This is a genomic window from Brevibacillus thermoruber 423, from assembly GCF_000454065.1.
GTDB lineage: Bacteria > Bacillota > Bacilli > Brevibacillales > Brevibacillaceae > Brevibacillus > Brevibacillus thermoruber.
Genome location: NZ_KE695650.1, coordinates 57,672 through 115,342, shown reverse-complemented (window position 1 = coordinate 115,342; position 57,671 = coordinate 57,672). Strand labels below are relative to the sequence as shown.

The following is a 57,671-nucleotide window of genomic DNA, read 5'->3' as shown; positions in this document are numbered from 1 at the left end:
CCAAGACCGTGAATGACAGGATTGCGCCTTTTGCCCGTGGCCGCTTCCATGGCGTGCACGAGGGCATCCAAACCGGTGGCTGCGGTCAAGTGGGGCGGGAGCTTCACGGTCAATGCCGGATCCAATATGGCCAGATCAGGTGCCAAATCCCGGTCCCATCCCCATACCTTCCGTTTTTCGGCCGTCGAGAACACCACGGTACTCGTCACCTCTGCTCCCGTACCGGAGGTGGTCGGAATCATGATGGTGGCCACACGCTTGGGTGCGAACGGATGGGCCATGAGCGCATAATGTTCCGCAGGATGACGGTCGCCGGCGACCATCGCCGCCATCTTGGCCACATCCATGGCCGATCCTCCGCCAAGCCCGATGACGCAGGCTGCTCCCGACTGGCGAATGATGTCAGCCGCACGATCGATCGAATCGGACGTCGGATCGCTTTGCACCTCGGCAAACAACTCGGCCTCGACACCGGACTCACGCAGAGCGTCCGCCACTTCCCCGGCCACGCCCGCCTGCACAAGTCCGGGATCGGTGACGAGAACCGCCTTGCCCTGGCCGCTCAGCCGTCTGACGTCTTCGCCCACTTGCCGGGACCTGCCAATGCCAAAGGAAACCTGGGTGCGAATGGCAACATCAAATGCCGTCATGCGCCATCTCCTCCCAACACGACCACCGTCCTGCCGACATTGACGGCATCCCGGTCTTCGAACGAAGCAAACGCCTTATTGATGTCTTCTAACGGAATCCGATCCAGCACCAGTTCATCCAACTGGAATTTTCCTTCCAGATACAGGCGGGCAATGATCGGAAACTCGCGAAACGGGTTGACATCTCCGTAAAAGCTTCCTTTCAGCGTTTTGCCCATCCGGTGGAAACCGCCTGCAGGAAGCGTCAGTTCCTTGTGGGAAGGAAACGCCCCGACCACCACCGTCGTACCTCCCTTACGCGTCGCTTTCCAGGCCGATTGGGCTGCCGCCGTGCTGCCTGAACAATCAATCGCGGCATGCACGCCGTGCCCGTCCGTCAGTTCCCGGATGGCTTCCGCTGCGTCTACCGTCGACACGTTGACGGTATGGGTGGCTCCGAATCGCTTGGCAATCTCCAGATTCTTCTCCTTGACATCGCAGGCGATGATCCGCGACGCTCCGCAAATCCGTGCGCCCTGAATGGCGTTGACGCCAACCCCGCCGATGCCAAACACCGCGACATACGAGCCCGGCTCCACGCGGGCGGCGCGAACGGCCGCGCCATACCCGGTCGCTACGCCGCACCCGATCAGGGAGGCCTGAATCAAGGGCATCCCTTCAGGCAGCTTGACGCAGCTCATCTCGGGCACGACGGCATATTCGGCAAAGGTGGACAGCAGGGAATTGTGGTAGACGGTCTGCCCGCCCCGGCTCAACCGGCTGGTGCCGTCCAGCAGCGTTCCGGCGAACATCGGTCCGAAAGCGGATTCGCACAGATTGACCTTCCCCGTCTGGCAGCACTCGCACGTCCCGCAATACGGCACCCAGCTCAAGGCCACCCGGTCCCCGACTTTCACCGTTTTGACTTGGGACCCTACCTCCACAACAATGCCGGCCCCTTCGTGCCCCAGAATCGTGGGCACAGGGGTAGTCTCGTCGTGCAGCGCGTTGTAATCGCTGTGGCAAACGCCGGTTGCCACGATTTTTACCAACACTTCGTTCGCCTTGGGCGAGGCCAGCTCAACCGCTTCGACAACCAGGGGCTGCCCTGCCGCCAACATGACGGCTGCCTTCATGTTCATCCCGACATGCTCCTTTCCTAATGGGCGATCCAGATTGCTTTTGCCTTGGTGTACGACTGCAGGGAATGAATGGCGTATTCCTTGCCCCAGCCGCTCTGCTTCCAGCCGCCGAACGGGCTTGCGAAGTCGTAGCAGCCGTATCGGTTGACAAACACCATACCCGCCTGGAGCCGTTTGGCCACGCGGTGGGCACGGGCGACATCGTTGGTCCACAGGCCCGCGGCCAATCCGTACATGGTGTCGTTTGCCATACGAACCACTTCGTCTTCATCCGCAAACGGAATCACCACAAGCACCGGTCCGAAAATTTCTTCCTGGGCGATCCGCATGCCGTTTCGGACGTCGGCAAACACCGTCGGCCGCACAAAGTAGCCGTCCGCGTTGGAGCCGGCGGTATCGCGATATCCTCCCGCAGCGACGGCCGCTCCTTCCTGCTTGCCGATCTCGATGTAGCGCAAAATGCTTTCCATGTGAGCTTTCGACACTTGCGGCCCCTGATCGCTCTGTGGATCGAACGGATCGCCCAGGCGGTAGGAGTCAGCCATCTGCGCCAGTCGAGCGACCACGTGATCGTAAATGCGCCGCTGCACGAACAAGCGGGTCGGCGCCGAACACTTTTCCCCTTTGTGGGTAAACAGGCCGTAGAACGACCGTTGGATCGCGCCTTCGAGGTCCGGGGCATCTTCAAAGATGATATTGGGCGACTTGCCGCCAAGCTCCAGCGTCACCGGCTTCAGATTGGAGTCGGCGGAATCGTGCACCAGTTGTTTGCCGACCGCCGTGCTGCCCGTAAACGACACCTTGTCCACGTCCATGTGCCGGGCAATGTAAGAGCCGACCTTCCCTCCCCCCAGGATCAGGTTGATCACGCCGGGCGGAAGCACGCCCGCTTCGTGGATGATCTCAAACAGGCGGATCGCCGAAAAGCTGGTTACGCTCGACGGCTTGAACACAACGGTATTGCCCATTGCCAGGGCCGGCGCGATTTTCCACACCCCCATCACGATCGGAAAATTCCACGGCACGATCTGTCCGCAGACACCGATGGGATCCCGCGTCGTAAAACTGACAAAATCACCTTCCACCGGGTTGACTTCGCCGTAGTACTTGTCCACCCAACCGGCGTAGTAGTCAAACAGGTCGGCCGCTTCCGTCACATCGTCGACGTACGACTCCTTGTACAGCTTGCCGTTGTCGAGCGATTCGATGGTGGCCAGTTCGGCATGGTGTTCGCGGATGAGTTCCGCGATTGCGCGCAAGGCCTTTCCCCGGTCCTTTCGGCTCATCCGCGCCCAAGGCCCCTGTTCGAAAGCGGCCCGTGCGGCCGCCACCGCCTTGTCGACATCACGGGCATCGGCCCCCTGGAAGCGGCCGAGCACCTGGCCGTTCGCCGGATTGACCGATTCGATCAGCGATCCGCTGCCGTTCACCCACTCGCCGTTGATGTAAAGCGACTTGACCGGTTTGAGCCACTCTTTTGCCCATTCCAGCTTGGGGGGCTGCATGTTCGTCATGGTTTTTCTCTCCTTCCGTACGTTTCTTTGATTTCCTCCGGAGTCAGGTTTTTTACCAATTCGGAAAGTTCCCGGTACCCGTACGTTTCTTTCAACGCGACGACCAGAGGCACAAAACTGTTGGCGTACGCTTCACAACGCGAGAGGTTGGCGCGAATGCCGCGAACGCAATAACGCTCAAACTTCGCTACAGCGCTGGCCAGCATCTGCATGGCCTCCATCGCCAGGATGCCGGCCAGGCCCTCCCAGACGTTCAAGTGCAGCTCGCCATGTTCGATCGCCATCTGGACAGCATGATCGTAGGCGGTCACCAAAAACCCGCACTGGATCAGCGTTTCCGGAACGACAGGATTCACTTTGCCGGGAAAGAATGAGGAGCCTGCCTGCACCGCCGGCAGCCGAATCTCGGCCAGGCCCGCTTCCGGACCGGACGACAGCAGTCGAAGATCCTTGGCACATTTGACGAGCAGGCCGGCAAGAAGGCGAAGTTCGCTGGATACCCGAGCCAGATCGTCCGGATGCTGCGCCGCATCGTACAGGTTTTTCCGATGGCGAAGCGGCAGTCCGGTCACCTCCCGCAGCGCTTCGAGGATGTGGGCGCGGTACGCATCCGACGCGCCGGTTCCGCATCCGATCACGGTCCCGCCCAAGTTGACGGCGTGCAGTTCATCAAGGGCGGCACGCAGTGATTCAAGCCGGCGCCGCAGCGCAGCGGAAATACCGCTGAATATGACGCCGAGCGATACTTTCATCCCGTCCTGCAAGCACGTCCGGGCAATCGTCTCGACGCCTCCCAGTTCCCCGGCCTTCTCCTCCAGAGCGTCCGCCAGGGACGAAAGTGCGCGGCAAAGCGGTTCGGCCAGTTTGAGCAGGGCCACCCGGATGGCGGTATGGCACACGTCCGAGGTAGACTGGCTGGCATTCACATGGTCGACAGGATCCACCCCGGGACCGGCCAGGCGGGCAATGACCTCGTTGATGTTCATGTTGATCCCGATGCTTCCGCCGCCGTGAAAGACGTCGACCGGAAACTGGTCATGATGCCGCCCGGCGATCAACAGATCGCACGCAGCGACAATCGCGTCGCGAATCGCCTCGTCGTACTGTCCGGCTCTGCCGTTCGCCAGCGCGGCTGCTTTCTTCACTTCCGCCAGCGAAGAAATGTACACGGGAAAATGGGACAGCATCCGGCCGGAAAACGACAAATTGTCCACCGTTCTCAGGGTGTGGATGCCGTACAAGGTTCCTTCGGGAAGCGCCGCCGTTCCAAAGTTGTCCGCTTCGATCCTCACGTTCGTTCACTTCCCGTACGAGACAGACTGTCGAGAATGTGGGACAACCCGATCATCCCGGCGAAGTGTCCCCGTTCGTCAACGACCGGGATCGATTCCTTCCCGGTTTCCACCAGGCGGGCAAAGGTATCAGACACACTGTCGTCCAAACCGACCGGGTCGGAAGCATCAGCGGCTGCTGCCGCTTCGGCTGCGCCCGACAGGCGAAGAACATCCCGGTTTTTCAACAGGCTCATCCGGCGGAAGAGGCTGCGTTCACCGACCAACTGCCTTACAAAATCGTTGGCCGGATTCGCCAAAATCTCGTACGGTGTACCTACCTGGACAACCCGTCCGCTCTGCATCACCACAATCCGGTCAGCCAGGCGCAGGGCTTCGTCCACGTCGTGGGTGACGAACAAAATCGTCTTTTTCAACTGCTTTTGAATCCGCAGCAGTTCATCCTGCAGGCTGGTGCGGGTGATCGGATCGATCGCGCCGAACGGTTCGTCCATCAGCAAAATGGACGGATCAGCCGCCATTGCCCGGGCAATCCCGACGCGCTGCTGCTGCCCTCCCGACAGTTGGCGCGGGTAGCGCTTGCGGTAGATGGCAGGGTCCAGATGCACCATTTCCAACAGTTCGTCTACCCGCTTGTCGATCCGATCCCGGTCCCATCCCAACAGCCGGGGAACCACCACAATGTTGTCCTCGATCCGCATGTGCGGAAACAGCCCGTTCTGCTGGATCACATAGCCGATTCGGCGGCGAAGCTCTTCCCCTTTGATGGTCGATATGTCGACACCGTCAATCTCGATGACGCCCTCCGTCGGTTCGTACAGACGATTCACCATTTTCAGCAGCGTCGTCTTGCCGCATCCGGAGGGACCGAGAAACACGATGAACTCGCCCTCGCCAAACACCAGGTCGACACCGTCGACGGCTGGTGTCTTGGCGCCGGGATACATCTTGCTCACCCGTTTAAAGACGATTCCCACTCATTTCCCTCCCTTCAGAAGTTTACGTTGAGGTATTTGATCTCCAAGAAATCGTCAATGCCCTGTCTGCCTCCTTCCCGCCCGATCCCGCTTTGTTTCATGCCGCCGAACGGCGCCTGCACGTACCCCAGGACCGACTCGTTGATCCCGATCATGCCGTATTCCAGGCGGTCGGCCACACGCATGGTGCGGGCCAAATCCCGCGTGTAGAAGTAGGCGGCCAGTCCGTACGGCGTGTCGTTGGCCAGACGGATCGCTTCCTCCTCCGTCGAAAAGGGAATCAGCGGCGCGACCGGTCCGAACGTTTCTTCGTGGAAAATCTGCATCTCGCTGGTTACGCCGGACAATACGGTCGGCGCATAGAAGCAGCCGCTTTGATAAGAATCTCCTTTCAGCCGATCGCCTCCGCACCACAGTCGGGCGCCTTTGGACACCGCGTCGACCACGTGACGATGGACCTTGTCCAACGCTTGCTCGTGGATCAGCGGCCCCATCTGAACGCCCGGCTCCAGGCCGCTGCCCACTTTGAGCGTCTGCACACGGGAGACAAGCGCTCGGGCAAAATCGTCGGCGATCGATTCGTGCACGAAGATGCGGTTTGCGCAAATGCACGTCTGCCCGCCGTTTTGAAACTTGTTGATCATCAGCCCTTCGATGGCACGGTCCACATCCGCGTCTTCAAACACGATAAACGGCGCGTGCCCGCCCAGCTCCAGCGACACTTTTTTCACCTGTTTCGCCGATTGTTCCAGCAGGTACTTCCCGACGGCGGTGGAACCGGTAAAGCTGATTTTTTGCACCAACGGGTTCTCAAGAAATTCCCGGCCGATTGCTTCCGCTTCCCCCAGCACCAGGTTGGCCACGCCTTTCGGCAAACCCGCCTGCTCGAATACCTCGAACAGGGCAATTGCCGAAAGCGGCGTTTCCGGCGCCGGCTTTACCACCACCGTACAACCCGCGGCCAGGGCCGGAGCCAGTTTGCGCGTAATCATCGAGGAGGGGAAATTCCAGGGAGTGATGGCCGCGACCACCCCCACCGGCACCCGGTGAACCAGGATGAGCTGCGTCTCCTTGCTGGGCGGAACGATCTCGCCGTACACCCGCCGGCTTTCCTCGGCGTACCACTGCAAGAAGTCCGCCCCCCAGACGACTTCCCCTTTGGCTTCCTCAAACGGTTTCCCCTGTTCCAGCGTCATGATGCGAGCCAGACGATCGGCGTTCTCCACGACCAGCCGGTGCATGGTGCGCAGGAGCTCGGCCCGTTCATCAGCGCTTGTCCGCGACCACGAGCCAAACGCGCGGTGAGCCGCTGCAATCGCTTCTCTCGCTTCCTCCCTTCCGCCGTACGCGACCTCGGCGACGGTTTCGCCGTTCGCCGGATTGGTGACGGCACAGCGAAGGCCCGATTTGGCCTCTGTCCACGCTCCGTCGATATACATCCGCGTTTCCATCGGTGATCCCCCTTACTTGACCAGTTCGTGCTGTTTCAAAAATTCCCGCGCCACTTCTTCCGGTTCTTTTTTCTCCGGACCGTCCACTTCCCAGTTCAGCTTCTGCATCACTTCGTCGGTCAACAGCGAGCTGAGCTTGTTCAGCGGCTCCTTGATCTCCGGGTACATGTCCAGCTTTTCTTTGCGGATGATCGGAGCCACGTTGTACACCGGGAAAAAGCCGATGTCATCCTTGATCAGTTTCAGGTTGTGGCCGGCGATGTCGCCGTCGGTACCGACCGACACGGTGACGTCCGACTCTCCCTGCAGAAGCGGTTTGTAGCGGATGCTGTAATCGATCTGGAACTGTTTTTTGAATGTGAATCCGCCTTTGTCGGCAAACGCTTTTTGCAGACCGGGCAGTCCGTCTTCGCGGACATCAAACTCCTGCGGGTAGGACAGCACCAGATCTTTTGCATGCCGGGCGAGGTCGGTCAGCGTTTCAATGCCCAGCTTGTCGGCCAGATCCCGTTTCATCGCAAACCCGTACGTGCTGTTCAGCGGCGCCGGATCCAGCCACTCGATGTTCCACTGCTTGAACCCTTCCTTGTTGATCTCCAGCACTTTCTGCTGGTCTTTCTCCACAGGACGCTTCAGGATGGCGAGGATCCCGGTTCCCGTGTACTCGGGGTACATGTCCACCTGACCGCTTTTGATCGCTTCGAACGTGACCATCGTTCCGCCGAGATTCAGCTTGCGCTCGACCGGAACGCCGTTCGCCTCCAGCACCTGTGCGTACATTTCTCCCTGCAGCACGTTCTCCGTGTTGTTTTTCGAACCAACGACAACCGGCTCTTTCTTGCCGCCGCCACCGTTCGCCGAATCGGACGAACCGCAGGCGGACAAGGCAAACGCCGTTGCTGCCACGAGCATCATCGAGAGCAATGTCCGTTTTTTCATGAAAATCCCCCTCTTTCCTCGTCAAGATGTGTACATGGTCACTCGCTTCAGCAGGAGCGAAAAACCGACTTCGCTCACGATCGCCAGAAGCGCGATCGGCACCGCGCCCAGCATCAAAAACGTAACATTGAACATGGCGATGCCGTTCATGATGTAGTTGCCCAGGCCTCCTCCCCCGATCAGCACCGCCAGGGAAGCGCTTGCAATGATTTCCACCGAAGCCGTTCGCACACCGGCTACAATTACCGGCAGGGCCAGCGGAAACTCCACCTGCACAATCGTCTGCATCGGACTCATTCCCATCCCCTTTGCGGCCTCACGGATGAGCGGGTCCATTTCCTTAAACGCCGTGTACGTGTTGATCAGGATGGGCGGACAAGCAAGCACCGTCAAGGCAAGCAGCGCCGGCAGGAATCCCACCCCCAACAGCGGCATGGCCAGGGCCAGGACGGCCAGGCTGGGGACGACCCGGCAGACGTTGACCGCGTTGATGACCGCATCCGCGATCCTTGCTTTCCTGGAGATGAACACGCCCAGCGGCACGCATATCAGCATGGCCAGGACAATCGAAGTCAGACTCAACACCACGTGCTGGACGGCGTTGGTAAAAAAGACGGACGCGTTGGTCGCAAAGTACGCCTGGAGATCCTGCAGCACGATGGTTCACCTCCTTTCACGACATGTTCGGACTGAGGAGCCGCTCGATCGCCCGGAACAACAGATCGGTGCCGATGGCCAGGACGGCAATGGCAATCGTTCCGGCGACGATCTTGTCCGTATGCGTACGGTACAACCCTTCGAAGATGAGCGTGCCCAGCCCACCCGCATTGATCCAAGCAGCCACGGTGGCGATGCTGATGATCGACACGGCGGCCACCCGGATCCCCGCCACGACCACAGGGACGGCAAGCGGGATTTCGATCCGAAAGACGATCTGCGCCTTGCTCATGCCCATCCCCTTGGCCGCCTCGATAATCAGCGGGTCAATGCCCCGGATGGCAGCCGCCACATTTCGGACGAGAATCATCTGGGAATAGGCGATCAATCCGATGATGGCCGTTTCCGGCCCCAGCCCGGTGACGGGAATCAATAACGCAAACAGGGCCAAACTTGGAATGGTGTAAAGAATGCCGAACAAGCCGGTCACCGGGACGTACAGCCGCTTGTACTTGGTGATGGCGATTCCGATGGGGATGGCCAGCAGCAGGGAGATGCAGAGCGACAGGGCGGTCATGGACAAATGTTCCAGAAACAGGTCCAGGACCCGATCCGTGTGGGTGAGCAGGTACTTCATGAGGACTCACCCACGTACACCCTGTCGTATTTGAACCGCTCCAATGCCGCAAGATCCAGTTCGATCCCCAGTCCGGGCTTGTCCGGGATCACAAGATAGCCGTCCTTGTCCACCTCCACCTTCACAGCCTGCACAAAATCCCGCCGCTCCGGCGTCCAGGCCGGCGGATCATACGGGTATTCCAAATAGGGGCAGTGGCTGACCGCCGCAGCCAAGTGGAGATTGGCCAATAAACCGATCCCGTTCGACCAGGTGTGCGGACTGAACCAGGCGCCGTTCGCCTGAACCATGTCGGCCACCTTTTTAACCTGGGTAATGCCGCCGGCCAGGGCGACGTCGGGCTGGTACACATCAAGTGCTCCCAATACGCTCATCTCCCGGAAGTCGTGCCATTTGCGATTCATTTCCCCACCGGCGATGCGGATTTCCACCAGTTCCCGCAGCTTCGCCAAGCCGCGAAAATCGTGATGCGGCAGAGGCTCCTCCAACCAGAACACGTTTAGCTGCTCCAGTTCTTTGGCCACCTGCAAGGCCAGCTTCAGATCCCAGCATGGCTGCACGTCCCACGGCATCTTCCATCCCTGGTTGGCATCCACCATGATGTGCAGTTTGTCTCCTACCGCCTTGCGCACGGCTTCGACCACTTTGATGTCTTTTCTCGGGTCGTCATGATGAAAACGGATTTTCATCGCCTTGAATCCCTGCTCGACCAGCATCTGCGCCCGTTCAGCCCGCACCTCTGGTTCGACAATCTCTCCCGTGGAAGCGTATGCAAGAATTTTGCTGTTTCTTGCCCCCAGCAGCTTGTATACAGGTTGACCGGTTGCTTTTCCGATCAGATCCCACAGCGCCAGGTCCAGCGGCCAGCATCTTCCGTAGTGGAAATCAATGTTGTCGATCACCTGCCAATGCCGCTCGATCGCAAATGGATCCTGGCCGATAAACAAGTGTTCGTGTCCGGCAAAACCCGTCATCAAATCTCCCGAACCGATTCCGGTCAATCCTTCGTCCGTGTGCACGGCGACGATCGTGGTCGCAAACTTTTTTCGCGGTTGGGGATCCCACGCCGCCTTGAACGGAGGATCCAGCGGAAGCAGATAATGTGAAATTTCAATGCCCGTAATTTTCATGCCCTCACCTCTTTTCATTCAGTCATCGGAAGACTTGAGCAAATCCCGTGCCAACTTCTCGGGCCGCGCCATTCTTGCTCGCCTGCTGCCGCACAGTACGGAAAAACAAAAAAATTGCACAAAAATTTTACGCCAGAGACGTAAAATTTTTGTGCAATCAACGACGTCCTTCCCACTCCGACAGATCAGTTCAGCGGTTGAATAATCCGCTGCCCAACCAGGAATTCATAAGCGGTTTTGGTCACGTCCTTGTGAAGAATGTCCACCTGGTACATCAGATCGAGCATGTTCTCCTGAGTGATCCGGATGCGGATAGGCTCGATGAGCGTTTGCAGTTCCGGATATTTTTTCAATGTCTCGCCCAGTACCACCGGGCTGGCATGATAGGGCGGGAACGCATGTTTGTCGTCCTCCAGCACAATGAGATGGGCTTCCTTGATGCGAGGATCGCTGGCCATCCCTACAGCCGCATCCACCCTCGACTCCTTGACAGCTTGCGGAAGCAGCCCGGAATCGACGGCCATTACCTGTCCGTCCGGCAGCGACAAGTCGTACAGATCCCGAAGACGCTGCATCCCGTCTTCACGATGAAGGAATTCTTCGTTGGTGGCCAGTTTCAGCCGCGGATTCCGCGTACGGACGTATTCGACCAGGTCGCTGATGGAGGAGATCCCCCACTTCTTGGCTACGTCCTCCCGCACCATCACGGCCCAACTGCTGTTGAACTCACTCCGGGGAAACCAGCCGATTCCTTTCCGTTTGTCTTCTTCCGCCACTGCTTTCCAAGCCGTGTCGGGATCGTAGATCGGCTTTTGCTTGTGGTAGTACAAGCGAGCGGTGGACGTGTACTCCCAGTACAGGTCGACGACGCCCGCCTCCATCGCGGATCGGACGGCGGGGCTGTCCAGAAACACCATCTCGTTGACATCGTAACCGTGCCAGCGGAGGACGATGGATGTCATCTTCATCAACAGGTACTGCTCCGTCAGCGATTTCGCCCCGACGGTGATGGTTGGAGCGGGCCATGAAGGCTTTTCCGGGGACACAGGGGCCGCGGCCTCACGAGGCAGACTCACTGCGAGAAGTGCGCCGAACAAAGCCGTTCCCACTGCGATGATTGCCAACCGTCTCATGGGCGCCTCATCTTCTTTAGCTTGTATATCAGCGTGTTGCGGGAAATGCCCAACAGGTGCGCAGCCTTCGTATGGTTTCCACCCGCCCGCCGGATGGCTTCCCGGATGAGGTGCTCCTCCACTTCGTCCAGTACATCCTGCAGTCGGTCGTTCAGCGGGATCTCCTCCCACACCGGCCGACGGTACGCGACCGGCTGCCGAACGGCAAAGTCCTGAACGTCCAGGGTTCCGCTTTCCTTCAAGATGTGCATGCGTTCCAGCGTGTTGATCAGTTCGCGAATATTGCCCGGCCATGGTTCGTTCAGCAGCATCTTCATGAGTTCTGATGAGATGCTGATGGTCTTGCCGTACTTTTCATTCAGCTCGCGCAACGTTTGCTCCACAAGAAGCGGAATGTCTTCCCTGCGTTCGCGCAGCGGCGGAATCTCGATTTCCACCACGTTCAAGCGATAGTACAAATCTTCGCGAAAGCGTCCTTGCTGCACCAACTGTTTCAACGGCTTGTTTGTCGCCGCCAGGATGCGCACATCCACCTTGAGCGAAGCGTGACTGCCAAGCCGCGTAACCGTCTTTTCCTCAATGACATGGAGGAGTTTGGCCTGCATGGCCGGCGAGATTTCGCCGATTTCGTCCAAAAAGATCGTCCCGCCATTCGCCGCCTCGAACTTGCCCGGGCGGGACTCCGCCGCTCCGGTGAACGCCCCTTTGGCATAGCCGAACAGCTCGCTTTCCAACAGCGTCTCCGGGATGGAGGCGCAATTGATGCACACAAACGGCTTGTCCTTGCGATGACTGTACTGATGGATCCATTTCGCCAACGCCGTCTTTCCCACACCGCTTTCTCCCAGGAGCAGCATGATCGCATCCGTAGGTGTCACCTGTTCCAGCACGCGCCGGATTTGTTTCATTTTTTCGTTGGCAAAAATGATGGTGTCTTCGGACGATTCTCCCGTCGGCAGCGTCCTGCACACGCTGTCGACCACTTCCTTGATCTTGCGCAATTCGACCGGCTTGTTGAAGTAATCGGCGGCCCCCCCTTTCATCGCCATGACGGCGCTCTCGATGTTGCCGTAGGCGGTCAGCATGAATACGATCGTGTTCGGTTTCTCCCGTTTGATGACGGAAAGGACATCGAGTCCGGTCATGTCGTTCAACATGTAGTCCAAGAGCACGACGCTTATCGGATGTTTTCGGACCAGATCGATGGCCGATTTCCCGTCGTACGCTTGGTAGGTGGTGTAGCCTTCTTTCTCCAGTTTGATCGCAATGTTCCGGCACAATTTCACTTCGTCATCGACGATCAGTACGCCGTGCGCACTCATGTGGCAGCCCCCTCCTTGATGGCAATTGGAAATCGACAGCGGACCGTCGTCCCTTGGTTGACAACGCTTTCAATTTGAATGTCGCCACCATGCTCGACCACGATGTCCCGAGCGATGGTCAGTCCGAGCCCATTTCCCCGTTCCTTGGTGGAGAAAAAGGGATTGAACAGCCATTGCAAGTCTTGTTCCGAAATGCCTATGCCGCTGTCCGCGATCGTGACGGTCAGCCAGGGACCATCCCTTTTCATTTGAATCGTGATGGTTCCGCCGTTCGGCATCGCTTCCACACTGTTCAAAAGGAGATTGAGAAAGACCTGGAGCAATTTGTTTTGACGGCCTTTGGCCGGTGGCAGAAACGGCTCGTACGAGCGAATCACCCGGACGTTGGCTTCATTCAGCTTTATGCGAAGCAGGTGAAGAACGCGGTCCATCAATCGGTCCATCTCCACTTCTCCTACCTCCTCATGTCTCATCCGGACAAACGCCAGAAACTCGGACACGATCTCGCTCATGCGTTTGATTTCTTCCTCGATGTCAGTCACCAGCGTCTGGATCATTTGCGCAGGCGCCAGGTCTGCCATCTCCTCTTTCAACAACTCGCTGGTGCTTGCCAAGACGGCCAGCGGATTTTTCAGTTCGTGGGCAATTCCCGACGTAATCTGCCCCATCAGAGCCAGCCGTTCGCTTTGCCGCACATGGGCCTCCAACAGCTTTACCTGGGAAACGTCCTCCAGCACGGCCAGCACGCCGCCATTGAACGGAGACGCGACCGCCCGGATGATTCGTGTCTGCTTGTTCTCGTCCTCCAGCGACACTTCGGTTTCCCCCACGAGGGACTGCAAAAACGAAAACGGGGGCAGCACGGAAATGGGTTGTCCCTTCCACGTATCGGCCGGTGCCCCGATCAGCGCCGCCATGTTGCGGTTTACGTGGGTGATTCTGCCCTGTTGATCCAAGGTGATCAGCGCATACGGAATGCCTTCGATCACATCCCTCAGGAACTGCTCTTTTTCGTGAATCTTCACGGCCATTGAGGTGATGGTCCGCATCAACACCCCCAATTCGTCCTGACTTTCCACCAACATTTCGGGAAATGGGGCACGCGACGGCGATTGATGAAAGTGTCGGGCAAAACGGGTGAGTCTCACAATCGGATTCAAGATGTGCCTCATTCCCAACACGACAAGACAGAGCATCAGTGCGAAGATTACGGCAAATCCGCCCGTTAGCGTCGCAGACAATTTCGACACGGGGACGAACGCAAGTGATTCAGGCACGCCTACGACCAGTCCCCAGTTGTGGCTCATCATATAGTAGGTCATGACGCTGACCTGCCCCACATGCGGCATTACTCCCGTTCCGATCTCTCCTTTCACCACCCGTTCCACGACGGGTTCTTCCGCGTAGTTCTTGTTCCACTCTGCTTCGTCCGTAGAAGCGATCACCATCCCGTTGCGGTCTACGATATAGCCAAATCCGCCGCGTGTGACACTGATACTTTTTAACATTTCCGATAAATATTCGCGGCTCAGCTCCGCAACAAGCGCGCCGCGAAACCGGCGATCCTCGAAAAAGACGGGTATCAGGACGGCAACCGCCTGCTCTCCGCGATGGTTTCGGATCAGTTCCGTCACAACGTAATTGTAGCTCCACCGGACGTGTTCCATTTTTGGGTATTCGTAGACGATCTCTCTCCCTTCCGTCTGAAAAGGAGCCTCAAAGCGCAGCCGTTTGGAGGCGTCAAAGTAGTAGATGGATTGGATAAACACGCTTTTGGACACAGTCTGTTTGGCCCGTTGATACATCGCTTGTTCATCGACGCGCTGATTGCCGGTTTGTCCCGCAATCAACTGCAGCTGCAGCACGACGTCGTTCAGTTCCGAATTCAGCCGCTTCGCGATCGATTCCGCGTAGATTTCATTGCTTTGTTCGATATTGATTCGCATGAGATCCTTTGCATAATTCACCACCAATTGATAGATGACCAGTGTCGGAATAATCAGAACCAATGAGAAAATCACCAGGTATTTTCGCGTGATACGGGTTGAGATCGACCGGAATAACCGTTTCATGTTTCCTCTCTATGTTGTTCGTTCATTTTGTTATTTTCAATCTTACCCGTCTGTTCTGATTTGTCAAACAACGAGAAGGGGTTCCCGCTGGCTCGCTGAGAGTGGTCACGTCACCAATAAACCAAAAACGGCATAGGCTACAAGGTACATGATGAAATCATGAGAGGAGAATATCCATGTACCGCAAAGCGTGGGGTCACCCTCAATGGCATAATCCCGTGTACGACTGGAATCCCAACCATTGGAGCTACCAGTGGAATCCTTATTATGTCTATTGGAATCCCAACCGGTTTCCTTATGGCAGAAGGATCAAACTGACCGATTATGGATCAAGACCGTTTGTCGTGAATATTGACCAAGCAGCCAAACAAAACCAGACGTACCGGACGGCTTTATGGACAGGGAAGTACTTTCAAGTGACGCTGATGAGCATCGATGTCGGCGATGACATCGGTTTGGAAGTCCATCCGACCACGGATCAATTCATTCGGATTGAAGAAGGACAGGGACTTGTTCAAATGGGTGACAGCAAAGACCACCTGGATTTTCAAGAAATGGCCTATGAGGACTATGCCATCATGATTCCTGCCGGAAAATGGCACAACGTAATCAATACGGGTCATACGCCACTGAAAGTGTACGTGATCTATGCGCCGCCTGAGCATCCGTTTGGTACCGTTCATGAAACAAAAGAAATCGCCATGGCTGCCGAAGAAAACCGGCATGAGAGATGAATCGGTGGAAACGCATGGATTCCATCGGCGATCCCGATGACAAAGCCAATCACAGGGGCAGCGGCATCCACAGACGTCCGCCGGCCGTGCGAAAAGCTGAGAACGCCGGAACCGCGACAAATGAAAAAGCAGATCGCATCGCGCTGCTTCAAAATCGCGATGCGATCTGTTCGTTCATGTGAATGGCTTTGTACGGCAGTTTTCCCTACTCCAGATTGGCATGTCTGCCGAACATCGCCTGGGAGTCCCATCCCAGTTTCTCCATCAACCGCAGGATGACAGCGTCGTAGAACAGCAGCAGGGTTTGCTCAAACAATGAACCCATGGGCTGGATGGTTTTGGTTCCGCTGTCCGCCTGGTCTTTCGGAGAACCCGGCAGGGTAATGACGAGATCAGCTAGCTGTCCGATGGTCGATTCCGGGAAAATCGTGACCGCCGCGACGGCACCCCCGATGCTTTTCGCTTTCGTTGCCATGGACACCAAACTTTTCGTCTCCCCCGAACCGGACCCGATGATTAACAGGTCGTCTTTTTCGAAGTTGGGGGTTACGGTTTCGCCTACGACATAAGCGCGCAGCCCCATGTGCATCAGCCGCATGGCAAAGGCGCGAACCATCAGGCCCGATCTGCCTGCACCGGCTACAAAGACCTTCTTTGATTCAAGGATGCGAGCTACAAGCTGTTCCGCTTCTGCTTCGGCGATTTGGTCAACCGTCCGCGTCAGTTCATTGACGATTTCACTGGCGTATTGACGTGTGTGCATCCTGATCACGATCCTTGTGTGATCAATTTTTTCATTTCGGCAGCGACTGCTTTTTTATCTGCTTGTCCCGTAATGCCGCCGCCGACAATGACCAGATCCGGTTGGGCCTTCACGACTTCCGGCAGCGTCTCCAGCTTGATGCCGCCCGCGATCGCCGTTTTCGCATGTTTGACCACACGTTTGATGGTCAGCAGGTCTTCCAGCGAATTTTTCCCCACGGCCTGCAGATCGTAACCGGTATGGACGCAGATGTAGTCTACGCCAAACGCATCGACTTCCTTTGCCCGCTCTTCCAGGTTTTTCACACCGATCATGTCCACCAGGATTTTTTTTCCTCGTTTCTTCGCCTCTTCGACCGCACCCTTGATGGTGATGTCTTCCGCGGCGCCCAGAACTGTGATGATGTCAGCGCCGGCCTCGGAGGCCTTCATGACTTCATAGCCGGCCGCATCCATGATCTTCAGGTCTGCCAGCACGGTCATCGAAGGGAAGGCCTCCTTGATTTCCTTGACGGCGCGAAGCCCTTCATTGATCACAACCGGCGTGCCGATCTCAACGATATCCACATACTCCGCAACTTCCTTGACCAGGTCCTTGGCTTCCGGAATCGTGACAAGATCCAGCGCGAGCTGCAGCTGCATGATTGCTTCACTCCTACCTGTTTCTGTTTTTTTCGGTACCCATCCCCGTTTCGTATGCGCTGCAAACCGCCACCCATGACGGGAGTCACGAGAAAGCGAGTTCGGCCGTCACTCCTTTCTCTGTGTGCTGCGCGTGATGTTTGGCGGCGCATGCTTTATTCTAGACCTTTACCTCCAAAACAGAAAGTACTTACTTCAAAGTGATGTAGTCACCAAAAGGATACCATTGTGCCCGTGTTACTCTTTGCCTTCCATCCAGTCGGTATGAAAGACGCCGTCCTTATCCACTCGTTGGTAGGTGTGGGCGCCGAAGTAATCGCGTTGTGCCTGCAGCAGGTTGGCCGGAAGCCTTTCCGTGCGGTAGCTGTCAAAGTAAGCGAGAGCGCTGGAGAACGCCGGTACGGGTATACCATGCTGGATCGCTGTCGTCACTACTTTTCTCCAGGCTTCCTGGTAGTTTTCCACGACGTCGCGGAAGTAGGGATCGAGCAGCAGGTTTTTCAACTCCGGATTGCGATCGTAGGCGTCCTTGATGTTTTGCAAAAATCTCGCACGAATAATGCAGCCGCCCCGGAAGATCATGGCAATATCCCCGTACTTCAGGTTCCAGCCGTACGCCTCGGATGCCGCTCTCATCTGCGCGAAGCCTTGGGCATACGAGCAGATTTTGCTGGCGTACAGCGCCTTTCGCACCGCTTCGATGAACGCCTTCCGATCCTCCGTGAACGCGGGAGCTTGCGGCCCTTTCAGCGTTTTGCTGGCGATCACCCGCTCTTCCTTCATCGCGGAGAGGAAACGGGAAAATACGGCCTCCGTAATCATGGACAAGGGAACGCCCAAGTCCAGCGCACTTTGGCTTGTCCATTTGCCGGTGCCTTTTTGTCCGGCCGAATCCAGAATCACATCCACCAGGGGCTTGCCTGTTTCGGGGTCCATTTTCGTGAATATATCGGCTGTGATTTCAATCAAATAGCTGTCCAATTCTCCCTTGTTCCACTCGGCAAACACCTCGTGGAGCTCACGGGCGCTGAGCCCCAAAACCTGCTGCAGGACATGATAGGCTTCGGCGATCAACTGCATGTCCCCGTATTCAATCCCGTTGTGTACCATTTTGACATAGTGGCCCGCCCCATCCGGACCAATGTACGTGCAGCAGGGCTCACCGTTCACGTTTGCGGCAATGGCGGTCAGGATCGGCGCAACCAGCTCATAGGCATCCTGTTGTCCTCCCGGCATGATCGCGGGTCCTTTCAATGCCCCTTCTTCCCCGCCGGAAATGCCCGCTCCGATAAACCGGATTCCTTCTTCTTCCAGCTCCTTGCTTCTGCGCAGGGTATCCTGGAAAAATGCGTTTCCGCCGTCAATGATGATGTCTCCTCGGGAGAGATAGGGTTTCAACTGCTGGATGGTATCATCCGTTGGCTGGCCTGCCTTGACCATGATCAAGATTTTTCGCGGCGTCTCCAGGGATTGGACGAATTCCTGAATGGAGTACGTGCCGATCAGGTTGCGGCCGCCCGCCGCCTGCACCAGTTCCTCCGTTTTATCCGCCGTTCTGTTGTACACGGAGACGGAAAACCCTTTGCTCAGCAGATTCAACGCCAGATTTCTGCCCATGACCGCCAATCCGATTACACCGATTTGTTGCTTTCTCATACGCTCATCCCTTCTTTTGTCCGGTAGTCAGAATCACACACGCGATTATTCCGTGGGGGACAGCCCCGTAAACAGCAGCACCCGGGCAGGCGCAGCGTCTGTTCCCACGATTTTCAGAGGGGCCGCCACCATGAAATACGCTCCTGCTTCCACTTCTTTCAATCGAAGGCCTTCCATGACGATGACGCCGTTTTGAAACAGGATGTGATGCGTCGGATGGCCCGGTTGATCTCTCTCGATGCCCAGCGCATCAATGCCTACTCCCCGTACTCCCAGCCGGGCCAGATATTCTGCTCCATCCTGCGCCAGGAAGACAAAATCAAAACGGAACGCATCGTCATCGGAATTCCTGGTTTTCAAGAGAACAAAATCGCCCTCACGAATCGCAAAACGCTCCAAGTCCGCCTTTGTGATCCGATCGTGGACCGCTGTCAGATCCAGCACGGTACACATGCCGACCAGATTGTCCAACGGTATGCTTTCAAACGTCTCCCCGTCTGTCATCATGTGAAGCGGCGCGTCAATATGCGTTCCCGTGTGCACATCCATGTCAATGCGAGATTCCGTTACATACCCTTTCGTTACTGTTTTCAGCTTTGGCTGCTTTTCCGGTTTGTTTTTGTACACAGCCATGCCTTCAAAGATCGATCCGGTTACATCATAGATTTTCATGTTGAGTCACCTGCCTGGACAATCGTTTCTCAAGATGGTTCTTTTCTGCTTCAAACCCCGGTTTGCCCAGAAGAGCAAACATGTTCTTCTTGTAAGCCTCCACCCCCGGCTGATCAAACGGGTTCACGCCGAGCAGATGTCCGCTGATGCCGCAAGCCTTTTCAAAGAAATACACCAGTTCGCCAAACGTGAATGCATTGAGTTCGTCCAGCTCCACAAGCAAGTTGGGCACTCCTCCGTCCACATGAGCCAACAACGTGCCTTGAAATGCTTTGCGGTTCACCTCATCCATGGTTTTGCCGGCCAGGAAGTTCAATCCGTCGATGTTGGCGGGATCGTCCGGGATCGTGACGTCAATCCGCGGCTTTCGGACATGCAGGACGGTTTCGAACAGATCCCGACGCCCTTCCTGCACATACTGCCCCATCGAATGCAAATCGGTCGTATAATCTACGGATGCAGGAAAAAGCCCTTTTTGATCCTTTCCTTCACTTTCTCCAAAGAGCTGCTTCCACCATTCCGCGACGTAATGCAGAGCTGGTTCATAGTTGACCAGCAGCTCGACCGTTTTCCCCTTGCGATAGAGCGCATTTCTCACCGCGGCATACTGGTAGCACTCATTGGACAGCAGGTCCGGATTGCTGTACCTGCGCCAGGCCTCTGCGGCTCCCTGCATCATTCGATCAATATGGATGCCGGCGACGGCCATGGGCAGGAGACCGACAGCCGTTAATACGGAGTATCTCCCTCCGACGTCATCCGGAATGACAAAGGTTTCATACCCTTCTTCATCGGCAAGTTTTTTCAGCGCGCCCTTTGTCTGGTCCGTGGTGACAACGATCCGCTGTCTGGCTCCCGCTTTTCCGTACTTTCTCTCCAGGAAGCGGCGGAACACGCGGAACGCAATGGCTGGCTCCGTGGTTGTGCCCGATTTCGAAATCACGTTGACGGAGACATCCTTGTCCTCCAGGACTTCGAGGAGACGGGCGAGATAGGTGGAACTGATGTTGTGCCCCGCATAATAAATCTGTGTCGCGTGGGGCAGTTGATTGTGAAAGGGATGGGACAAGGCTTCAATCGCCGCCCTTGCCCCAAGGTACGACCCGCCGATGCCAATCACAACAAGCGCATGGGAATGGCTTCTGATTCTCTCGGCTGCCTGCGTAATCCGGGCCAATTCTTCCGCATCAACGTCCACCGGCAGATCCACCCATCCGAGAAAATCAGATCCGGGGCCCTTCTTTTCATGGAGAAATCCATGGGCTGTCTTTACAAATTCGCGCAGAACCTCTACTTCATGGCTGCCCATGAACGGGAACGCATTGGAGAAATCAAACGAAATGGCCATCTGGACACCCTCCTGTCAAAAAAGTATGATGGCGGACAAACGTGCAGCTTCCCTGTCCTATATACCCGATACGGACAGCGCTTCCCTGCGAACCCCCAGCGTTCCTTCTTCGGCATGGCGGTTGAGTTCCCACCATGAAAAACCGTCTTCCTCCAGCAGTCGGAAAGCGGTCTCGGGGCCCTGCGTGCCGGCTTCATACATATGAAGCGGAACGCGCTGATCGGAAAAGGCGTCCAAAATGGGCTGCACCCACTTCCAGCACAATTCAACCTCTTCCCAATGGGCAAAGAAAGTGGAGTCGCCTCGCAGCGCATCATAGAGCAGGAGCTCATAGGCTTCGGGCACATCGTTGGCATTTGCCGCAAACTCCATGGTGATCGGCTCGATCCTGCTGTGTTTCCCCGGATGTTTGCTGTTCAATTGAAACGAAACACCCTCGTACGGATTTACATGGATCACCAACAGGTTGGGAGCCGGTTTCTCATGACGGACGGGGTACGCATCCCTCAGCGGATTTTTGAATTCGATCACGATTCGGGTCGACTTTTCCCGCATGCGCTTCCCGGTCCGGATATAAAAGGGAACCCCGCTCCAAAACGCGTTGTCAATCCACAGGCGAGCCGCGACGAACGTATCGGTGTTCGAAGCCCTGTCCACCCCCGGTTCGTCCCGGTACGCCGCTGCCGGCTTCCCGTTGATCCATCCTTTTCCGTACTGACCGCGAACCACATGCGCGGCGACGTCTTCCTGACGCAGCGGCCGCAGCGCTTTCAACACCTTGATCTTTTCGTTGCGGATCTCCCGGGCCGAAAACTGCCGGGGCATCTGCATCGCCGTCATCATGAGGAGCTGGAGCAGGTGGTTTTGAAACATGTCCCGAATCGCTCCCGCCTTGTCGTAGTACCCTGCCCGTTCTTCCACCCCGACCGTTTCGCTGGCGGTAATCTGGACATTGGCGATGTGCTGATTGTTCCACAACGTCCGCAGAATGGGGTTGGCAAATTCCAATACCTCAAGGTTTTGCACCATGGGCTTGCCAAGGTAATGGTCAATGCGGAAAATCTCCTCTTCGTCGAAGAACTGCCGCAAGGAACGGTTGAGATCCCGGGCTGACTGGAGATCGTGCCCAAACGGCTTCTCGATGATCAGGCGTTTCCAGCCTGTTGCCGATCCCAACTCACTGGCTGAAATGTTGGAGGCAATCACGCCAAACAGTTCCGGTGCCACCGACAAGGAATAGATCCGGTTTTCCGGAATCTTCCCTTCCTGCTCATGCTGCCGGATGCGCTGCGCCAGCTTCCCGTAATCCTGCGGTTGGGTCACATCCATGGCACAGTAGTGAAACATGCTCAGAAACTGCCCCGCACGGTCACGATCGTCTTCCCATCGACGGGAGAAGGTTTTCACCGACTGTTCCACATGGGCACGAAAGTCCTCGTCGGACATGTCCCGTCTTCCGGTGCCAAAGACAGCGAACGCGCGAGGCAGCTTCTCATCAAGAAACAGATTGTATATGGCAGGAAAAATTTTCCGTTTCGCCAAATCCCCTGTTGCTCCAAACAGGATAAATGTCATCCCATCCATCCTAACACCCTCCGTTACTGCAAATGACTGTCCCTCTGTTGGCGGACAGCCGCGACGAAACCGATGTTTCGAACACGGATTCATTATGATTCTTTCCTTCCAAATAAACAAGTACATACTTGCATGTGACATAGTATGTTTTTGGAAACGAAACAAACCATCGGGGATGCCCTGCCCGACTCCGGCAAATCAAAATGGCGTGTTCACCCGTTGTCGGGGATCACGCCATTTCGTACCTGCTCGAATGACAAACGTTACAATGGCAGCAAGCGTACCGTCTCCTGCGCCTCCAGCCGTTCGATCATTGCATGCCAGGACTCCGGCTTGTTCGAAAGCACGGAGTAGTACCGTTTGAGGAACGTGACGATCAATTCCGCAGGCAGCTCATGGACATTGTCATCCGTCGGAAGAAAACAGAGGTCAAGACCGGTCACCGCCTCGCCGTCATTGTTCCAGGAAGGGTGAACGTACGGGAAGTCAAGACGCTTGTACCCAAGATGCGACAGAACCTCTCGGCGCACAAACGGATCCATCGGCTTGATGCCGCCGAATTCGTGGTGTTCGGCTCGATACGGATCATAGATCTCGGCAAACATGCCAACGAGCTTTTTCCCGCTCTCCGCCGCCAAGGACATCAGGTCTTCCTGTCTCTTCTGATAGAGGAAGCGGCCGATTCCCAACCCCGGCTTTCCAATGATCGTAAAATCGGTCATGGCCACCTGCAGGTCATCATAGTACCGGTATTCCGTGCCCCCGACAACTTCTCCTTCGTGAATCGCGACAAACACGCGAATACCCGGGTCTTCCAGCGGCTCTTTCCACAGCTCGAATTCCAGCACCTCCTCAGGCGGGAACACCTCCTGCATCAACCGGTGCATGCTTGCAAACCACTTGTCTTCGATATGGGTAATTCTGCGATAGTCCATCTCACATCTCTCCTTGCAGCGGTGTGGGCTTATTGGGTCAGTTGTTTTTTCTTCGTTTCTTGTTACAATAAACAGTACAAGAGAACGATACCGTTATTATTGTATGTAGCAACCCTCCCCAACAAGTACCCACTTTCAAGTAACGTAGTATCGAAAAGGATACCAAGGAGGCAGCCCGCATGGGAGACCAACGATTTAAAGACTCGGTAGAGAGTACGTTGAAAGTGATCGGCGGCAAGTGGAAACCGCTGATTCTCTGTCATCTGTCCGACGGGGCCAAACGGTTTGGCGAGTTGAAAAGGGACATGCCCGACATCACGCAAAAAATGTTGACCCAGCAACTGCGGGAATTGGAGCAGGACGGGATTATTCACCGCGAAGTGTACACCCAGGTTCCGCCGAAAGTGGAGTATTCCCTGACCGAATACGGACAATCCACACGCGAACTGCTGGATGTGATGGCGAAATGGGGAAGTCGGCACATGGAGCGGATCAGCCAAAAACCATTGGACGCGGAAGAAGAAACACCAACCGAACCCAGCAGGTAGACTCGGGGGGCATTTCTCCTTCCACGTCCGGTATCGGATGGCCCCTGCCACACGAACGGCTTCGATCCGATACCGTCCGGCCGGCAAAGGGGGCGGGCAAGTCCTACCCGTTGCTCCGCATGTCTTCTTCCACCCATTCCAGATAGGCATCGGGTGGGCACCACGATGTAATCGAAGGCCGTCAAGTCCTTGTCACGCAGTTCAGGCAGATACAGGACATCTTGAAACGAAAAACAGCACCTTTTTGCAGGTGCTGCCTTGCTTTCCCCTTCATCGGACGAGCTCATCGGGTTGCGTGACCAGCCGCACCTTCGTGACGGCGCTCGTCCATCTGTCAAGCGCTACCAGATCGTCCGCATTCACGTCCCTCAAGGAAGTTTTCCCCAACGCGCGAATGGCGATTTTCATCTCTTCTGCAAAGGATCGAAAAAAGTTCTCCAAAGACTGCGCGGCCTTTTCCACTTCAAACTCGTCTTTCAGGCTCCCCGAGTAAAAGGCGAGCTGAGTGGGCGGTTCCCACGGAATGGCTTTTGTCACCTGATCATGGGCCATGCCCCACAGCAGGGCCGTTCCCATATAAACGCCGTCCGCTCCAAGGGCGAGCGCTTTCAAACATTGGCCGGGTGCAGCATATCCTCCGCCGCTTAGGAGGGTGATCCGGTCTTTTACGCCCCGCTTTTTGAGATAATCCACCGCACGCGACAAGGCGAAAATCGTCGGCAGGCCAAAATCGTCTTCCAGAATGGGCGCTCCCCCTTTTGCGCCGGCCTGCCCACCGTCCAGGCTGATAAAATCCACCCCGGCCTGAACAGCGGCTTCCAGGTCCGCTTCCAGCTTTCCGGTGGCACACATCTTCACGCCAATGGGGATGCCTTGGGTGATGGTGCGCAGTTTCTCGACCAGGGGCTTCAAGTCCTTCGGTTCGACCAATTCCGGATGGCGGGAAGGGACGACGAGGACCTCACCGTCCGGAACCTGCAGAAGTTCACGGGCCCTCCCCTTCAAATACGCGGGTGGAACCACGGTCGCAGCCCCTCCAATCGCTCCTTGGCCGAGACGAATCTCGATCGCGTCCGCCTGCCGGAGAATCTCCGGCTCTTTGGCCCAATACCCGGAATGGTACTGCAGGATGTAATGGGCGGCGCAGGCCCTCTCTTCGGGCAGCAAAGGGCCTTCGCCCGAGTTCGTCGCGGTTCCGACCGCAGCCGTTCCTTTGGCGATGGCGATTTTCACCTTCTCGGACACCCCGATCCCGTAGCCCATCGCACCGGCCAGCAGGGGGATGTTCAGGATGAGCGGCCGTTTGGCTTGCGGGCCGATCGTGATCATCATGTCGACGGGAGCGTTTTCCGATGCGGGAAGCGTGGCAAGCTGAGCGGGAGAAAAAACCAGGCCGTCAAAGTCCAGATACGTGCGCGGGCTGCCAAACGGTCGTTCGATGACTTCTCCGCTGGCTGCCCGCAGACTGTTTTCCACGACGATCCGGGGGCTTGTCCTGGTGAGAGCCGAGACCATCTCCCAGATGTTTTCCGGGTAACGGTCAGCCATCAGCCGTTTCGTAAAGCGCCCGATCCCCCATTTGATCAATGGCCGGGCAAATACGATGGCGATCAGACCCGCACAGAGAATGGCCAGGAATGCACCGGCAAACGACCCGACGAGAAAGGCCCCCCACTTGATGGTCATGACAACCTCCTTGCACCCGTTTCTTCCATCATTATCCCGATCTTGCGCGCTGCCTATGCGCCGGTCGTCGAGGAAGAAACGTGAGTCGCGTCCCGGCTGCGTGTTCAACCATCAGCATCGCCGGTTTACCTCAACCACGGCGTAACGGCCTTGCCCGTTGCTGACGCACAGCCCCCCTTTCGGTGTGCGACGACGCCCAATGGGGAACAGCGAGGGAATCTTGCTTCCTTCATTGTCAACGCGGCGCCAGGGCCCGCGTTTCCGTTTACTTGTGTTCTTGGTTCCTGCTCTCACGCCCTCGAATCGTGACGGTCACAGAGGAGGGTTCCTCCGTTTTCTTCTCTGGCTGCTGCTGACGGGGAAACAGTTCGGAGAAAGCACGGTGCAAGGCCAGTTCCCCGTATTGCGCCCGGTATTCCTCCATCGTGGCGGAGCGGACGATTTTTCCGTTTATGACAAAAATGGCTTGATCCGCCACCTCGTTGGCCGCCTGCAGTTGGTGAGTGGAGAAAATAACGGAGATGCCTTCCTTCTTGATGGTTTTCACCAGATCAACAAAGGCGCCCATCCAGTACGGATCCAATCCGTTTGTCGGCTCATCCAGCACAAGCAGTGCCGGTTTGCCCAACATGGCCTGGGCAAACAGCAGACGCTGCTGCATGCCTTTGGAAAACACGGACACCTTTTTCTTGCGGGCCTCGTGAAGCCCTACCGCCTGCAGCGCCTCATCCGCTTCCGACGCTGTCCGCCCGCGAAGGGAAGCGTAAAACCGCATGCACTCGCTCGCCGTCAGTCCGGCCGAAAAATTGAAGTGGTCCGGCATATAGCCAATTTGCTGCAAATATTTCACACGATGTTCCTTCAAGTTCAACCCGTTCAGCTCGATCGTTCCCGAACTGGGTTGGGTAATTCCCACAATCATGCGGAGAATGGTGCTTTTCCCCGCCCCGTTTCCCCCGCAAACAGCGACAACCTGTCCCGGTTCGACGTTCAAATCAAACGGATGCACAATGGTTTTTCCGCCAATCGTCTTTTCTACCTGCATCATGTGCAGTCCGGTCTTAGTCACGGTATCGCCTTCTTTCCCAAACAGCTATCGCGGTCAGCATCGTCACGCAGATCCACATCAGGCAGAGCGCAGCAAAACCGGCGATGCCAAAAGGGGATTCCATCCAGTTCACCCACTTGTAGTACTCGGGGCCGAAGATGGCGCCTCCCCCCAGTCTGACAACGGAAAACATGCGCACAAACTCTGCGGGATTCAGGCAGGTGGCCACCTGGAGTACCGGTTTGATCCATGTGTACGGCAAAAAGCTCAAGACCGAGATCAAGAGCGTGGGCCAGGCCAGAATCAAGAAAAACCAGATGCTGACCCCGAGCGTAAGCGCCTGCCAGCGGTTCCGGCTCAGGGAGCCGACCACCATGGCGATCCCCAGAAACAACAGCACGATGCAGATGGAAAACAACAAGAAAAACAGCAGGGCGGAAAGGGTGAACCCTTTTCCCAGAAGCATGCCGAACAACCCGGCAAACCCGTAGCTAAAACACACGATGGAGACGAGCACCACAGCCAATCCCGCGTACTTCCCCCACAAAAACGAAGTGGCTGTAAGGGCGTAGGTGGACAGAAGCTCCCAGCTCCCCTCCTCCTTTTCTGCCGTAACCGAAAAGGAGGCGAGCAGCATGGTCATCAAGGGGAGCAGGTACAGGATCAGATTGAGAATGGTGCCGGTCGTATACGTGTATCCCTCCATGTAGGACTGGGATTGAATGATCAACAGGGCCAGCGTGAACAGGGAAAACAGGGCCGTGAACGAGTACGCCCACGGATTGCGAAACCCGATCTGTATTTCTCGTTTGGCAATGTTCATGATGTGCACGTGCGCCACTTCCTCTGCTAGTTGTGTGTCTGCTGTGCGTCCGACGTGCCGTGCTGGCCTGATTCCGGATGTCCGTCACTTTGCCCATGCTTTTTCATGCTGCTCTCCCAGGCATGCTTGTCCAGATCCTGAACGCTCATAACCGAACCGGTTTGCTTTTCCTTGACGAACGCTTCCGCCGCTGCCTTGTCCTTGAAGGAATAGACGCCATACCCCATTGGCGTCTGGAACGTTTTGTCGTAGACATACGTCGCCTGATCGGTGTTCACCCATTCCTTGGAGAGGTAGTCGCGGACGAACCGGGCTTCCACCTGTTCGTTCTCATGCTCCTTTGTCCAGCGGTACATACAGCCGATATCGTCAAATTTCAACACTTTCCCGTTTTGCAAAACGATTTCCGACGCGTTGTGGTCATTGGCCACATTCATATGGCAGACGTCGCATTTGTCCACGCCTTCCACGATGTCCACCGGTTTTGCTTCCTCCTTGCCGCATCCCCCCATCAACATGGAGAGGGTCATCATCATTGCGCCAATCGTCCACACCCGAGATTTCATTTTCGTCTCACTCCTCCATACATGATCAAACAGCTTCCGCTCATCAGCAGCACACTGAGTACGCCCATGGCCGTCTGCTGACCCGCCCGCTGTTCGTCCTCTTGCGCCATAACCGGAGCCAGCAATGGTGCCCCGTCCCGAATGGACGCGTCTGTCCCTGCGGTAAAAAGCCCCTCCAAAAACACAAGACCGGGTGCCTGGAAAAAGATCTGATAGGGCGGTACCGCTTCGGTCAACGCCAGGAAAAACGGGTTGAGCTCGTAGGGGATATTGCTGCGGCCGTCTGCATCCAGATCAATGCCCTGCATGTCGTCCCAGTAGTTTCCCTCCAACGTGTTGGCTGTGCTGTCCTGCGCCTGTGCCTGGATGACATTGGACACAAAATGGTTGGCCGTCACCACATTCCCTGAGGCTTGTTTGAGCTGCATCCCGACAAAGTTCAGCGTGAATTCGTTACCTTCCAGACGGTTCCCTTTGGACCGTTCCATGTACAAGCCCACACGGTTTCCCTCGATGCGATTTCCCTCGATTCGCGATCCCGTTACGTCGAAAAGAAGAATCCCCTGGGCGTTCGGATTTTCCCTTTGTTTGACAAAACGATTATGCTGCACGACAGCGCCATCCGATTCCATGAGCATCGTGCCCGTCACGTTGGCGCTTCCTGTGTTGCCGAGCAGCTTCGTGGCGGACGTACCCATGAAATGATAACCGTATCGGGAGTTCTCCACGAAATTTTGCTCCATGTGGTTGAAGTTGCTGTTTTCCGCATAGATGCCGTCAAACATGTTGCTGATCCGGTTGGAGACGATCCGGTTGTGATGAGAGTGATTCAAGTCGAAGCCGTTTCCCTTTTTGGCCGTAACATCCGGATTTGTACCGGCTGCTCCCGACAGTTGGTGCGCGTGTTGGCCGTGGTTGTGGAGGCCTTCCTGTTCCTTGCCCGGGTCCGTTACCAGACCGATCACGCGGATACCGCGCAGCGTATTGTTGCTGGCATCACGAAGCTGTACCCCTGTTCCCATCGTTTCGATCACAAGGTCTTCCACAATGTTGTGGTTCCCCCTCATGACCACGGACGCGTCTGCGGGATTGATTCGGTTGTCTACGATTTTCATTCCCCGGACGACGGCATGATCGGACAGAATCGACAGAACAGGGCTGCTTCCATCACTGGCAATCTCCACGGCCCCCTCTGCCTGCAGCACGATCGGTTTGGTAATGCGAATGGGCCCCCGGTATTTTCCTGCCGGAACGGTGACGACTGCTCCCGGTTGAGCCTGGTCGATCCTCTCCTGCAAGGAGACCGATGCGGCACTGACCCGGTCGAAAAAAACGGCCCCGACCGTGAGTCCGGCGATTCCTGCGGCCAACAGCATGCGGGCCATGGTGCGGGTATTCCTTCTACCGAACAGATTTCTCCCCCCTTCGTCTTGCTTCTTTCCGAACACACCATCAACATAGCGCTCCCCGGCCTGTTCGTAAATGACTCAACCGGGCTATAAACCTTGACAAAAAACCAACAGAAGCGAGCGTTCGCGAGGCAGCACCATCCCTCCGCTGCGGGGATGGTTTCTGTACGACGTCAGTTCGCCCGCACGGCGGTATCGTGAAATTTTGTCATGTTTGTGAAATGAATCACAAAGTGTGATGCTCGTCACATCTGAACAAACGCTTTTTACGCATAATGGAAACAGACACAGGGATGGCTCACACACATCCCACATTGAACAGGAGAAGGAGGACGTATCCATGTTTTGTTATCAATGCGAGCAAACAGCGACTGGCGGCTGCAAAGTAGTCGGCGTATGCGGGAAAAATGAAGATCTGGCCAGCATCCAAGATACGATTGTATTTGCCCTCAAAGGAATCGCTGCTTATGCAACACATGCAAGGGAGTTGGGGTATACGGACCCCGAAGTGGATGCGATTACCCATGAAGCCCTGTACTTCACTTTGACAAATGTAAATTTTCATTTCCAGGAACATGTTGACATGGCCATGAAAGTTGGGTCGGCAGCGATAAAAGTGATGGAACTGCTGGACCGTGCACATACGGAACGATTTGGCATCCCTCAGCCTATTACGGTCACGCAAAATAAAATCGAAGGAAAATGTATTGTCGTCACCGGTCATAACCTGCTTGCCCTGGAAGAATTGCTGAAACAAACAGAAGGCAAAGGAATCAATGTTTATACGCACTCGGAGATGCTGCCTGCCCACGGATATCCTGCATTACGAAAATATCCTCATTTAAAGGGAAACATCGGAAAGGCCTGGTACGATCAGCGAAAACTGTTTGAAGAATTCCCTGGGGCCATATTGGCGACAACCAATTGTGTGATGCCGATTAAGGGAACCTACTCGGACCGATTCTTCTCCTATGAAGTAGCAGGACTGGAAGGCGTTACGAAAATTGAACATAACGATTTTACTCCGATCATCGAAAAAGCGTTGCAACTGCCAGCGGCACATATCGACTCGGATCAGAAACTGGTCACCGGCTATCACCACGAAACCGTGATCGGTCTGGCGCCGGAACTGATTTCGGCCGTACACGAAGGCAAGATTCGGAGGTTTTTTGTGATCGCCGGTTGTGATGCCCCTGGAAAGGGTGGAAATTACTATCGGGAGTTGGCTGCGTCGCTTCCAAATGATACGGTCATTTTAACCACCTCCTGCGGGAAATTTCGTTTTAACGATATTGATTTTGGAACCGTAGGAAATACAGGCATCCCACGGTATATTGATCTGGGGCAATGCAACAACTCCATTTCCACGGTAAAAATTGCGCGCGCGTTGGCGGACGCTCTCCACTGTGACATCAACGAGCTGCCGGTCAGCATTGTACTGTCCTGGTTCGAGCAGAAAGCGATTGCCATTTTGCTGGGATTGTTCAGCTTAGGAATCACGGACATACGGATTGGTCCGAAGGTTCCGGAATTTTTAACCCCAGGTGTAGTACACTTCCTGCAAAACACGTTTCATCTCAAGGTAATTGGGGACCCGCAAGAAGATTTGGCTGACATGCTGGCGAAATAACTTCCGCTGTACGGCATGGAATGTCATGACCGTGCACCATGTTATGCGGGGATGTCCGACGAAACCGTATCGGTCTCTTTCGCAAACCCATGGTGCACGCTTTTCTTTCCATGGCTTGAAAGGTCTGCCGTCACCGGATTCTTTCTCTATAGCTTCATCGCCGCCGCCTCCAGGCAGACGGCCCCCCCAAGGCGTTTCCCGACTCCTTGACCAGCGAATGGCAAGTCACCATGCGACCTCCATCCGGAGGTTCTCCGTTCCTTGCATGTCACTTCAAAAAGATCGCTCTGATCCGTTATAATGGAAGAAATTACGTGAGGAAGGACTATGTATGAGAAATGGGGATTGTTTGCAGCAGGTTCCTTTATTCCGCGACTTGAACCGACAGGAACTGGCCCGCGTCGAAGAAATCACCATGCATCGCCTGTTCCGGAAAAAGACGACCATCTTTATGGAAGGAAGCGAAAAAGAAGCGGTCTTTTTCATTCAGGACGGGCTTGTCAAAGCCTACAAAACCGACGAGGAGGGCCATGAACAAATCGTATCGCTGCTGCAGACCGGAGATATGTTTCCGCATACCGGTTTCTTTACGCAAACGCCCTATCCGGCGACGACGGAAGCCCTTGTGGACACTCACGTCCTGACAATTCCCGTCCACGCTTTTGAACAGCTCATCTTGTCAATGCCGTCGATTGCCATCAAGGTCATCGATGTCATGGGGGCCAAAATTCGCGAACTCCAGCAAAAACTTCAGCAGTTTACCGGTCACGACGTGCACGGCAGGATTGCTTTCTTTCTGTTGCAATTGGCAGATAAACACGGAGAAGTGAACGATTCCCGTGTGTACATCGAGTTGCCCATGACCCATCAGGAGTTGGCCAATGCGATCGGTTCATCCAGAGAAACCGTAAATCGGTTGGTCAATCAACTGAAAAAACAGCGAATTCTTGACACACACCGTTCGGGCATCATCATTTTGGACAAGGATGCGTTAAAACGATGGGGTGAACAGTAACCGTTGCTGCCGACATCCCCCTGTCTATTCCTCCATGCAGGTCACGGCGTTCACACCCATGGTTTACTCGCTACACATACAAAGGGGTGGAAAATGTATTGGGAGACGCTTCCGAATTGGTTTTGGGTGATCTATTATCTGTTTTTCTTATCAACAGCAGGGACTGCCATCTATAGTGTGATACGAAAGAAACGGATACGGTTGTCCGTTGCAGCCATTCTTTTTGCCGTAACAGTTCCCATCATTTCTTTGATAAACAGTATTGGAAGAGCAGAAGGTATGAACGAATTTGAACATTTCCTTGATCAATTGCAGCAAGGGGAAATGTGGACTGTATTCACAATCGCAGGTTATTTGTTTTTGTTCATTTGGTGGGTTCTGTTTCTGCTCAACAGCAAGGCGAAAAAGCAAGATATCGGTTCAACGTAAACCACACAAAGACCTCGATGTGAGGTCTTTTCCATTCCCGTTTCGATCTTGTGCTGCTGCACGTTTCTTGGCTTGGGCACCCTTCGTTCATTTCGTGGTTCCGTCGTGTTATAATGGACTTGACGCAAACAATGTACGGCAAGTTAGGAAAGAAGGCTGATTGTCCCATGGTGCACCAGATATCGGTAAAACGAATTTACGACCCGCCCTCCCCTGAAGACGGCGTCCGCATCCTGGTTGACCGGTTTTGGCCGCGCGGCATTTCCAAAGAGCGCGCAGCGGTCGACGCGTGGATGAAAGACATCGCCCCGAGCTCCGAACTCTGCAAGTGGTTCGGCCACCGACCGGAGCGGTTTGCCGAATTTACTGAAAGATACGAACGGGAACTGGCGGAAGATCCGATCCGGAATGAACTCGCCGATCGGATATGCGGCATCGCGGTTGAAAAAAACGTCACCCTGGTCTACGCCGCGAAAGATGCCGTCCACAACCAAGCCATCGTTCTCCAGCGCTGGCTGACCCGCCGGTCCGAACAGGGAGAACGCGAGCGGCAGGTCTGAAACGATTCCATTTATGGTTTGAACATCGAATGAGCTTCCGGGCTGGGTGTCAGCACCAGAACGACCACACTGTCTTCCAATGCTTCAATGGCATGCTCGACCTGCTTCTCAAGGCTGATCATGCTGGCAGCAGCCAGTTCCACTTCTTCATGGGCGGTAAAGCGGATGGTTCCCTGCAGCACAAATAGCAGAATATCGCTCGACGTCTTGTGTTTTTGTAATTTCTTTCCTTTTGGAAACGAGAATTTCACGACTTTCGACACCCCATTATCCAGCATCGGCCGAATAAAGGTTTCTTCGAATGACAGCGGGTATCTCTTCATTCTTTCATCTCCTGCCAATCAACATCAATCAGGATCGCAGCGCACGGCTGAGCTCGTCCTTTTCTTCCGCGCTCAGCATGTTCTCCGCCATCGGAAACAGCACGTTCTCTTCTTTCGTGAAATGATCCGTTAAAACGGCATGGGCCTGCAGTGCATAGGAAGCGATCTCTTTCGCGTGTTCAGCATCCACCGGCTCCTTCACGTGTTCCATCGCTTCTTTGAACGTCTTCAGGTTACGCTTGGCAAGTTCGTGTTCGTATTCCATCACGGCAATCGGCCCCACCTGCCTGCCGATATAGTTCGCCATGAGCGGAAAAAGGGCTCCCTGTTCCCGCTCGGAGTGAGGGTCGAGCTCCCGGACAAAGGCATCCACCTTTTCTTTCAGCTCGGCAAGCTGCCGGCTCCAATCCGTTTTTGCTTGATCCACTCCAATTTCGGCTGCCAACTGGGCAAAGGCATCCATTTGTTTCCTGAGGGGGCCATGCTCTCGTTTCAACTGGGCCAGCGGTTCGCAAAGTGTCACGTGTGCATGGCTCCCCGACATCATGCTGCAATGATGGGGCACTTGGCTCATGCGAATCACTCCTTCGTTTCCTGCATCTCGAGTATACATCTGAGCCGTATGGAAAAGCTGTGACGGGCATCACACTTGTTTTTTCCAAATGGGACCAATTTATCGGCATATGGCTGCATGCATAGGGAACAACCTGGTGAAGCCCCATACCAGTCCCTTGATCAGGCGTGAACATGGTTGTTTGCGGTCGACTGTTTTTCGTACGATCGGTCTGTTTGCAAACCAAGCATGATAATCGCAACTGACGAATGGCCTCCCGGGTTACTCGCGGTGTCGCGCCCGGAGTCATCGAAACAGCTTTTCTCTTATCCCCTGATAGCTGCACTCTCTTCCAAACACAAGCGAACAGCCTCGTACTTCGTATCCTCATCTTAACGAGTAAAGATCTGTTCCTTCCATTTTTTCCACATTTTCTTTTTCATAAAATTTGATATTCCAACGACCCAAGTCGATCTGCAATCCTACGGAACTGGTTACAAAATGCATTGACTGCTGAGACCAGGTTGCCCTCTCGTCGGTCATCTTCGTAGATGCCCGGTGTAACTCCAATAAATCAGTCGGTATGTGGATTCTGTTCCTTTTACTCCGCGGAAGAACATACAATACCCTTTCCACCCCCAGACGACCGATGAACAATCTTACAGAACGTTGTCCCTTACCGCCGTAGCCCGCCTAATCTTAGACGGTTATCTGAAGCATTGGCAGTGCCTAACGCTTACCTTGGTTGTATTGAGAACCTTCCGGAACAAACATTAAGCCAGCGACGTGCTGTCAAAATTACCCAAGCATTTCCCCTTTTATTGTCATCCTCAACTTCCATACCCATACCACCAATTTCATTCTCGACAATGGAGATATCACTGTCGGCACCCGTGGCATCAGCATAGGCTTCCTCGGTATCCCAGTTTACAACCCATCCGTCATCGGTACCATTAACCAATTCGGTGTCATCCCATTCATAGTAGTAGTCAACTGTAATCCTAATGTCTCTCTCCTCCAAGGAGAGAGTCTGCGATGAAAATGGGGAATTTTCAACCGATTCTATTGGGGATTTTATCGCTGATCTTCACACGCAGGCTGATGCGCGAGCTGGGAATTCATTCCGTTATCCGCAAGAAACGGCCATATGCAGGTCGCAAACCATCCGTAGTCTTTCCGAATGTCCTCAACCGTGAATTTACAGCAGAAACCATTTTGAAGAAATTTGTGACTGACATGACCTATATTCGAATTGGTCATGATTTTGTCTATTTGTCGGGTATTTTAGACCTCATTCCTACCAAGGATTTCAATACACAACTAAATCGTACAGGGATCTACTCGAGGAGAAAGAACTTATGGGAAGCCATTCAAGACGCGGGAATTGCTTTGACAACGCATCGCTTCCAGAAAAACTCGGCGACCTCTCCCCGGTTGAATTCCGAGAAGTGATCGCCGTGTAGACGGGGCTATGACACGTTAGGTAGTTGTCTGCGTCTCTTTTTTCGAAGCGAGATTATTCTGAAGTAGTGGAAGGACCGTGCTCATACCAGTAAAGAACAGAAGACCAGCAAAGATGTAGATGGAGGTGATCGAAAGCAAGTCCTTCAACCAGCCAGAAACGCACATCATCAAAACCATCATTCCCATAAACAAGGGGTTTAGGAAGCCGTTGACCCGGCCTAGATATTCCTGGCCCGTCGTACTGACGATGATCGCGCTAATACCAATGTGAATCATTGGTTGAAACAAGCCGTAGACAATCTGAGCTGTAAAGGTAAGCATAACGGACTCAGAAAAACCAATAACGATCAGACTTATTGAATCCACCAACATACCCAGTACCAATAGTTTTTGTGGAGTAATCCTGTTTCGAAGAAGCATGACCAATACGCTACCCAATAAGGTGGATACTCCAGACGCTACCATTAGGTACATTACACTTTCTTTTGGCAAGAACAACTTCTCCATAATAACGAATACGGCGAGCGGCTGGATCATTCCGACCGCCAAGCCGGCAAACATGTAGCAAGCACCCATGATCTTTAACTCAGGCTTGTACAAGATGTAACGAAATCCATCCATGACATCCCTAAACATACTATGATTAGTTGACCGAATCACTTCCTCCTCGTCTCGAGGAATAGTGGACAGTGCTAGAGAAGAGAATAGAAACATAAGTGAAGTAATGGCAAGCGAAACAAAGATGCCAAATCTCTCATACACATATGCCCCGACTGCTGGTCCGATTATCATAAACATCGACTGGAGTGTCTGGAACATTGCCAGCGCTGATTGTAGCTTATCTGAAGGTACGTGCCTTTTGTATAATTTCATCGTTGAAGGTTGTGAAAACTGCGATAGGATCGACGATGCCAGAGTCACGACGTAGACGATCTCCCAGATCCCGATCTTCAACGTCACCAATACTAGAAGGACGAAGAGAGAGGAGAGCATGTCACAGATCACCATTGTCTTCTTCGGTTTCCAACGATCAGCCAACGTTCCCCCAATAAACGAAAACAAAAACATCGGAGCGTACTGGGCTACCGATATCATGGTGACAGCGAACGCGTCGTTATTCGTCTCCTTCAGAACGAACATTAGGACTGCGAAGTTACGCACCCAAATCCCTATCTGTAGAAAGAACACCGACATAAGAATGGAGCGGAGGAACGCAATCCTAAAAAGAAAGAAACTATTTTTCATATTGTTCTCTCCTCATGGACGCTCGACCCAAATTGATTTAGTATAAGCAATTTGCATACCAATACGCTGCATGTTTTGCTGACTCACGCTACCGAATACGGCTTGTCCTATAATCAAGTCACATCCTCCTTTACGTGCATCGGCAATACGCCTTTGGATCAGGGCCATATGGCATCCCTTACGTCGCATCTCCGGAACAGTGCACGCAGCCGCAAGATTCCCCACTCCATCCTCCATATAGAGAACACCAATCCCCGCCGCTTGTCCGTCTACAAAGGCGATGTAGAATTTCCAGCCGGGCCGACCATGAAGTACACGGTTGTTGTCTGCGATGCCTGTACTTAGAAGAGCGGGCAAACCAAATCCCTTAACGTAAAGCTCACCGAAGAGCCCGAACTCATCTTCATTTACCTCAAAAACCTCAATTTTTTCAGCCAACGTCAGACCTTCCACTGGGGCACCCCCCTGCTCTTTGGGTAGGACGCCGTAGAGTACTGTGTGAAAACCTGCTTGGTAGAAGCCACGATCGGCCAGGCGGCCAAATAGTTCCGGCGTTACGTGACCGGGTATTAGTTCAAAACGGCAGGGAATACCTTGCTTACGAAACGCTTGAATAATCTCATCCACATGGTCTACATCACTTCCGGTGGCTCCCAAAACCTTGTTGAAGCTCGGCCCGGGGATACCTTTGATGGTGAACAGGGAAGCACCTCCAATTCGCCTGATCTCTACTCCCATCGGGTTGCCTTGCCGTTCCCGTATGGCCGTCAGACGAGACCGAAGTGTTTTGATTTCCGCTTCTTCCACTCGAAGAGCCAGATCGAGCGTCATCACCCGACTCATATTGTCATCCCCTTTCTATAAATGAATGTCAAGAGATCATCCTGTATTACCCGTAACATGTCTTTACTTTTTTGGTGAAGGAAAAAATGGTCTCCTTCGTACATTCGTACGATGCCCGGACCCGTGACCAATTCCCGCCAAGCTTCCAAATCTTTCATCGGGATTTGTTCATCCCGTAGACCACCGAAGACAGTGATTGGACAGCTTAGGCGCGAACCCGGACGGAAACGATACGTGTCGCAAACTTCGAAGTCTGCTCTCAAGATCGGTTCGTACAACTTCATCAGCTCGCGGTTCTCAAGCACCTCCTTGGGTGTACCGTTCAAATCATACAACTTCTGTATGAACTGTTGATGCGGGAGATTGTAGATTGTAGGAGAATTTTTCTCGACTTGAGGAGCTGCTTTTCCAGAAACGAAGAGATGGACGGGATGCGTTCCATATCGCTTAGCTAGTTCGCGTGCCAGCTCAAAGGCGATGAGCGCCCCCATGCTGTGACCAAAAAAAGCAAACGGCGTGTTCAGATAGGGATTTATCGCTCTCGACAGCCCAGCCACCAACTCGTCAATCGATCGACAAGGCGATTCTCGAAAGCGCTTTTCACGCCCCGGAAGCTGGGCGGCGAGCAATTCGATCTCTGGCAACAATTCTTCGTGCCAATACCGGTAGATAGTGCTACCCCCTCCTGCATAAGGAAAGCAGAAGAGTCGCAGCTTGGGCCGTTGTTTCGGTTGATGGCAGACAAACCAGGAAGGTTCCTTTGATAAGAGCAGCATGTGGCTCCCTCCTTAGGGGGTATCTTCATTGGATCAAAACTTTCGAAGAATAAAGGAAATCCTCTAAATTTCGCCATTGTCGCGCCAGTATCATCAGTGGATCAATGATTCGAGCGTCCTGGCACTTGATTTGCATGATCTTGGAGAGCAGATGAAATTCAGTGCATCCGAAGATCCAACCGGCGATAAAAACCTCGGCTCCGGCTGCCTGCAGGTGTTTCCTCGCGATTATCAGGCGTTGGATGACCTCATCCTCTTCCTTGGAAAAGATAAAAGCGGTTCGGTCTGGAACGCTCGGAGATTTACTTGATAGATGGTGTTTACAAATTCGGCGGAGGCGAAAGGACCCATACCACCAAGTATGCCAGCCAAGTTACTTGTCATGTGATGCTACCTCCTAATTACGCCCATAATTACATTCCTACGAATGGGCTGCTAACTGTTTAGAGATATAGCACTTATGCAGGATACAGGTGGACACGAGCAACAGCATTATGGAGTCGAGGTTAATGCGTGTTCGGTAATCCATCTTCGGAATGTTGTCCAGGAGGACCTTGATCGCCACCGGATTAATAAAGGGAATTTCCTGCACGAGTTGGCTTCGCAACGTGTCTTGAATCAGTTCAAACAAAGAGTTTTTAGGGTCCAACGTCGAGTGGGGCGCGGTGAAGGGCTGCTTTGGTCTGCGGTAAACAGTTTCTGTGAGATACGGTTTGGCAGCTTCTCGCAGTGCGTATTTCTCCTGCAGTTCGCATATAAGCATGTTCGTCGGCAGGCGGCGAACTACCTCAAACAGTTTGTGGTCGAGCAACGGCATGCGTACTTCCACGCCATGTGCCATTTCGAGACGGTCAGCGAAAAGAATCTGATTCGGTAGTAGCGATTTGTTCCAGAGATACAAGCCCTGCAAGATCGGAGACCGGTTGGTTAGTTGCCCATCGACATCGATGCTGTCTAGCAGGGATTTCACTGGGTCGAAGGAGAGAAACTTGGACAGAAAGCTTTGGTTAAGAAGAGATTTTAACGGTGCTCGGCTGACCTCCATCGCCTGGATCCAGGCCGGGGTCGATCCGATGACCTGCCTGCATACCTTCAGCGCCTGGGTGGTCTGTGACGGAAAGAGAACATCACGGAACGCCGGATTCCGCAGGCTCAGCTCTTCAAGTCGCTGCCGCTGACTCTGCTCACTTAGACCGTCTTCGTTGCTTAGTACATAATCCAGACGGGAGTAGATGTAGCCAGCGAACAGTTCGTCCGCCCCATCACCGGAGAGGACCACGCGGTAGCCCTGTTCGTGTACCGCTCGGCTTTGGAGGTATCGTGCTACCCCGTGAGCATTGTGCCCAAGCGTCTCACTGTGCCAAACAGCCTGTTCTATGTGTGCAGCGAAGTCATCCTGCTTTAGCTCGATGGGCACGTAGTCTGCTCCTATCCATTCGGCTGTCTCCTTGGCGACTCTGCCCTCATCATACGCTTCGTGATCGAAGGTCACGGTAAAAGCCCGGATCTTCTCCGGGAATTGTCGAACGGCGATGCCGAGAACGGCCGAAGAATCGACCCCTCCGCTCAAGAAACAGCCGACAGGCACGTCAGCCTTTAAGCGCAGGCATACCGACTCCTCCAGTACATAGCGGAGTTCTTCCAAGTAGTCTTCTTTGGAGCGGGCAGGGTCTACCTCCTCTCTCGTCGGGTAGTCAAGGTCCCAATACGGTTTAATTTGTACACCTTGACTGTCTGCGATCAGGAAGTGCCCGGGCGGAACTTGGCGGACACCTCTAAACAGCGTACGTTCCTGATCCATGCACAAGAAAAGGTGCTGGTAGTATGACTGCTGATCCCATTCGGCCTGGATGCCCGCTGCAAACAAGGCTTTCATCTCGGAGGCTAAATACAGGATCTCGTTCTTCCACGCGTAGAACAAAGGTTTGATGCCGAAGCGATCTCGAGCGGCGAACAACTTTTGCTCCCGGTCGTCCCAAAGCAAAAACGCAAACTCACCCCGTAAATACTCGAGACAGCCAATCCCCTTCTCTTCATAAAGATGAAGGATGATTTCGCTGTCGGACTTTGTCTTCAGCATGTGGCCTCGCCGCTTCAGCCCCTCTCGGATGCGCTCGTAGTCATACAGTTCGCCGTTCACCACCAGATGCAATTGTTCATCTTCATTGGACAGAGGCTGATCGCCCGTTTCTAAGTCGATAATGCTTAACCTTGTATGCCCCAATCCAATACGGCTGTGGGTAGACACCCACAGCCTTTGTTGATCGGGACCTCGGTGACGTAAAAGATTTGTCGCACGATCAAGTGCATTTACGGAAATCGGCCGTTCTCTCGAATACATCCCCACAATACCGCACATAAGGAATCTCCCCCCTACTAAATCTCAACTCATACTCAGACTCAACGGATCCGACATCGATACAAGGACGTTGCGTATTCCCCTGAATGGAGCGCGTCCATGTGCCATCAGCATGTTGTCGAGCAGCATAATGTCCCCTTGTTGCCACGGGAAGCTGATGCTGACCTGGCGATACGCTTCCCGGATTGATTCAAGCACGTCTTCTTCTATTCTCGTGCCGTCCCCGTAATAAGCGTTGCGTGGGAGTTCTTCTTCCTTAAACATCGCCGCAAGCGAGTGCCGTACTTCCGGCTGAAGATTGGAGACGTGGAAAAGATGGGCCTGGTTGAACCACAATTTCTCCCCCGTTTTCGGATGAACGGAGACTGCCGGTCGAACCTGCCGCGTGCGGAGACGGTTCTCGTCTATCCATTCAAACTCGATGCTCTGTTTCCTGCAGTACGCTTCGACTTCAGCTCGATCGTTTGTCTGGAAGGCTTCCTGCCACGGTAGATCCAATCCGAATCCATAATTGCGTACGTACATGACCTGCTTCCGCTCGAATGTCTCACGAATCTTCGGATCGATCAACTCATACACCTTTCGGCTATCCCCGATCGGTGTTTCCCCGCCGACCTGTGCAGCTGTGTGGCAGTAGAACCAAATCTTCATCGGCCAGACTGACGAGTAGGAGTTTTCGTTGTGCAACGGAATGTGTTGGTCCTCCGGATATTCAGTGGACGTGTAGACGTTTCCGCTCACTTGTCTACGCGGTGTTGAGCGCTCCTTGTATTCAAGCAACTCGGTTGACAGCGATTGAACAAGATTTTGGAAATCGTCCATCGACCGGATGGTGAATCCACGAAGCCGAACTACTCCATACTTCGTCAGCAATTCTTCAATCTCGGGCTGGCGGGTCTTGAGCCATTTGATCTCGTTCAAGTCTTGTACATCTGGCTTAATAATGAGAGGCAGGTTTTGTTCCCACTTATTCGGAAGGCGAATGTCTGCGGTTACCACTTGTACTTTTTTGGGTCTCATGCTCAACAGTCTCTTGCGTTTCTCAGAATCCAACTGTCTATATTCCATATTCTTCCTCACTACCTCCTCTTCAATAAGAGTGTTAACCACGGTCTGAATATTTGCTTCCGGCTGATTCGCGAGTCCTTCGGCAATTCGGTGAAACCCGACCACCATCTCTTCCACAGTTCGGTCTTCAAACAGTTCAGCGTTATACTCTAAGAAGCCGGTGATCCCCTCTTCCGTATTGACCAGTTGCATCTCCATCTCGAATTTGGCTGTTCCCCGGTAAATATCCAGTTGACGCATGGACAGACCTGGAAGGTCCAGCGAACGATGAGGCTTGTTTCTAAGACCAAAGACAACTTGGGTAAGAGGTGACTGGAGCTGTTGACGGTCAACGACTAACTGCTCCACTACACGTTCGAACGGAACGTCCTGATTGGCAAAGGCGTTTAGGGCCATTTTCTTTACCCTTCTCACCAGTTCGAAAAAGGTCGGATTGCCCGAGAGGTCACTTCTCAATGCCAAGGTGTTCAAGAAAAGCCCGATCATTTGCTCGGTCATTCCCCCTTGGCGGTTGGAGATGGAAGTGCTAACGACGATATCCTCCTGCTTCGTATATCGATAAAGCCAAGTGGTAAAGACGGCGAGCATCGTCATGAACAGTGTTGCTCCTTGCCGATTTCCAATCTCCTGAAGCTTGGAGGAGCATTCCTTGGACAGGCGTACACTCTTACGTGCTCCTTTGAACTTGCGACTACCTGTGCGCGGACAGGAGATCGGAAGATTCAGCAAGGTGAGAGGACCCGCGAGATGCTGTTTCCAGTAGCTCAATTGCTCGGTTTCTACCTCCCCCTTTAACCACTCTCGCTGCCAATATGCGAAATCTGTGTATTGGACGGACAATTCAGGTAATTTCGGGTCCTGTCCAGCAACGGCCGCCTTATACAACTCCACCATCTCGTTTAAGAACACTTCAATTGACCACGCATCGGAGATGATATGGTGCATGGTTATAACGAAGATGTAGTCTTTCTCCCCTAGGCAAAACATTTTAAACCGTACAAGGCTAGGTTGTTCCAGCTGGAAAGGAATCCTTACTTCCACTTCAGCAAGCTGCATCGCTACTTCTAAGCGTTTCGACTCCAGCTCGTTGCTCAGGTCAACAATTGGCATTGGTAGCGTCAAATCCGGGGAAATCACCAGTTGCGGTTCTCCAAGATGGCTCTCAAACCCGGTACGCAGCACTTCGTGACGTCGGACGATCTCGTTCAGGCAATCGTGAAAGATCTCCAGATTCAGGTTTCCTGTGAGCCGGATCGCAACCGGTATGTTATAGGAGGAATTGCTTGGGTCCGCCTTGCAAAGGTACCACAACCGCTGCTGGGCGTACGAGAGCGGCAGCTTGCCTCCTCGTGGCACCTTGACGAGCGAAGGGCGTTCTTTGAGCCCGCGAACGCATTTCGCCTCTTCGATTATCCGGGCTAGACTTGCAACGGTCGGCTCTTCGAAGAAGCGACGCGGGGAGATCTCCACGGAGAAACGTTTATTGATCCTTGACATTAGTTGGATGGCGATCACTGAGTCGCCGCCAAGATCAAAGAAGTTGTCGTCCGCGTTCACATGATCTAGGTTCAGCATTTTTTTCCACACTTCAGTCAATTCCTCTTCAGTCTTGGTTAGGGCGGGTCCGGTTTCACTGTCTTTCCCAGGTTGGAACTGCGGTTCAGGTAACAACTTCCGGTTCACCTTACCGTTTGGCGAAAGTGGAACAGCGTCTATTGTCATAATCAACGAAGGGATCATGTAGGACGGCAACCTGTCACGCAAATATCCTTGAAGTTCGGCGGTAACATCGGCAATTGGCCGGTTGAGCACTACATATCCGACCAAACGCTTGTTGCCGTGTTTTTCTCCGATCGCCTTTACGACAACGTTTCGTACCGCATCATGCTGGGACAGAGCCGCTTCAATCTCGCCCAGCTCGATTCGGTACCCTTGGATCTTGACTTGGAAGTCTTCGCGTCCCCAAAATTCGATGTTGCCATCCGGCAGGTATCGGCCAATGTCTCCCGTCTTGTACAAGCGCTCGCCCGTCACCGGGTGCCGGATGAAGCTTGCGTTTGTCTTTGCTTCGTCCTTCCAATAGCCCTTCGCCAGACCGATCCCTCCGATATACAGCTGTCCCGGCCCCCAGGTCGGACACGGCTCCAGCAGTTCGTTTAGCACATAGAAGCGCTGATTTTTCATCGGCTTTCCGTACGGAATGCTCGTCCACTCCGGATCTACTTCGCCGATCGGATAGAGAATTGACCAGATCGAAGCTTCTGTCGCCCCTCCAAGTGAGATGATTTCTACCGTGGGAATTAACTTGCGCAGGCGATCCGGCAGGGAAACCGGGATCCAGTCTCCCGAGAGCAGCACCAGGCGAAGGCCTTTCGGCAGAAGATCCGCTTGCCCATCCGCATAATCGACCAGCATCTCCATGAGCGCTGGTACGGAGTTCCAGATCGTCACCCCTTCGCGCTTCATGATCTCCGACCAATGCGACGGGTCTCGCAGCCCCTCCGGCTCCGGGAAGACGATCGTGCCGCCCGCCGCCAAGGTACCGAACAGGTCATAGACGGAGAGATCGAAGTTCAGCGCAGAGAGCGCGAACACCTTGTCCTCCGGTTTGACACCAAAGCGTTCGTTAATATCCAGAATCGTATTTACCGCCCCTCTGTGGTCGATCATGACTCCCTTTGGCTGACCGGTCGAACCGGAGGTGAAGATCACGTAGGCGAGATCATCCGGGCCTTGTACCACGTCCAACGGGGTGTCTTCATAATCCTGCAGGTCGGCATCTTCGACCGTGAAGACACGGACATGGGACGGCCACGCGATTTTATCCATCCAGCCGGTCTGTGTCAGTGCAATCTCGACTTCACCGTTTTCCAGTAGGTACAAGAGGCGTTCTTGTGGGAGATTCGGGTCAATGGGCAGGTAAGCCGCTCCCGCCTGCAGGATACCCAGTGCCGCCAGCACCTGCTCCCAGCCTTTCTCCATAACGATGGCGATCAGGCGATTCGGAACGGCTCCGGATTCTCGCAGTTTACGGGCAAGTTGATTGGTGCGTCGGAACAACTCCCCATAGGTCAGTGTCCGGTCTGAGGACACGACAGCGCGTTGGTCCGGACGCTGTGCAACCTGCTCCGCAAACAAAGTGTGTAGCAGGTTGTCCGTCACAAGGCCATCTGTGGCATTGATTTCTCCATGCTGTCTGCGTTGGGCCTCAGGCAGCAATTCGGGAAGAGCCCTTTTCCAGGCGTCGTCGTCCGTAGCAAGCCGGACCAATAGATTGTAGTACGCATCGAACATATCTTGTATCATACCCTCTGGGAAAAGCTCTTCTACAACATCCCATCGAAAGATCAACGCACCCTCTCTCTCGGATACGGCATGGTCAAGATAGACTTGAGGAGTTTGCGAAACTCCAGCATTCATGTTCTCCTTCCAGAGAGATGGAAACGCCCCCTCTTCGCTAGTACGCCTATCGACAAGCATGGAGGTCAGTACAATTGGCATTGCCGCGCGAGTGCCCACTCCACCTTGCAGGCGGTTAATCTCACGCAGCACCTGCACTCCACTGAAGAGACTGTGATCTAGATCACTGAAAAGTTGTTGCTGGACCGCCCTTGCACGTTCCTCGAAACAAGTATGATGGAGGTTGACCGCAAGAAGGATGGACGATGTGAAGTCGCCGACAATTTCATTGACCTGATGGTGAATAGGTAGACGGTTAAACTGGGTCAGGTTGATCGTGAAACGCTGGTTCTTACTCCATCTCCCTAGCACCGTTGCGAATGCGGCAGCAATCAGACCCGAAGGTGTTACACCCGCCCGTGCTGCCCGAACGCACAAGGACCTCCATGCGTCTTTCTCCAAACGAGCGCTGTGTCTTATGAAGCGCGGCCGTTTGAGGTCCTCTGGACTCGCGGCAAGCGGAAGATCTGGTGCGGGCGGAAGGTTTGCAAGACGTTCCATCCAATAACCCTTCGCCCTTTCGTAATATTCGGTCCGACGGATCTCATGCTCAGCCAGTACGTAGTCCCTAAAGGAAAGTTCTAATGGCGGCAGTTCAAGATCCGGATCATCATATAGACGGAACAATTCAAGAGCCAAGATCCAGCGGCTCCATGCATCTGCCGCAAAGGAATCGGTACTTATGTGTAGCATGGTACGGCGTTTATCCAGTTTGGTTGCCCGAATGTCGAACAAAGGCCATTTGTCAAGTGGCAACATCTGGTGCGAAAGCTCCTCGCGAATCCCATTCAGCCGTTCTTCTGCCGTCTCGCTATCCAACCTTTGTAGATCAAGAACTGAAATCCGGTATTCCGGTACCTTGTCCAAGATACGTTGCTGTCCGTCGGAAGTAAGAACGGAGCGCAGCATATCATGTCGGTGGATCAGCTTGTTCAATGCGCTATTCAGTCGGTCAATGTCCAGGTTAACCGTTTCCAACTCCAAATAGCTATGAGTCGAGACATTACCAAGCTCGTAGAACCCATTGCGCCCCACCCAATATGCTTGTTGGATATCTGTCAGCGGGAAGGGTTCGGTTCGTTTCTCAAGGTTCGGGCTAATCGTCGGAAGAACGGTTGTAAAGGCTTTCCGCTTTCTTGCCTCCTCTTGTAGTGCCATGATCATCTCAGCCATTCCGGCAACATTTACCGTGTCGAAAAGAGATCGTAGCGGTAGATCCACTCGAAATTCTTTCCGAATTCGTGCAATCAATTGAGCCGCGAGGAGAGAGTGACCACCAAGTTCAAAGAAATTGTCATTCATACTGACTCTTTCTAATTGAAGCACCTGACCCCAGATATCCGCCACTTTCTTTTCCAGTTCCGTTCGTGGTGCGACATACTCCCTTTCTGCTATCTGGAGCCCTAGCTCGGGAGACGGTAATGCCTTCCGGTCAATTTTCCCGTTTGGTGTCAGAGGGAAACGCTCCACTCTCACATATACACCCGGAAGCATGTATTCCGGCAACTTCTCCTTGAGATACTGACGGAGTTCAGCAGGCGAGGGGACTTCCGATCCATTTATCAAATAATACGCGACCAACTGCGATTCTCTAAAACTCCCTTCGGACAGAACCACCACGGCGTTCTGCACTGCTTCGTGCTGGCAAAGCATAGATTCGATCTCACCAAGCTCCACACGAATCCCGCGCAACTTAATCTGGTTATCCATCCGTCCCAGGTATTCAAATATTCCGTCTCTGGTAAGACGTACAATGTCTCCGGTACGGTAAAGGCGATCGCCCTCTGCGGAGAATGGATTCTGTACAAACTTCTTTTTAGTGAGTTCAGGCTGTTTGAAATAGCCGGGTGAGACCCCTCTCCCCCCGATGTACAATTCACCTGGAACTCCAAACGGCACCGGCTGCATTTGGCTGTTCAAAATGTAGAAATCCACGTTGTGGATCGGACGTCCGATCGGTACGGTGGCGGCCCTCGGCGGAAACGCTAATACTGGATAGTAGCTTGAGGTCATCGTACACTCGGTGGGACCATACTGATTGACTAAAGTAGTAGACGGAAATACTGCTTGAGCTTGCTCTACTACAGTCCGGTTCAACACTTCACCGCTCAGCAGGATCATACGCAAACCTTCGTACTTCCATTTCAGGTTAAGGGCAGTCAATGTTAGGTTATTCAGTAGTGTCGGCACAATGCCGAGTAGGCGGGTCACCCTCTTCTCTTCGATTAAATTCAGAAGACGTTCAAAGTCGAAGATATCCTCCTCACGCGGAAGAACCACACAAGCTCCCGCTGTAAGAGGTCCGATCAGATCCCGTATCGAAGCGTCGAAGGAGAATGATGCCAATTGTAACACCACATCTTCCGGCTTCAGTTGATACGCTTCCTTAATGAAAGTTAGATAGTTGACAGGCCCCTGATGGGAAGCCATGACCCCCTTGGGACGCCCCGTTGACCCGGAAGTAAAGGTGATGTAGGCGAGATGGTCTGCCCTTGAATGACAGATGGGGGCGATTCCTTTCTCGTTTGCGTAAAACTTTGGTACTGCATCCAGATCGAGTATTTTCCCCTCAAAAGGTGGCCGTTTGCTTCTAACCTTACTTTGAGTGAGTAGAAGGACAGGCTGAGTCTCTTCGATCATCATTGCCAAACGCTCTTTTGGGTAATTGGGATCCAAAGGGATGTAAACGCCACCTGCCTTCCAGATTGCCAGGATGCCTATTACCAACTCAAGGGAGCGCTCAACGGAGATGCCAACCATGGTTCCAGCTGTTACCCCGTGCTTTTGAATGGCGTGAGCCAAACGGTTGGCCTCTTCATCCAACTCTCGGTAGGTCAGTCGATGTCCTTCGAACTCTACCGCCGTCCGGTCTGGAGTCTTGGCAACCTGCGCTTCGAACAGCTGATGAATGAGGAGTTCACCCGGAATTTCCTTACGTTCTCCTTGAGATATAGCAAACAACTCCTGAACCTCCTCTTGACTTAAAAGTGGCAAGAGGGAAATTGGCTGATCCGGCAGTTCAGACATGGAGCGAACCAGGATGCGAAAACTTTTACTCATCCGTTCAATCGTACTCGAATCGAACAGATCGGTACTATATTCGAAGGTCAGATGCAACCCGTCTTCCCGTTCGACTGCATAGAGCGACAGATCGAACTTCGAAGTACCTCGCTCAACGTCGAGCGAACGGATGGTAAGATTCTGAAGACGAATAGGATCTGTCGGGACGTTATCCATGTCAAAGAATACTTGGAACAAGGGATGATAGCTCGAACTTCGCTGCGGTTGGAGCACTTCCACCAACTTTTCAAACGGAAGATCCTGGTGTTCATATGCTTCCAATGCGGTTTCTTTGAATTGCCGAAGTGTACAACGAAAGGTCGGTTCACCAGAAAAATTTGTACGCATGACCAGTGTATTAACGAAAAAGCCAATGATCCCTTCCAATTCCCGACGACTGCGGTTAGAAATCGGCGTACCAACCACAATATCTTCCTGTTCCGTGTAACGGTAAAGAAAGGCTTGGAAAGCGGCGAGAAGGGCCATGAACAAGGTAACCCCCTCGGTCCGACTCAACTCTTTTAGCCCCTCGATTTCATCTTGAGGGATGACCAAGTTCAATCTCGCCCCTCGGTAGCTAAGAACGGGCGGGCGTGGCCGTGTTGTCGGGAGTTCCAAGAGGGGGCATGCCCCTCTGAGCTTGTTCTTCCAATAGTCGATATGTTTGTTCATTAAACCTGCATTCATCAGTTCTTGCTGCCAGTGAGCATAGTCAGCATATTGAAGCTGCACCGGAGGCAATGGGGAGGGAAGACCTTTCTCAAACGCATTGTATAAGGCGACAAGTTCCTTCGTGAATACAGCACGAGACCAAGCGTCCGTAATGATGTGATGAGTTGTTAGGAGAAGGACGTTATCGTCCTCCCCCATTCGAATCAAAAGTCCTCTCATCAACGGGCCGGTGCTGAGGTCAAATGGGCGCAACGACTCTTCCCTTACCAGTTCAGCCATCCGAGCTTCCCTGATCTCGGTGGGTAGATAATTCAGATCGATAATCGGCAGCTCGAAAGGAACTGACGGTTGTATTGTCTGGAAGGGTTTCCCGTCGACATTGGTGAATGTCGCCCGCAAAACCTCATGGCGTTCCAGCATCACGGTTAACGCATTCTCCAGAGCCGTTACATCGAGTGTTCCTGTAAGACGTAGTGTGGACGGGATGTTGTAAAGCGGACTGCCTGGCTCCATCTGGTCCATGACCCAAAGCCGTTGCTGAGAGTACGAAAGCGGGTAAACGTTTGGGTTCGGTCTTTTTTGGATCACATTATTCTGATGTTCGGACTGTCTGTTCTCCTTCCTCAACAGCTCCAAAAGAGCCTTCTTTTCGGGAGAGAGTGCTTCCAAACGATGGCTTACGTCTCTCATGCCGATCCCCCTTTTTCAGACAAAAGCTTCTTGACTTCTTCATCGGATAGGCCTTCCACTAGGTCGAGCAAATCCGTAAGATCTTCATCTTCCTCTCGAAGTAACAGTAGCCCCTCAATCTCCTGTGCTAGTTTAGCCACGGTAGAACCTTCTAACAGACTGCGAAGGGATAGGTCCACGCCGAATGCTTCCCTTAATCGGGAAATCAGTTGTGTGGCAAGGAGCGAATGTCCACCAAGGTCGTAGAAATCCTGATTTCGCCCCACTTTTTCATAGCCGAGCACATCCTGCCAAATGCCGGCGATTCTTTTCTCTACTTCGGTTTGTGGTTCTTCTAATGTGTCCATACACTCCAGCGTGTGCCAGTCAGGTGCGGGAAGGGCCTTGCGATTAAGTTTTCCGTTCGGTAGAAGTGGAAACTTCTCCACGGGCACATAAAAGGAAGGCACCATGTAAGCGGGCAATCGTTCTTTCAAGTGGCGCCGCAATACACCTGTGTCTGGTTCATACTCCGGCTTCATTACGACATATGCGACAAGACTTTTCTCTTCGGCCCTAACTTCCCGAAGGACTACTACCGCTTGTTGTACGGCCTCATGTTCGCCAAGACAGGTCTCAATCTCGCCAAGTTCAATCCGAAACCCACGAATCTTGAGTTGGTCGTCCAACCGGCCCAGATACTCTATACTCCCGTCCGGCAAGTATCTCGCCAGATCACCTGTGCGGTAGAGTCTCGCCTCTTTGTTGTCAGAGAATGGATGTTTCACAAACTTTGCTTGTGTCAAATCCGGCCTTTTCAAATAACCACGGGTTACTCCCGCACCGCCGATACACAATTCTCCCGGCACACCAACTGGCACGGGCTGACCGAATGAATCTAGCAGATACACTTCGGTATTACGAATCGGACGACCGATTAAAATTGGACCGTCCATAGAGGTAATCTTGTGCAAAGTCGACCATATCGTGGTCTCCGTTGGTCCATACAGGTTCCAAACTTCTTCGGAGCAAGCGGACAGTTTCCTAGCCAAATCGACAGTGAGCGGCTCCCCGCCACAAAGCACTTTTAGACTTCCCTTATTTGACCATCCCGCTTGAAGCAGTAAGTTCCAAGTCGCAGGAGTGCCTTGCATAACGGTAACCTGTTCCCGTTCCAGGAGCTCTGCAAGTGAATGTCCATCAGCTACCACTTCCTTCGAAGCTAAAACCAATTTAGCACCGGTGATGAGAGGCAGATAAAGTTCGAGTGCCGCAATGTCAAAGGAAATCGAGGTAACTGCAACCATTACATCATGTTCCTGAAGCCCTGGTACGTTTTGCATAGATAATAGGAAGTTGACAACTCCACGATGCGGCACCTGCACGCCTTTAGGTTTTCCGGTAGAACCAGATGTGTAAATAACATAAGCGAGATTCTCCGGTGAAAGGCCGTCGATAACGGGCGGATCACTCTCCTCTTGAATATCATCAGGGAGGAGTACGGAGACCTGCGGGTCATGCAATTCTTGCAACAGTTCCTTCTGAGTCACAATTGCGATCAAATCCGCATCTTTGATCATGAACTCTAGGCGTTCTTTCGGATAAGACGGGTCGAGCGGTACATAGGCAGCACCCGCCTTGAGGATGCCAAGGAGTCCGATTACCATTTCCAAAGAACGCTCCATGCAGAGGCCGACCAGCTTATCCGGTCCTACACCGAGGTTTTTCAACTTAATGGCCAGTCCGTTCGCCTTAGCATCAAGTTCACGGTACGTCAGCGTTCGTTCACCTTCTATAACGGCAATCCGGTCAGGGGTACGTGCCGCTTGTTGTTCAACCAACTGATGAACGCATAGCAGGTCCGTCTCCTCATATTCGGAAGTGTTGTTCCACTCTACGAGCATCTTCTGTAGTTCCTGGGGTGAGAGAAGAGGTGCCTTATCATATCTACCAGTAGGATCATTTGTCATTGCGGTTAGAACGTTTTGGTAGTACGCCGCGATTTGATCCATTTGCTCGGCGTTCAGTTCATACGGATTGTAGTCAAGAGCGAGGTGAATATCCCCGCTGTTGACATCAACAGTAAACTGGGCAGTCAGGGTGATGAAGGTATAATCGGTGTGCTCAGCATCCAGCACCTCAAGCCCTGGTAGCTCCGTCAATCCTTCGTATACATGGAAGTGAGTGTAGTTGAAGGCCGTTTCGAATAACTGTTGCCTTCCTCCATAAAGACGCTGTAGCTCAGCAAGCGGAAAGCGCCTGTGAGAAAGAAGGTCGCGCTCTTTTTCAAATGCTTGCCTTGCCAGATCCACCCACCTACTGCCGCTCGACAATTTCGCGCGTAGCGGAACAGTGTTCAAGAAGAGACCCACCACTTTCTCCCCTTGGTATTGTTCCAACCGGCCGTTTTGAAACATCCCCGTCAGAACGTCCGTCTGACCTCCCAACAAACTAACTACGCGTAAATGTGCAGCCAATAGAACACTTTTCAGAGGTAGCGAGGCCGACTTCGCCATCTGACGGAGACCTTCCGACACATTCTTGGGGATCGGTACCCAAATACGATCTTTAGCTGCACTCGCCTCATCAGGCCTGCGGCCCCAACGAGGTAAGTGAGTCGGCATGCAATCCCTCAGTTCATTCTCCCAATAAGCTTTCGATGACTCGTTCTCCAAAGCATGTTTTTCAGCCGCAACATAGTCACGAAACGTGCTCTCAAGTAACGGCAGCGGCGGAGTATTAGGTTCCTTCAAAAGGGCGAGATAATCGCTGAATAACTCGGTTATCAAGGAAGCTACGCTCCAGCCGTCCAGAAAAGGCTCAGTCATTGTGAACTGGAGGGTCTCGTCCGTCAATCTGTGGACATTGAAACGCAACAGTGGAGCTTCCTTCCAATCAAACTTGTTCCGCTTCTCCGCGTGCAGAAATTCAGTGAAGCCAGCCTCCTGTTGCTCCGGCGTCTTGTCTCTCCAGTCGTTGAATATTAAACGCGGGATTACCTTCTTATGAACAAGCTGCATCGGAACGCTATATCGACTGACGTCAAACGAGGTGCGGAGCATCGGATGCCTGGCCGTTAAACGCTCCAATGCTTGGCGGATGACCTTATCATTGAAGGGGGCTTTTAAACGGAACGTGGTGATATAATTCTTGTAATCCGGGTTGTATTCGCTATGGAAGACGAGACCCGCCTGCAACGAGGTCAATGGGTAGGCATCCTCGATTCCGTCTGGGACTAACCGCCGGTCTTCTGGCTTGAGCAGTGCAAAGGACTGTGAGGTCATTTTCACTTCATAAGACGGATTACTCTGACCAGCAGCGAATGCTAATTCACGAATAGTCTGATAGCGATAGAGATCTTGTAGCGATAAATGAATGCCGAATTCTTTGGCCAAGGTGAGTACCCTTATGCTTCGAATCGAATCGCCCCCAAGATCGAAAAAGTTGTCTAGGGCGCTGATCCGCTCCACTCCCAGCACGTGGGACCATACCGATGCAAGAGTTTCTTCAATCGGTCCGCTGGGGGCAACGTACGGAAATGACGATATGCGATCATTCCATTGCGGAGCGGGCAGTGCTTGCATGTCTATTTTGCCGTTCTCGGTTAGCGGGATGCGATCGAGAATTACAAAATGCGCCGGCACCATGAACTCAGGCAGCTTGGATCTTAGGTAATTCTTCAGTTCTGACGTTTTGAGCACATTTTCCATGTTCCGCAGTACAATGTACGCTACGAGTACCTTTTCACCCGTACGGTCCACGTGTGCTAATACAACAGCTTCCCTTACTTCCTCCCGCTGAAGAAGGGCGGACTTAATCTCTCCAAGTTCAATACGGAAACCGCGAATCTTAACCTGATGGTCAAATCGCCCTACATATTCTAATTCCCCATTCGACAATCGGCGTGCCAAATCGCCGGAACGATAGAGCTTTGCACCTGTGTCGGCGACGAATGGATTGGCGATAAATTTTTCTGCCGTAAGCTCAGGTCGGTTCATGTAACCTTGCGCGACCCCTGGTCCACCAATGTACATCTCGCCGATGACTCCGTAAGGTACCGGCTGCATATTACGGTCCAGTAGATATACCTGGAGGTCTCGAATTGGTACACCAATCAAGCTGTTTTGACGACTCAAATCCTCCAGGGTGATCTGGCGGTAGGTGACGTGTACAGTAGTCTCAGTAATACCGTACATGTTGATTAATTTGGGATGGTCACAGCCATGCCGTTGAACCCATGGTCGGAGACTTTCAGGACTTAGCACCTCTCCACCAAAGATTACGTATCGAAGTAACAAGGGGAGCTTCATCTCTGACCGTTCCTCCGCGTAGATCAGCTGCTGGAACGCTGACGGCGTTTGATTCAGTACGGTAACGCCTTCTCGATGTAACAGCCGGTAAAATTCTTCTGGATGACGGCTAACCATGTACGGGACGACTACCAATCTTCCTCCCTTGAGCAACGCTCCCCATATCTCCCAGACGGAAAAATCGAATGCATAAGAGTGGAACAACGTCCACACATCTTCTTGGTTAAACTGGAACAAGTGATCAGTGGACTCAAACAATCGAACCACGTTTCCATGGCTGACCAGTACACCTTTGGGTTTCCCTGTAGAACCGGATGTATAAATGACGTAAGCTAAGTGATCCGGAGAGAGCGACAAGCGAAGAGGCTGGGTATCCTCTCTACTTATGTCATTATTTACATCTTTTAGCAGTAGGATTGTAGAGGTCCGCTTCCTCAACCGCTCTAGTAGATGTTCTTGAGTGAGCAGTAGCGAGAGCTCAGCATCTTCTATAACAAACTCAAGACGCTCTTGCGGATAAAACGGGTCTAGCGGAACATAGGCCGCCCCCGCCTTGAGGATTCCAAGGATCCCTACGATCATCTCTAGTGAACGCTCAACGAAGATTCCTACTTTATCGCCTGGAAGAACACCTTTTTCCTGAAGAAGACGAGCAAGCCGGTTGGCTCGAGCATCGAGCTCAGAATAAGTCAGCGAACGATCCTGGTATGAAATTGCCACCTTCTCTGGCGTTGCCAGCACTTGCTCCTCGAATAGTTCGACTAATGTACGGTGGGGCAACTCGCTTACAATGGGGGTAGGAAGCAGTTCTTGCCTCTCCTCCTCTGTCAGCATAGGCAACCTGTCGATCTCCTCTTCTTCGTTTGTTGTCAGACTGTCCAGAAGCACGGTGAAGTGGTGTAGCATTCGGGTTACCGTCTTCTCTTCGAACAAGTCGGTATTATACTGCATAGTCAAGATTAACCGGTCTTCAACCTCCGTGACAGTCGTGGTCAAATCAAAAAGAGAAGAAGTCTCAGGTAAAGGTACCGTTTCAACCTGCAGACCACCCAACGTTGAAATGCCCCCTGCCTTCCCCGCAATAATTGCTCCTGCTTCTCGAATGGTACCGACATTCTGCATGACAAATACCGTCTGATAGACAGGGGATCGGCTTGAATCGCGCTTCGGGTTAACTTTCTCCAGCAGCATGTGGAACGGATATTCCTGATGAGCGAATGCCCCGAGTACCTTCCCACGTACTTGACTGATGAGGTCGGCGACCTTGTCACCCTCTCGTACAAAGAACCGCAGGGGCAAAGTGTTTGTGACGAATCCAACAAGTTTGTTCATCGCAGCCCGTGTCCGTCCTGCCATTGGAGAGCCGATAATGATCTCATTCTGACCGGTGTAGCGGTACAAGAAAAGTAGGTACGCGGCCAAGAGAGTCATGTATAAAGTTCCATTGTGCTTGGCAGATAGTTCCTTTAAACGTTTGGTTTGTTCATCACCCAGCGTGAGTGTGCAGCTCGAACCGTTGTAGGTCTGGACGGGCGGACGCGGACGGTCCGATGGGAAATCCAGAACAGGTAGTTCGCCTGTGAGCTCCCTCAGCCAATATGCTAAGTGTTCTTCACCGTTGCATTTCAGCCAACTCTCCTGCCAAACTGTATAGTCCCTGAACTGCATGGCTGGCATTGGTAGCAATGACTCACTGTCAGTTCCCTCCAATTCCAGTAAAGTAATGGTCTCCTCTATCAGGACGTCGACCGACCATAGGTCAACAATTATGTGATGGAAAACCCACAAAAGTAGGTGCTCCTCAGTCGAACAGTTTAAGAGTAGCGTTCGCATTAATGGTCCGCTCTCCAGATCAAAGGGACGTTGCGTCTCAGCAACAAGAAGATCCAGACGCTGTTGATCACTCCAAGAGGCAGCTTCCACGTAAGTAAACTCAATGCGGGGCTCGTCAGCAATCTTCTGCAGAAGTCCTCCGTTCTGGTCTTCAATAAACGTGGTGCGCAGTGCAGTATGCCTTGCTGTAAGGATCTGGAGGATATTTCTGACCTTCTCTGTTTGAAGTGGTCCCCTAATCTTGACAGCCCTGGCGATGTGATAAGCTGAACTGTGTGGTGCCAGCTTCTGTAGAAAATACAAGCCTTTCTGACCTCGTGATGCTGGGATCAATCCTGTCTGTATTCCATGGTCGACGGGGAGGACTTTATAGTTCATATCCAACTTGGTCAAAATTATATCTCGTATATCCTCCAGTTTCATGTCCTGAAGGAATGTAACTGCTGGGACCATGACGCCCCACTCTTCCTCTAAAACATGCTGTAACTCGAACGCCTTCATCGAGTCGATCCCCAGTTCGCTGGGCGACATCGCGAGATCAGCAACTGATTGTGTGACACCAGTTGTTTGCGATAGCAGGTTCAAGAATATTCGCTCGATTTCAGCCCTGCGGTCATCTCCATGTTCGATAGAGACGGATTTCCGCAGATCCTCAACTGAATCCGAGACCTCATTTGAGTATACACGCCTGCCAATCTCGTTTAGTTCACCGGCAAGAAATCTTTCACGGGTCAGCCCCCGTTGAATTTTTCCGCTCGACGTCTTGGGAATTCCGCCGAATTTCACCAAGACGACCGCATACGGCTGAACCCCGTACTCACGCAAGATTTCTTGTGTAATCGCGTCAACCATCTCGTCCTGAACCAATGCGCGGTATTTGCGTTGAACCTCCTGCACGATCACCAGGCGCTCTTCGTCCTCAACAGTGATTGCAAACGCTGCTGCAGCATTAGGGCGTGCGGCGGGATGGCTCTTCTCGGCTGTCAGCTCAATGTCCTGTGGGTAGAGGTTTCGCCCCCGGATGATGATCAGATCCTTCATGCGGCCGGTCACGAACAGATTCCCTTCATACAAGAAGCCCATATCGCCAGTTCGGAGGAAGGGACCTTCACCAGTCTTCAAAAGATACGCCCGAAAGGACTCATCTGTCAGCTCCGGCATGCTCCAATAACCTTGAGCTACACTGGGTCCTTTAACCCAGATTTCTCCAATTTCCCCCTCTTTGCACTCAGTAAAAGTTGTCGGATCGACAATGCAAACTTTTTGATCCATCAGACTTTTGCCACTGCTGACAAGAACCTTGCTTTTATCCTCCGGTGACGAGTTATGTACCACTCCTATGTACCCTTCTTCGAGAGACTGTCTGTTGCATGTCAGCGTTAATGGTCTCGTCCAACCCCCGGTTACTATCAACGTCCCTTCTGCTAATCCGTAGCAGGGGAAGAACGCTTCGGGCTTAAACCCGCAGCAAGCGAACTCATCGGCAAATCGTTCCAACGTAGATGCCCGAATTGGCTCCGCCCCATTGAATGCTACCCTCCACGAGCTAAGGTCGAGGGTGCGTTTCTGATCTTCGGTTATTCTTTCGACACATAAATCGTATGCGAAATTCGGACCGCCGCTGGTCGTTGCTTTTGTACGAGAGATCGCTTTCAACCAGGAATACGGCCTCTGCATGAAGTCATAAGGTGACATTAAGGTAACCGGGTATCCCGCGTACAGCGGCTGAAGAATACCACCAATTAATCCCATGTCATGATAAGGAGGTAGCCAGATTACACCCCGGTCGTCAGTCCCCTGCTCGAAGGCCGTTTGTATCATCTTTGAATTATGAATCAAATTGCCATGAGTGACCATGACCCCTTTTGGAATTGAAGTGGAACCGGATGTATACTGCAGGAAGGCTAGAGTATCCCAGGTAATCTGAGGTTCTTTCCACAGGGTCTCTAACCTTTTGGGTAGAGCGTCTGTTGCCACCCAGGTCAGCCGATTTAATTCCGGAACTTTCTCAAATCTATCGGATATTTCATCTAGCAGTTTGGAAGATGTTAGGGCCACAACAGCTTCAGCGTTTTTGGCAATCGCCTGCAAACGTGGAATCAAA

The 57,671-nt window shown here is 53.4% G+C and carries 42 protein-coding genes and 1 pseudogene (2 of these 43 cut by a window edge); 9 read left to right on the top strand and 34 right to left on the bottom strand.

What is annotated here, in order from left to right:
- The 13 genes from M516_RS0108825 to M516_RS24320 form a co-directional block, all read right to left on the bottom strand.
- Positions 1–650, bottom strand: partial view of an iron-containing alcohol dehydrogenase gene (locus tag M516_RS0108825; RefSeq protein ID WP_029098788.1) — the 5' portion only. The gene continues 520 nt to the left of window position 1, outside the view; 650 of the gene's 1,170 nt are visible here — the first part of the coding sequence; its start codon is at positions 648–650; its stop codon lies off the left edge, out of view.
- On the bottom strand, positions 647–1,771 hold the full coding sequence (locus M516_RS23145) for a Zn-dependent alcohol dehydrogenase (RefSeq protein WP_051188162.1): 1,125 nt from the start codon (positions 1,769–1,771) through the stop codon (positions 647–649). The genes M516_RS0108825 and M516_RS23145 overlap by 4 nt, the downstream gene beginning before the upstream one ends.
- Positions 1,772–1,788: 17 nt before the next feature.
- On the bottom strand, positions 1,789–3,285 hold the full coding sequence (locus tag M516_RS0108815; RefSeq protein WP_029098787.1) for an aldehyde dehydrogenase family protein: 1,497 nt from the start codon (positions 3,283–3,285) through the stop codon (positions 1,789–1,791).
- The gene (locus M516_RS0108810) at positions 3,282–4,577 is read right to left on the bottom strand and encodes a lyase family protein (RefSeq protein WP_035289365.1); all 1,296 of its coding nucleotides are present in this window, start codon (positions 4,575–4,577) and stop codon (positions 3,282–3,284) included. Before M516_RS0108810 ends, M516_RS0108815 begins: the two co-directional genes overlap by 4 nt.
- Positions 4,574–5,554 carry an ABC transporter ATP-binding protein gene (locus M516_RS0108805; RefSeq protein WP_029098785.1) on the bottom strand — a complete coding sequence of 327 codons (981 nt, stop codon included), beginning with the start codon at positions 5,552–5,554 and terminating at the stop codon, positions 4,574–4,576. The genes M516_RS0108810 and M516_RS0108805 overlap by 4 nt, the downstream gene beginning before the upstream one ends.
- Positions 5,555–5,568: 14 nt before the next feature.
- On the bottom strand, positions 5,569–7,005 hold the full coding sequence (locus M516_RS0108800; RefSeq protein WP_029098784.1) for an NAD-dependent succinate-semialdehyde dehydrogenase: 1,437 nt from the start codon (positions 7,003–7,005) through the stop codon (positions 5,569–5,571).
- Between the two features lie 12 nt (positions 7,006–7,017).
- The gene (locus M516_RS0108795) at positions 7,018–7,944 is read right to left on the bottom strand and encodes an ABC transporter substrate-binding protein (protein ID WP_051188161.1); all 927 of its coding nucleotides are present in this window, start codon (positions 7,942–7,944) and stop codon (positions 7,018–7,020) included.
- Between the two features lie 21 nt (positions 7,945–7,965).
- The gene (locus M516_RS0108790; protein WP_029098782.1) at positions 7,966–8,601 is read right to left on the bottom strand and encodes an ABC transporter permease; all 636 of its coding nucleotides are present in this window, start codon (positions 8,599–8,601) and stop codon (positions 7,966–7,968) included.
- Between the two features lie 16 nt (positions 8,602–8,617).
- On the bottom strand, positions 8,618–9,238 hold the full coding sequence (locus M516_RS0108785) for an ABC transporter permease (RefSeq protein ID WP_029098781.1): 621 nt from the start codon (positions 9,236–9,238) through the stop codon (positions 8,618–8,620).
- Positions 9,235–10,368 (bottom strand): mandelate racemase/muconate lactonizing enzyme family protein, encoded by a 1,134-nt coding sequence (locus M516_RS0108780; protein WP_029098780.1) that lies wholly within the window; start codon positions 10,366–10,368, stop codon positions 9,235–9,237. The genes M516_RS0108785 and M516_RS0108780 overlap by 4 nt, the downstream gene beginning before the upstream one ends.
- Before the next feature lie 185 nt (positions 10,369–10,553).
- The gene (locus tag M516_RS0108775; protein WP_081656493.1) at positions 10,554–11,501 is read right to left on the bottom strand and encodes an ABC transporter substrate-binding protein; all 948 of its coding nucleotides are present in this window, start codon (positions 11,499–11,501) and stop codon (positions 10,554–10,556) included.
- A complete protein-coding gene (locus tag M516_RS0108770; RefSeq protein WP_029098778.1) occupies positions 11,498–12,823 on the bottom strand; it encodes a sigma-54-dependent transcriptional regulator in 1,326 nt (441 codons plus the stop codon). The genes M516_RS0108775 and M516_RS0108770 overlap by 4 nt, the downstream gene beginning before the upstream one ends.
- On the bottom strand, positions 12,820–14,832 hold the full coding sequence (locus M516_RS24320; protein WP_029098777.1) for a PAS domain-containing sensor histidine kinase: 2,013 nt from the start codon (positions 14,830–14,832) through the stop codon (positions 12,820–12,822). Before M516_RS24320 ends, M516_RS0108770 begins: the two co-directional genes overlap by 4 nt.
- Positions 14,833–15,071: 239 nt before the next feature.
- On the opposite strand from M516_RS24320, the gene M516_RS0108760 reads away from it, so the two are divergent.
- A complete protein-coding gene (locus M516_RS0108760) occupies positions 15,072–15,629 on the top strand; it encodes a cupin domain-containing protein (RefSeq protein WP_029098776.1) in 558 nt (185 codons plus the stop codon).
- Positions 15,630–15,643: 14 nt separating this feature from the next.
- Entirely contained in the window at positions 15,644–15,811 is a 168-nt protein-coding gene (locus tag M516_RS25525; protein ID WP_185973885.1) for a hypothetical protein, read from the top strand.
- 23 nt (positions 15,812–15,834) lie between these two features.
- Here M516_RS25525 and hxlB read toward each other — a convergent pair whose 3' ends face one another.
- From hxlB to M516_RS0108720, 7 genes are all read right to left on the bottom strand, one after another.
- Positions 15,835–16,392: a 6-phospho-3-hexuloisomerase gene (hxlB, locus tag M516_RS0108750; RefSeq protein ID WP_029098775.1), complete on the bottom strand. Its 558-nt coding sequence runs from the start codon at positions 16,390–16,392 to the stop codon at positions 15,835–15,837.
- A gap of 5 nt (positions 16,393–16,397) precedes the next feature.
- Positions 16,398–17,033: a 3-hexulose-6-phosphate synthase gene (hxlA, locus tag M516_RS0108745; protein ID WP_029098774.1), complete on the bottom strand. Its 636-nt coding sequence runs from the start codon at positions 17,031–17,033 to the stop codon at positions 16,398–16,400.
- Between the two features lie 237 nt (positions 17,034–17,270).
- A complete protein-coding gene (gndA, locus tag M516_RS0108740) occupies positions 17,271–18,689 on the bottom strand; it encodes an NADP-dependent phosphogluconate dehydrogenase (RefSeq protein WP_029098773.1) in 1,419 nt (472 codons plus the stop codon).
- A gap of 45 nt (positions 18,690–18,734) precedes the next feature.
- Complete coding sequence (locus M516_RS0108735) at positions 18,735–19,361, bottom strand: cyclase family protein (protein ID WP_029098772.1); 627 nt, start codon at positions 19,359–19,361, stop codon at positions 18,735–18,737.
- Positions 19,348–20,709, bottom strand: a complete 1,362-nt coding sequence (locus M516_RS0108730; protein WP_029098771.1) for a glucose-6-phosphate isomerase — start codon at positions 20,707–20,709, stop codon at positions 19,348–19,350. The genes M516_RS0108735 and M516_RS0108730 overlap by 14 nt, the downstream gene beginning before the upstream one ends.
- A gap of 57 nt (positions 20,710–20,766) precedes the next feature.
- Complete coding sequence (zwf, locus tag M516_RS23130; RefSeq protein WP_081656491.1) at positions 20,767–22,293, bottom strand: glucose-6-phosphate dehydrogenase; 1,527 nt, start codon at positions 22,291–22,293, stop codon at positions 20,767–20,769.
- Between the two features lie 254 nt (positions 22,294–22,547).
- Positions 22,548–23,219, bottom strand: a complete 672-nt coding sequence (locus M516_RS0108720; protein WP_029098770.1) for a hypothetical protein — start codon at positions 23,217–23,219, stop codon at positions 22,548–22,550.
- Between the two features lie 179 nt (positions 23,220–23,398).
- Between M516_RS0108720 and M516_RS0108715 the strand changes: the two genes are divergently transcribed.
- Entirely contained in the window at positions 23,399–23,767 is a 369-nt protein-coding gene (locus M516_RS0108715) for a winged helix-turn-helix transcriptional regulator (RefSeq protein ID WP_029098769.1), read from the top strand.
- Between the two features lie 270 nt (positions 23,768–24,037).
- Here M516_RS0108715 and M516_RS0108710 read toward each other — a convergent pair whose 3' ends face one another.
- From M516_RS0108710 to M516_RS0108690, 5 genes are all read right to left on the bottom strand, one after another.
- On the bottom strand, positions 24,038–25,453 hold the full coding sequence (locus tag M516_RS0108710; RefSeq protein ID WP_029098768.1) for an FMN-binding glutamate synthase family protein: 1,416 nt from the start codon (positions 25,451–25,453) through the stop codon (positions 24,038–24,040).
- 265 nt (positions 25,454–25,718) lie between these two features.
- A complete protein-coding gene (locus M516_RS23125) occupies positions 25,719–26,522 on the bottom strand; it encodes an ABC transporter ATP-binding protein (protein ID WP_152523371.1) in 804 nt (267 codons plus the stop codon).
- A complete protein-coding gene (locus tag M516_RS0108700) occupies positions 26,515–27,333 on the bottom strand; it encodes an ABC transporter permease (RefSeq protein WP_029098767.1) in 819 nt (272 codons plus the stop codon). The genes M516_RS23125 and M516_RS0108700 overlap by 8 nt, the downstream gene beginning before the upstream one ends.
- 17 nt (positions 27,334–27,350) lie before the next feature.
- Positions 27,351–27,890: a nitrous oxide reductase accessory protein NosL gene (locus tag M516_RS23120; protein ID WP_035289358.1), complete on the bottom strand. Its 540-nt coding sequence runs from the start codon at positions 27,888–27,890 to the stop codon at positions 27,351–27,353.
- Positions 27,887–29,275, bottom strand: a complete 1,389-nt coding sequence (locus M516_RS0108690) for a right-handed parallel beta-helix repeat-containing protein (RefSeq protein WP_238550948.1) — start codon at positions 29,273–29,275, stop codon at positions 27,887–27,889. The genes M516_RS23120 and M516_RS0108690 overlap by 4 nt, the downstream gene beginning before the upstream one ends.
- A 364-nt stretch (positions 29,276–29,639) precedes the next feature.
- Between M516_RS0108690 and hcp the strand changes: the two genes are divergently transcribed.
- From hcp to M516_RS0108670, 4 genes are all read left to right on the top strand, one after another.
- Positions 29,640–30,929 carry a hydroxylamine reductase gene (hcp, locus tag M516_RS0108685; RefSeq protein WP_029098765.1) on the top strand — a complete coding sequence of 430 codons (1,290 nt, stop codon included), beginning with the start codon at positions 29,640–29,642 and terminating at the stop codon, positions 30,927–30,929.
- 331 nt (positions 30,930–31,260) lie between these two features.
- Entirely contained in the window at positions 31,261–31,944 is a 684-nt protein-coding gene (locus M516_RS0108680; RefSeq protein ID WP_029098764.1) for a Crp/Fnr family transcriptional regulator, read from the top strand.
- A 93-nt stretch (positions 31,945–32,037) separates the two neighbouring features.
- Positions 32,038–32,373 carry a hypothetical protein gene (locus tag M516_RS0108675; protein ID WP_029098763.1) on the top strand — a complete coding sequence of 112 codons (336 nt, stop codon included), beginning with the start codon at positions 32,038–32,040 and terminating at the stop codon, positions 32,371–32,373.
- 167 nt (positions 32,374–32,540) lie between these two features.
- Complete coding sequence (locus M516_RS0108670) at positions 32,541–32,933, top strand: DUF488 domain-containing protein (protein WP_029098762.1); 393 nt, start codon at positions 32,541–32,543, stop codon at positions 32,931–32,933.
- A gap of 11 nt (positions 32,934–32,944) precedes the next feature.
- Here the strand turns inward: M516_RS0108670 and M516_RS0108665 are convergent, their stop codons facing one another.
- The 3 genes from M516_RS0108665 to M516_RS25185 all read right to left on the bottom strand — a co-directional run bounded on the left by M516_RS0108665 (position 32,945) and on the right by M516_RS25185 (position 34,830).
- On the bottom strand, positions 32,945–33,256 hold the full coding sequence (locus M516_RS0108665) for a cupin domain-containing protein (RefSeq protein WP_029098761.1): 312 nt from the start codon (positions 33,254–33,256) through the stop codon (positions 32,945–32,947).
- Positions 33,257–33,284: 28 nt separating this feature from the next.
- On the bottom strand, positions 33,285–33,830 hold the full coding sequence (locus M516_RS0108660) for a hemerythrin domain-containing protein (RefSeq protein WP_081656490.1): 546 nt from the start codon (positions 33,828–33,830) through the stop codon (positions 33,285–33,287).
- A gap of 715 nt (positions 33,831–34,545) precedes the next feature.
- Positions 34,546–34,830: a hypothetical protein gene (locus M516_RS25185; RefSeq protein WP_122958949.1), complete on the bottom strand. Its 285-nt coding sequence runs from the start codon at positions 34,828–34,830 to the stop codon at positions 34,546–34,548.
- Between the two features lie 71 nt (positions 34,831–34,901).
- On the opposite strand from M516_RS25185, the pseudogene M516_RS23115 reads away from it, so the two are divergent.
- A pseudogene (locus M516_RS23115) lies at positions 34,902–35,215 on the top strand (IS3-like element ISBth8 family transposase); the annotation flags it as partial.
- A gap of 73 nt (positions 35,216–35,288) precedes the next feature.
- Here the strand turns inward: M516_RS23115 and M516_RS0108650 are convergent.
- From M516_RS0108650 to M516_RS23110, 3 genes are read right to left on the bottom strand one after another with little or no spacing between them, the layout of a single operon-like run.
- Positions 35,289–36,518 carry an MFS transporter gene (locus M516_RS0108650; RefSeq protein WP_029098758.1) on the bottom strand — a complete coding sequence of 410 codons (1,230 nt, stop codon included), beginning with the start codon at positions 36,516–36,518 and terminating at the stop codon, positions 35,289–35,291.
- 12 nt (positions 36,519–36,530) lie between these two features.
- A complete protein-coding gene (locus M516_RS0108645; RefSeq protein ID WP_029098757.1) occupies positions 36,531–37,361 on the bottom strand; it encodes a GNAT family N-acetyltransferase in 831 nt (276 codons plus the stop codon).
- On the bottom strand, positions 37,358–38,137 hold the full coding sequence (locus M516_RS23110; protein ID WP_035289354.1) for a thioesterase II family protein: 780 nt from the start codon (positions 38,135–38,137) through the stop codon (positions 37,358–37,360). The genes M516_RS0108645 and M516_RS23110 overlap by 4 nt, the downstream gene beginning before the upstream one ends.
- A gap of 151 nt (positions 38,138–38,288) precedes the next feature.
- Between M516_RS23110 and M516_RS25180 the strand changes: the two genes are divergently transcribed.
- Positions 38,289–38,447, top strand: a complete 159-nt coding sequence (locus tag M516_RS25180; RefSeq protein WP_193746957.1) for a hypothetical protein — start codon at positions 38,289–38,291, stop codon at positions 38,445–38,447.
- A gap of 111 nt (positions 38,448–38,558) precedes the next feature.
- On the opposite strand, the gene asnB is transcribed toward M516_RS25180, so the two are convergent.
- The 3 genes in view from asnB to M516_RS0108620 are tightly spaced (at most 24 nt apart) and all read right to left on the bottom strand, a layout consistent with a single transcriptional unit that may run on beyond the window.
- Positions 38,559–40,496, bottom strand: a complete 1,938-nt coding sequence (asnB, locus tag M516_RS0108630; protein ID WP_029098756.1) for an asparagine synthase (glutamine-hydrolyzing) — start codon at positions 40,494–40,496, stop codon at positions 38,559–38,561.
- Positions 40,497–40,520: 24 nt separating this feature from the next.
- Positions 40,521–49,445, bottom strand: coding sequence for a non-ribosomal peptide synthetase (locus M516_RS23105; RefSeq protein ID WP_051188158.1), 8,925 nt, complete (start codon positions 49,443–49,445; stop codon positions 40,521–40,523).
- On the bottom strand, positions 49,442–57,671 hold the 3' portion of the coding sequence (locus tag M516_RS0108620) for a non-ribosomal peptide synthetase (RefSeq protein WP_029098755.1). The gene runs 314 nt beyond the window's last position; the window shows 8,230 of its 8,544 coding nt (coding positions 315–8,544); the start codon falls outside the window, past its right edge; it ends in the stop codon at positions 49,442–49,444. The genes M516_RS23105 and M516_RS0108620 overlap by 4 nt, the downstream gene beginning before the upstream one ends.

What these genes read in the sequence shown, in the direction of transcription:
- M516_RS0108715 (WP_029098769.1), top strand. Translation starts at nt 23,399, where the DNA reads ATGGGAGACCAACGATTTAAAGACTCGGTAGAGAGTACGTTGAAAGTG.
- M516_RS0108660 (WP_081656490.1), bottom strand. Translation starts at nt 33,830, where the DNA reads ATGAGCCAAGTGCCCCATCATTGCAGCATGATGTCGGGGAGCCATGCA.
- M516_RS0108710 (WP_029098768.1), bottom strand. Translation starts at nt 25,453, where the DNA reads ATGACCATCAAGTGGGGGGCCTTTCTCGTCGGGTCGTTTGCCGGTGCA.
- M516_RS0108795 (WP_051188161.1), bottom strand. Translation starts at nt 7,944, where the DNA reads ATGAAAAAACGGACATTGCTCTCGATGATGCTCGTGGCAGCAACGGCG.
- M516_RS0108730 (WP_029098771.1), bottom strand. Translation starts at nt 20,709, where the DNA reads ATGGCCATTTCGTTTGATTTCTCCAATGCGTTCCCGTTCATGGGCAGC.
- M516_RS0108690 (WP_238550948.1), bottom strand. Translation starts at nt 29,275, where the DNA reads ATGGCCCGCATGCTGTTGGCCGCAGGAATCGCCGGACTCACGGTCGGG.
- hxlA (WP_029098774.1), bottom strand. Translation starts at nt 17,033, where the DNA reads ATGCAGCTGCAGCTCGCGCTGGATCTTGTCACGATTCCGGAAGCCAAG.
- hxlB (WP_029098775.1), bottom strand. Translation starts at nt 16,392, where the DNA reads ATGCACACACGTCAATACGCCAGTGAAATCGTCAATGAACTGACGCGG.
- M516_RS23105 (WP_051188158.1), bottom strand. Translation starts at nt 49,445, where the DNA reads ATGAGAGACGTAAGCCATCGTTTGGAAGCACTCTCTCCCGAAAAGAAG.
- asnB (WP_029098756.1), bottom strand. Translation starts at nt 40,496, where the DNA reads ATGTGCGGTATTGTGGGGATGTATTCGAGAGAACGGCCGATTTCCGTA.
- M516_RS25525 (WP_185973885.1), top strand. Translation starts at nt 15,644, where the DNA reads ATGGATTCCATCGGCGATCCCGATGACAAAGCCAATCACAGGGGCAGC.
- M516_RS0108815 (WP_029098787.1), bottom strand. Translation starts at nt 3,285, where the DNA reads ATGACGAACATGCAGCCCCCCAAGCTGGAATGGGCAAAAGAGTGGCTC.
- M516_RS23120 (WP_035289358.1), bottom strand. Translation starts at nt 27,890, where the DNA reads ATGAAATCTCGGGTGTGGACGATTGGCGCAATGATGATGACCCTCTCC.
- M516_RS0108785 (WP_029098781.1), bottom strand. Translation starts at nt 9,238, where the DNA reads ATGAAGTACCTGCTCACCCACACGGATCGGGTCCTGGACCTGTTTCTG.
- M516_RS0108800 (WP_029098784.1), bottom strand. Translation starts at nt 7,005, where the DNA reads ATGGAAACGCGGATGTATATCGACGGAGCGTGGACAGAGGCCAAATCG.
- M516_RS0108760 (WP_029098776.1), top strand. Translation starts at nt 15,072, where the DNA reads ATGTACCGCAAAGCGTGGGGTCACCCTCAATGGCATAATCCCGTGTAC.
- M516_RS0108780 (WP_029098780.1), bottom strand. Translation starts at nt 10,368, where the DNA reads ATGAAAATTACGGGCATTGAAATTTCACATTATCTGCTTCCGCTGGAT.
- gndA (WP_029098773.1), bottom strand. Translation starts at nt 18,689, where the DNA reads ATGAGAAAGCAACAAATCGGTGTAATCGGATTGGCGGTCATGGGCAGA.
- M516_RS0108665 (WP_029098761.1), bottom strand. Translation starts at nt 33,256, where the DNA reads ATGAAGAGATACCCGCTGTCATTCGAAGAAACCTTTATTCGGCCGATG.
- M516_RS0108735 (WP_029098772.1), bottom strand. Translation starts at nt 19,361, where the DNA reads ATGAAAATCTATGATGTAACCGGATCGATCTTTGAAGGCATGGCTGTG.
- M516_RS0108775 (WP_081656493.1), bottom strand. Translation starts at nt 11,501, where the DNA reads ATGAGACGGTTGGCAATCATCGCAGTGGGAACGGCTTTGTTCGGCGCA.
- M516_RS0108650 (WP_029098758.1), bottom strand. Translation starts at nt 36,518, where the DNA reads ATGAAAAATAGTTTCTTTCTTTTTAGGATTGCGTTCCTCCGCTCCATT.
- M516_RS0108770 (WP_029098778.1), bottom strand. Translation starts at nt 12,823, where the DNA reads ATGAGTGCGCACGGCGTACTGATCGTCGATGACGAAGTGAAATTGTGC.
- M516_RS23110 (WP_035289354.1), bottom strand. Translation starts at nt 38,137, where the DNA reads ATGCTGCTCTTATCAAAGGAACCTTCCTGGTTTGTCTGCCATCAACCG.
- M516_RS0108720 (WP_029098770.1), bottom strand. Translation starts at nt 23,219, where the DNA reads ATGGACTATCGCAGAATTACCCATATCGAAGACAAGTGGTTTGCAAGC.
- M516_RS0108645 (WP_029098757.1), bottom strand. Translation starts at nt 37,361, where the DNA reads ATGAGTCGGGTGATGACGCTCGATCTGGCTCTTCGAGTGGAAGAAGCG.
- hcp (WP_029098765.1), top strand. Translation starts at nt 29,640, where the DNA reads ATGTTTTGTTATCAATGCGAGCAAACAGCGACTGGCGGCTGCAAAGTA.
- M516_RS25180 (WP_193746957.1), top strand. Translation starts at nt 38,289, where the DNA reads ATGAAATTCAGTGCATCCGAAGATCCAACCGGCGATAAAAACCTCGGC.
- M516_RS0108675 (WP_029098763.1), top strand. Translation starts at nt 32,038, where the DNA reads ATGTATTGGGAGACGCTTCCGAATTGGTTTTGGGTGATCTATTATCTG.
- M516_RS23145 (WP_051188162.1), bottom strand. Translation starts at nt 1,771, where the DNA reads ATGAACATGAAGGCAGCCGTCATGTTGGCGGCAGGGCAGCCCCTGGTT.
- M516_RS0108670 (WP_029098762.1), top strand. Translation starts at nt 32,541, where the DNA reads ATGGTGCACCAGATATCGGTAAAACGAATTTACGACCCGCCCTCCCCT.
- zwf (WP_081656491.1), bottom strand. Translation starts at nt 22,293, where the DNA reads ATGGATGGGATGACATTTATCCTGTTTGGAGCAACAGGGGATTTGGCG.
- M516_RS0108680 (WP_029098764.1), top strand. Translation starts at nt 31,261, where the DNA reads ATGAGAAATGGGGATTGTTTGCAGCAGGTTCCTTTATTCCGCGACTTG.